Annotated in this window: 50 protein-coding genes, 1 other RNA gene and 1 other annotated feature (2 of these 52 cut by a window edge); of the genes, 31 read left to right on the top strand and 20 right to left on the bottom strand. The window is 50.1% G+C overall.

The window, feature by feature from the left end; genetic code table 11:
• A protein-coding gene (tyrS, locus tag BZG78_RS00525) for a tyrosine--tRNA ligase (protein ID WP_077660089.1) crosses the window boundary here: on the top strand, window positions 1-971 show its 3' portion. It extends 217 nt beyond the left edge of the window; only the last 971 of its 1,188 coding nucleotides appear in the window; its start codon lies beyond the left edge, outside the window; the stop codon is at window positions 969-971.
• A gap of 102 nt (window positions 972-1,073) precedes the next feature.
• Here the strand turns inward: tyrS and BZG78_RS00520 are convergent, their stop codons facing one another.
• The 7 genes from BZG78_RS00520 to gltB all read right to left on the bottom strand — a co-directional run bounded on the left by BZG78_RS00520 (window position 1,074) and on the right by gltB (window position 10,900).
• Window positions 1,074-1,637 carry a flavodoxin family protein gene (locus BZG78_RS00520; protein ID WP_021022142.1) on the bottom strand — a complete coding sequence of 188 codons (564 nt, stop codon included), beginning with the start codon at window positions 1,635-1,637 and terminating at the stop codon, window positions 1,074-1,076.
• Window positions 1,638-1,741: 104 nt separating this feature from the next.
• Window positions 1,742-2,353 carry a TRIC cation channel family protein gene (locus BZG78_RS00515; protein WP_025744819.1) on the bottom strand — a complete coding sequence of 204 codons (612 nt, stop codon included), beginning with the start codon at window positions 2,351-2,353 and terminating at the stop codon, window positions 1,742-1,744.
• 20 nt (window positions 2,354-2,373) lie between these two features.
• Complete coding sequence (btuF, locus tag BZG78_RS00510) at window positions 2,374-3,225, bottom strand: vitamin B12 ABC transporter substrate-binding protein BtuF (protein ID WP_021022140.1); 852 nt, start codon at window positions 3,223-3,225, stop codon at window positions 2,374-2,376.
• A gap of 12 nt (window positions 3,226-3,237) precedes the next feature.
• Window positions 3,238-4,197 carry a cobalamin biosynthesis family protein gene (locus BZG78_RS00505; RefSeq protein ID WP_077459818.1) on the bottom strand — a complete coding sequence of 320 codons (960 nt, stop codon included), beginning with the start codon at window positions 4,195-4,197 and terminating at the stop codon, window positions 3,238-3,240.
• Window positions 4,198-4,210: 13 nt separating this feature from the next.
• Window positions 4,211-4,906: a 5'-methylthioadenosine/S-adenosylhomocysteine nucleosidase gene (gene mtnN / locus BZG78_RS00500; protein ID WP_077660088.1), complete on the bottom strand. Its 696-nt coding sequence runs from the start codon at window positions 4,904-4,906 to the stop codon at window positions 4,211-4,213.
• Between the two features lie 102 nt (window positions 4,907-5,008).
• Window positions 5,009-6,421 (bottom strand): FAD-dependent oxidoreductase, encoded by a 1,413-nt coding sequence (locus BZG78_RS00495; RefSeq protein ID WP_077660087.1) that lies wholly within the window; start codon window positions 6,419-6,421, stop codon window positions 5,009-5,011.
• Window positions 6,422-6,433: 12 nt separating this feature from the next.
• On the bottom strand, window positions 6,434-10,900 hold the full coding sequence (gene gltB / locus BZG78_RS00490; RefSeq protein WP_077660086.1) for a glutamate synthase large subunit: 4,467 nt from the start codon (window positions 10,898-10,900) through the stop codon (window positions 6,434-6,436).
• Between the two features lie 606 nt (window positions 10,901-11,506).
• Here gltB and BZG78_RS00485 point away from each other — a divergent pair.
• Together BZG78_RS00485 and arcB are read left to right on the top strand one after the other, a co-directional pair.
• Window positions 11,507-13,300 (top strand): diguanylate cyclase, encoded by a 1,794-nt coding sequence (locus BZG78_RS00485; RefSeq protein ID WP_077660085.1) that lies wholly within the window; start codon window positions 11,507-11,509, stop codon window positions 13,298-13,300.
• A 9-nt stretch (window positions 13,301-13,309) separates the two neighbouring features.
• Entirely contained in the window at window positions 13,310-15,682 is a 2,373-nt protein-coding gene (gene arcB / locus BZG78_RS00480) for an aerobic respiration two-component sensor histidine kinase ArcB (protein WP_077660084.1), read from the top strand.
• 91 nt (window positions 15,683-15,773) lie between these two features.
• On the opposite strand, the gene arcA is transcribed toward arcB, so the two are convergent.
• Window positions 15,774-16,493, bottom strand: coding sequence for a two-component system response regulator ArcA (gene arcA, locus BZG78_RS00475; protein ID WP_077660083.1), 720 nt, complete (start codon window positions 16,491-16,493; stop codon window positions 15,774-15,776).
• Window positions 16,494-16,926: 433 nt separating this feature from the next.
• Between arcA and BZG78_RS00470 the strand changes: the two genes are divergently transcribed.
• On the top strand, window positions 16,927-17,349 hold the full coding sequence (locus BZG78_RS00470) for a DUF3293 domain-containing protein (protein WP_077459812.1): 423 nt from the start codon (window positions 16,927-16,929) through the stop codon (window positions 17,347-17,349).
• Window positions 17,350-17,385: 36 nt separating this feature from the next.
• Complete coding sequence (locus tag BZG78_RS00465; protein WP_021022131.1) at window positions 17,386-17,868, top strand: putative 4-hydroxy-4-methyl-2-oxoglutarate aldolase; 483 nt, start codon at window positions 17,386-17,388, stop codon at window positions 17,866-17,868.
• Window position 17,869: 1 nt separating this feature from the next.
• Here BZG78_RS00465 and BZG78_RS00460 read toward each other — a convergent pair whose 3' ends face one another.
• The gene (locus BZG78_RS00460) at window positions 17,870-18,343 is read right to left on the bottom strand and encodes a hypothetical protein (RefSeq protein ID WP_077660082.1); all 474 of its coding nucleotides are present in this window, start codon (window positions 18,341-18,343) and stop codon (window positions 17,870-17,872) included.
• Between the two features lie 108 nt (window positions 18,344-18,451).
• Window positions 18,452-20,191, bottom strand: coding sequence for a bifunctional isocitrate dehydrogenase kinase/phosphatase (gene aceK, locus BZG78_RS00455; RefSeq protein ID WP_028569570.1), 1,740 nt, complete (start codon window positions 20,189-20,191; stop codon window positions 18,452-18,454).
• A 164-nt stretch (window positions 20,192-20,355) separates the two neighbouring features.
• Window positions 20,356-20,473, top strand: a sequence feature (Thr leader region).
• 25 nt (window positions 20,474-20,498) lie between these two features.
• Between aceK and thrA the strand changes: the two genes are divergently transcribed.
• Genes thrA through thrC form a run of 3 tightly spaced genes read left to right on the top strand, consistent with a single transcriptional unit; the run spans window position 20,499 to window position 25,203 of the window.
• Window positions 20,499-22,958: a bifunctional aspartate kinase/homoserine dehydrogenase I gene (thrA, locus tag BZG78_RS00450; protein ID WP_077576420.1), complete on the top strand. Its 2,460-nt coding sequence runs from the start codon at window positions 20,499-20,501 to the stop codon at window positions 22,956-22,958.
• A 2-nt stretch (window positions 22,959-22,960) separates the two neighbouring features.
• Entirely contained in the window at window positions 22,961-23,920 is a 960-nt protein-coding gene (gene thrB / locus BZG78_RS00445) for a homoserine kinase (protein ID WP_077660081.1), read from the top strand.
• Window positions 23,917-25,203: a threonine synthase gene (thrC, locus tag BZG78_RS00440; RefSeq protein ID WP_077459807.1), complete on the top strand. Its 1,287-nt coding sequence runs from the start codon at window positions 23,917-23,919 to the stop codon at window positions 25,201-25,203. Before thrB ends, thrC begins: the two co-directional genes overlap by 4 nt.
• 57 nt (window positions 25,204-25,260) lie before the next feature.
• Here the strand turns inward: thrC and grcA are convergent, their stop codons facing one another.
• Complete coding sequence (grcA, locus tag BZG78_RS00435) at window positions 25,261-25,638, bottom strand: autonomous glycyl radical cofactor GrcA (RefSeq protein ID WP_021022125.1); 378 nt, start codon at window positions 25,636-25,638, stop codon at window positions 25,261-25,263.
• 515 nt (window positions 25,639-26,153) lie between these two features.
• Between grcA and ung the strand changes: the two genes are divergently transcribed.
• Window positions 26,154-26,855, top strand: coding sequence for a uracil-DNA glycosylase (gene ung / locus BZG78_RS00430; protein WP_077660080.1), 702 nt, complete (start codon window positions 26,154-26,156; stop codon window positions 26,853-26,855).
• Between the two features lie 130 nt (window positions 26,856-26,985).
• Here the strand turns inward: ung and BZG78_RS00425 are convergent, their stop codons facing one another.
• Window positions 26,986-27,165, bottom strand: a complete 180-nt coding sequence (locus tag BZG78_RS00425) for a DUF3545 family protein (RefSeq protein ID WP_025674805.1) — start codon at window positions 27,163-27,165, stop codon at window positions 26,986-26,988.
• A 239-nt stretch (window positions 27,166-27,404) separates the two neighbouring features.
• Here BZG78_RS00425 and BZG78_RS00420 point away from each other — a divergent pair, with 239 nt between their 5' ends.
• On the top strand, window positions 27,405-28,829 hold the full coding sequence (locus tag BZG78_RS00420; RefSeq protein WP_236719522.1) for a sodium:alanine symporter family protein: 1,425 nt from the start codon (window positions 27,405-27,407) through the stop codon (window positions 28,827-28,829).
• A 70-nt stretch (window positions 28,830-28,899) separates the two neighbouring features.
• Window positions 28,900-29,673, top strand: coding sequence for a peroxide stress protein YaaA (gene yaaA / locus BZG78_RS00415; protein ID WP_077459804.1), 774 nt, complete (start codon window positions 28,900-28,902; stop codon window positions 29,671-29,673).
• 70 nt (window positions 29,674-29,743) lie between these two features.
• Here yaaA and serA read toward each other — a convergent pair whose 3' ends face one another.
• The 5 genes from serA to zapA form a co-directional block, all read right to left on the bottom strand.
• Window positions 29,744-30,973 (bottom strand): phosphoglycerate dehydrogenase, encoded by a 1,230-nt coding sequence (gene serA / locus BZG78_RS00410; RefSeq protein ID WP_021022120.1) that lies wholly within the window; start codon window positions 30,971-30,973, stop codon window positions 29,744-29,746.
• A 353-nt stretch (window positions 30,974-31,326) separates the two neighbouring features.
• Window positions 31,327-31,986, bottom strand: coding sequence for a ribose-5-phosphate isomerase RpiA (rpiA, locus tag BZG78_RS00405; protein WP_077660079.1), 660 nt, complete (start codon window positions 31,984-31,986; stop codon window positions 31,327-31,329).
• A gap of 115 nt (window positions 31,987-32,101) precedes the next feature.
• A complete protein-coding gene (locus tag BZG78_RS00400) occupies window positions 32,102-32,674 on the bottom strand; it encodes a 5-formyltetrahydrofolate cyclo-ligase (protein WP_077660078.1) in 573 nt (190 codons plus the stop codon).
• A gap of 27 nt (window positions 32,675-32,701) precedes the next feature.
• Window positions 32,702-32,884: non-coding RNA, 6S RNA (gene ssrS / locus BZG78_RS00395), on the bottom strand.
• Between the two features lie 3 nt (window positions 32,885-32,887).
• Window positions 32,888-33,193 carry a cell division protein ZapA gene (gene zapA / locus BZG78_RS00390; RefSeq protein ID WP_077459802.1) on the bottom strand — a complete coding sequence of 102 codons (306 nt, stop codon included), beginning with the start codon at window positions 33,191-33,193 and terminating at the stop codon, window positions 32,888-32,890.
• A 345-nt stretch (window positions 33,194-33,538) separates the two neighbouring features.
• Between zapA and BZG78_RS00385 the strand changes: the two genes are divergently transcribed.
• The 4 genes from BZG78_RS00385 to gcvH all read left to right on the top strand — a co-directional run bounded on the left by BZG78_RS00385 (window position 33,539) and on the right by gcvH (window position 37,178).
• Window positions 33,539-34,117, top strand: coding sequence for a UPF0149 family protein (locus BZG78_RS00385; RefSeq protein WP_077459801.1), 579 nt, complete (start codon window positions 33,539-33,541; stop codon window positions 34,115-34,117).
• A gap of 57 nt (window positions 34,118-34,174) precedes the next feature.
• Window positions 34,175-35,365, top strand: coding sequence for a 2-octaprenyl-6-methoxyphenyl hydroxylase (gene ubiH, locus BZG78_RS00380; RefSeq protein ID WP_077459800.1), 1,191 nt, complete (start codon window positions 34,175-34,177; stop codon window positions 35,363-35,365).
• Window positions 35,362-36,597, top strand: coding sequence for an FAD-dependent 2-octaprenylphenol hydroxylase (locus BZG78_RS00375; RefSeq protein WP_077660077.1), 1,236 nt, complete (start codon window positions 35,362-35,364; stop codon window positions 36,595-36,597). Before ubiH ends, BZG78_RS00375 begins: the two co-directional genes overlap by 4 nt.
• A gap of 182 nt (window positions 36,598-36,779) precedes the next feature.
• Window positions 36,780-37,178, top strand: a complete 399-nt coding sequence (gene gcvH / locus BZG78_RS00370; protein ID WP_021022112.1) for a glycine cleavage system protein GcvH — start codon at window positions 36,780-36,782, stop codon at window positions 37,176-37,178.
• A 158-nt stretch (window positions 37,179-37,336) separates the two neighbouring features.
• On the opposite strand, the gene ygfZ is transcribed toward gcvH, so the two are convergent.
• Complete coding sequence (gene ygfZ / locus BZG78_RS00365) at window positions 37,337-38,320, bottom strand: tRNA-modifying protein YgfZ (RefSeq protein WP_077660076.1); 984 nt, start codon at window positions 38,318-38,320, stop codon at window positions 37,337-37,339.
• Between the two features lie 215 nt (window positions 38,321-38,535).
• Between ygfZ and BZG78_RS00360 the strand changes: the two genes are divergently transcribed.
• From BZG78_RS00360 to BZG78_RS00350, 3 genes are all read left to right on the top strand, one after another.
• Complete coding sequence (locus BZG78_RS00360; RefSeq protein ID WP_021022110.1) at window positions 38,536-38,799, top strand: succinate dehydrogenase assembly factor 2; 264 nt, start codon at window positions 38,536-38,538, stop codon at window positions 38,797-38,799.
• Window positions 38,768-39,178: a hypothetical protein gene (locus BZG78_RS00355; protein ID WP_131825307.1), complete on the top strand. Its 411-nt coding sequence runs from the start codon at window positions 38,768-38,770 to the stop codon at window positions 39,176-39,178. The genes BZG78_RS00360 and BZG78_RS00355 overlap by 32 nt, the downstream gene beginning before the upstream one ends.
• 110 nt (window positions 39,179-39,288) lie before the next feature.
• Window positions 39,289-41,118 carry a methyl-accepting chemotaxis protein gene (locus BZG78_RS00350; RefSeq protein ID WP_077660075.1) on the top strand — a complete coding sequence of 610 codons (1,830 nt, stop codon included), beginning with the start codon at window positions 39,289-39,291 and terminating at the stop codon, window positions 41,116-41,118.
• 57 nt (window positions 41,119-41,175) lie between these two features.
• Here BZG78_RS00350 and nadB read toward each other — a convergent pair whose 3' ends face one another.
• On the bottom strand, window positions 41,176-42,792 hold the full coding sequence (gene nadB / locus BZG78_RS00345; protein ID WP_077660074.1) for an L-aspartate oxidase: 1,617 nt from the start codon (window positions 42,790-42,792) through the stop codon (window positions 41,176-41,178).
• 332 nt (window positions 42,793-43,124) lie between these two features.
• On the opposite strand from nadB, the gene rpoE reads away from it, so the two are divergent.
• From rpoE to acpS, 11 genes are all read left to right on the top strand, one after another.
• Window positions 43,125-43,706, top strand: a complete 582-nt coding sequence (gene rpoE / locus BZG78_RS00340; protein WP_021022105.1) for an RNA polymerase sigma factor RpoE — start codon at window positions 43,125-43,127, stop codon at window positions 43,704-43,706.
• 32 nt (window positions 43,707-43,738) lie between these two features.
• Entirely contained in the window at window positions 43,739-44,371 is a 633-nt protein-coding gene (locus BZG78_RS00335) for an RseA family anti-sigma factor (RefSeq protein WP_077459794.1), read from the top strand.
• On the top strand, window positions 44,368-45,336 hold the full coding sequence (rseB, locus tag BZG78_RS00330; RefSeq protein ID WP_077660073.1) for a sigma-E factor regulatory protein RseB: 969 nt from the start codon (window positions 44,368-44,370) through the stop codon (window positions 45,334-45,336). Before BZG78_RS00335 ends, rseB begins: the two co-directional genes overlap by 4 nt.
• A gap of 11 nt (window positions 45,337-45,347) precedes the next feature.
• Window positions 45,348-45,845 (top strand): SoxR reducing system RseC family protein, encoded by a 498-nt coding sequence (locus BZG78_RS00325; RefSeq protein WP_077660072.1) that lies wholly within the window; start codon window positions 45,348-45,350, stop codon window positions 45,843-45,845.
• Window positions 45,846-45,923: 78 nt separating this feature from the next.
• Window positions 45,924-47,720, top strand: coding sequence for a translation elongation factor 4 (gene lepA / locus BZG78_RS00320; RefSeq protein ID WP_077660071.1), 1,797 nt, complete (start codon window positions 45,924-45,926; stop codon window positions 47,718-47,720).
• Window positions 47,721-47,734: 14 nt separating this feature from the next.
• A complete protein-coding gene (gene lepB / locus BZG78_RS00315) occupies window positions 47,735-48,631 on the top strand; it encodes a signal peptidase I (protein WP_021022100.1) in 897 nt (298 codons plus the stop codon).
• A gap of 12 nt (window positions 48,632-48,643) precedes the next feature.
• Complete coding sequence (gene rnc / locus BZG78_RS00310) at window positions 48,644-49,315, top strand: ribonuclease III (protein WP_028569567.1); 672 nt, start codon at window positions 48,644-48,646, stop codon at window positions 49,313-49,315.
• Entirely contained in the window at window positions 49,315-50,220 is a 906-nt protein-coding gene (gene era, locus BZG78_RS00305) for a GTPase Era (protein WP_021022098.1), read from the top strand. The genes rnc and era overlap by 1 nt, the downstream gene beginning before the upstream one ends.
• A 40-nt stretch (window positions 50,221-50,260) precedes the next feature.
• The gene (gene recO, locus BZG78_RS00300) at window positions 50,261-50,956 is read left to right on the top strand and encodes a DNA repair protein RecO (protein WP_021022097.1); all 696 of its coding nucleotides are present in this window, start codon (window positions 50,261-50,263) and stop codon (window positions 50,954-50,956) included.
• Window positions 50,957-50,958: 2 nt separating this feature from the next.
• Entirely contained in the window at window positions 50,959-51,690 is a 732-nt protein-coding gene (gene pdxJ, locus BZG78_RS00295; RefSeq protein WP_021022096.1) for a pyridoxine 5'-phosphate synthase, read from the top strand.
• Entirely contained in the window at window positions 51,691-52,071 is a 381-nt protein-coding gene (gene acpS, locus BZG78_RS00290; RefSeq protein ID WP_077660070.1) for a holo-ACP synthase, read from the top strand.
• On the opposite strand, the gene barA is transcribed toward acpS, so the two are convergent.
• Window positions 52,068-54,833 carry a two-component sensor histidine kinase BarA gene (barA, locus tag BZG78_RS00285; protein ID WP_077660069.1) on the bottom strand — a complete coding sequence of 922 codons (2,766 nt, stop codon included), beginning with the start codon at window positions 54,831-54,833 and terminating at the stop codon, window positions 52,068-52,070. The two genes, acpS and barA, sit on opposite strands and share 4 nt — an antisense overlap.
• Before the next feature lie 145 nt (window positions 54,834-54,978).
• Between barA and rlmD the strand changes: the two genes are divergently transcribed.
• Both rlmD and relA read left to right on the top strand, forming a co-directional pair.
• On the top strand, window positions 54,979-56,310 hold the full coding sequence (gene rlmD, locus BZG78_RS00280) for a 23S rRNA (uracil(1939)-C(5))-methyltransferase RlmD (RefSeq protein WP_077660068.1): 1,332 nt from the start codon (window positions 54,979-54,981) through the stop codon (window positions 56,308-56,310).
• A 68-nt stretch (window positions 56,311-56,378) separates the two neighbouring features.
• Window positions 56,379-57,671: the 5' portion of a GTP diphosphokinase gene (gene relA, locus BZG78_RS00275; RefSeq protein WP_021022092.1), read on the top strand. It continues 924 nt past the right edge of the window; 1,293 of the gene's 2,217 nt are visible here — the first part of the coding sequence; it begins with the start codon at window positions 56,379-56,381; its stop codon lies off the right edge, out of view.

Below are 57,671 nucleotides of genomic sequence, written 5' to 3'. Positions count from 1 at the left end.
GCGATTATACCGGCATGGTTGGCGACCCGAGTGGTAAAAACACGACGCGCCCGCCATTGACACGTGAGCAGGTACTGGCAAACGCAGAAACCTACAAAGAGCAGGTCTTTAAAATTTTAGACCCTGCTAAAACACGTATTGAGTTTAACTCTAAATGGCTGGGCGAATTAGGCACGGATGGCATGATTCGTCTCGCGGCGAGCTCAACCGTGGCGCGTATGCTCGAGCGTGATGACTTTAAAAAGCGTTATACCAGTAACCAAGCGATAGCTATTCATGAGTTTATCTACCCACTCTTGCAAGGCCACGATTCAGTCGCGTTGGAAGCGGACGTTGAGCTGGGCGGGACCGACCAAAAGTTTAACTTGTTAATGGGGCGTGAGCTGCAAAAGCAAGCGGGACAAAAGCCGCAAGTCGTGATGACGATGCCGCTACTAGTCGGGCTTGATGGTGTTAAAAAGATGTCTAAATCGGCCCATAACTACATCGGCGTCAGCGAACGTCCAGATGATATGTTTGGTAAAATCATGTCGATTTCTGACGATCTCATGTGGGATTACTATGAGCTGTTGTCATTCCGCCCTCTTGAGGAAGTGGCTCAGTTTAAGCAAGATGTTCAAGCGGGTAAAAACCCTCGTGATATTAAGATCTTGCTGGCGAAAGAAATCATTGCCCGTTTCCATTCAGACGCCGATGCTGACGCGGCCGAGCAAACTTTTATCAATCGTTTCCAAAAAGGGGCGATGCCAGATGAGATGCCAAGCTTTACCTTTGAGCAAGGTATTGCGATTGGTAATTTGCTAAAAGAGGCGGGACTGGTAAATTCCACTTCAGACGCGCTGCGTATGATCCGCCAAGGTGCGGTGAAAATTGACGGCGAAAAAGTGGAAGACACTAAGCTGGTGCCAGCAGCGGGTGAAGCCGTATATCAAGTGGGTAAGCGTAAGTTTGCGCGTGTGACGTTAAGCTAGAGATCCCCTAAAAGGGGACTCTACGTAACGTATAAAGGCATGACTAGCTGATAACAAAAAGCCCTCGCGTGATTCGCGAGGGCTTTTCTCATGATTTACTGACTAGGTATGCCAAACGCCTTTTAGTGCACGTACCATGTGTTGACCAAGGTAAAACGCCGTTTGTAGGCAGGCTTCGCTAAGTTGGGCATCGTCTGGAGTGTGTGCAGTCACCCCAAGGCTTGTGCCACTTGGGTTAATGTTTTCTACCCCGATATTGGCACGGCCTAGGCTTAGCCACAGCATGTCATGCTGGCTGGCTAAGGTTTGGAAATACTGCAGTGTCTGGGGCTGATCGCCACCTGGGTAGGTGCCTACGGTAAAGCCTGCCGCGTACTTTCCTCGCCAATCTTGTGTTTCCCAGCTTGGGCTGGACGCATCGGCAAAGGCTTTAAATTGTGCGCTTGGCCCACCCATGTAGGTGGGAGCACCAAAGATGATCGCGTCGACCTCTTTGAGTTTTTCAAACAGCTTATCATCGATAAAGCGTCCGTTTTCTATCATTTCTGATGTAATGCGATACACCACTGGCTCGGCATCGCCGGCATGAATGCCTTCTGCGATGGTGGTGGCGAGTGCATGCGTGTGTTCATCTTCAGAGTGATAAATGATGGCAATGCTGATCATAGAGGCTCCTTTATTAGGCTGTTCTCCATGACATTAGGGTGTGCTGCCTAGATTTCAACCACCATTTGCCATATATCACGACACCTTAACACTAATGGCTATCACTATTTATCGAGCGCAAACGGCGGTAAAGATAAATGCCAGCGAATGGCCGCTAAACGGATCAGTAAGGTGGTGAGCATACCGGCGAGCGATGCCGTGACTGTGTCTGGACTCACTTCGATAGCAAGAGTATGGACAATGCCGCCAGCAATACAGGCCGTTGCATACACTTCCGTTCTCAGCACCATAGGCACTTCCCGCGCGAGCACATCACGAATAATGCCACCGCCACAGGCCGTTATGACCCCCATGATCACCGCGACAAGTGGCGATGCACCATAGCTTAGGGCTTTATCCACCCCAATGCCGACAAAGACCGCTAAACCAATCGCATCCGCGCAAGGCAGTACGTACCAAGGTAGACGGCGCGGATGGCGGATCAGCAGCATGGTCGCCACGCATGTGGCTAATATCACCCAAATATAAAGCGTATCGGTAATCCAAAAGGCTGGTGTGGCGCCCATGGCCATATCTCTGACGGTGCCTCCTCCAATGGCGGTGGCACAGGCCAACACCACCACGCCAAAGGGGTCCATTCTTAAGCGACCGGCGACTAACACCCCTGAAATAGCAAAAACGGCGGTGCCAAATAAATCGAATAAATACAGAATCATGGTTTGTGTCATGCTAGGTCCTATTGCGCGTGACGGACTTTATCGAGGGCGGTACAAATTTGCTCTGCGGCATTCAATGCGCGTGGTGTGGCGCGGGTTAACCAGTCAGGATTCAGTGGCCAGGTAAAACGTTGCGCGTGTTCGGGCACTAATTCAGCCATCGATTGCCAAGATTCTGGCAATGTCGCACCGGTGTAGAACACCGTTTGTGGTAAGCGAGTGATCACCTGTTCCATATTCACTTGCGGATAGGCGGCTGGGCTTTCGGCGAAAATATTTTCCCCGCCGCATAAGCGAAATAACTGACTCGGCCAAGCACGATCACTGGCGGTCATTAAAGGCGTATCGCTGAGTAGATAAAAATAGCGTACAGATGGTGCGTTCTGATAACGCGCTTTGAGCTGTGCGAGCTTTTTATCAAAGGCTTTTGCGTTGCGTGTGGCGATATCAGACGTCTTACTGTAGCGGCCTAACTCGCGAATAAACTGGCCAATGTCGCTAAGCTGGTTGGGGTTAAGGTAACGAATCTCAAATCCCATCTTAGCGAGAGTTTCTAGCGGTTTAGGCGGATTGCCGCCACGCCAAGCTAAAATTAAATCAGGCTTTAGGGCGATAATGCGCTCTAACTTTATCCCGCGGTAATTGGCCACGCGTTCAAGAGACTTTGCTTGCTCTGGGTAATCACTATAGGCGCTGGCTGCGACTAGATGAGGACCAAGTCCTGCGGCATAGGCGAGCTCAGTCGCATGAGGAGCAAGACTGATCACTCGAGGTGACGTGGCATAAGCGCTGAAAGCCAGTCCCCAAAGCGAGATGAGAAACACAGGTCTACATACCAAAAGCAGCACGAGGCGGGCGCGAAAACGAGGCATCAATCCGAGTCCTTAAAGAATAAGAAGCAAAGAGCTTAACGCAAGCCAAATTAAAACACTGTGTTTTAATTTTAAACGCAAAAGCAATAGGTGGTAACACGCCGGGGTGACCCCGTAGCCAATTTTGGTTCTGAGGGTTTTCGTGCCTTGATAGATAGCCGGGCCACCGAGAGATAATTGAAAGCGGCTTCCCGCACAGGCGAGTAGCCAACCCGGTCCTGGCGTGCGCCAACGACGGCCTTGTTGCCAGCAAGCTTTGAGATGCGTCCATGGCGTACGCCCTAGCGCCAACACGAGCGCAAACAGCGACATTGGAATGGTGTCGACCAGGTTGAGTAATCGTGCGGTTGCAAGGCCGAATGGATAATAGGCTAGTCGGCTGGGTGACCAGACGCGATGGAGATGAACCACACTGGTATATAAAAGGGCACCGACGCCACCGGCAAGCGCATAGTAAAAGATCACACAGGCGCCATGCCGAGCCGTGCCGAGGATCAGCGTTTCGGCGCCGGCTTTACCGATGCCGATCAATGACAAGGACTCAGTGTCTCGGTTTACCTGTGTCGCAAGTAATGCACGCGAGGTACCTTTATCATGCTCATCAATGGCCTGCGCGAGTGCGTGTCCAAATTGGTCAATCGGTCGCCACGCTAATGCGAGCCAAAGCAAAATCCCATCAAAGAGTGGACGTGACCAGACGAGCTCACGAGCGGCAATCAATAAAATAGCCAAGGTGCCGCACATCAAGGCCAAGGCGAGGCCACCCGCGAGTTTGCGTTGCTGTTTAGGATCGTTATCTTTATTGACTTGGCTCGCCAGCAATACGGCATACTGCTGCCAATATTGAAAAGGAGAGTGCTGGGTTGAGAGCGGCAGTAACCAGTGGATCAGCACCGCCAGCCACAGCGCCCATAAGCTTCCGTGGTTGGCGGCGAACAGTATCCATTGTTGCGGGTTAAGCAAAGCATCCATGATCGTGGTCGGGTTAGTCGTTAATCATCGTCACCATTTTTTCGACCATGGCGGAGGAGCTTTTTGCTGCCAGAGGCAAGAATTCTTCAAAAGACATGGGTGACTCTTTTTCTGCGACCACGTCAGAAATAGCACGTACTACCACAAAAGGTGTTTTGAACTGGGCACAAACTTGCGCAATGGCAGCCGCTTCCATTTCTGCGGCAACGGCTTGGGGGAAGTGAGTGTGGATATGTTGACGATGTGCGTCAGTGTGGACGAAGGTATCTGCGGTACAAATGAGTCCGCGAACCACATGAGTATCAGCGTCGACCGCTTTCTCAGCTAATTGCATTAAGGCTTCATCCGATTCAAATACTGCCGGCTGCTGTGGCACCTGCCCCATTTGATAGCCAAATGCGGTTGCGTCCGCATCGTGATAACCAACCTGAGAAGACACAACGACGTCTCCGACATTGAGCGAGGGCTCAAAAGCACCCGCAGAGCCGGTATTGATCACCCAATCAGGCTGGTGCTGTGAAAGCAACAAGCTGGTGCCAATGGCCGCCGCTACTTTACCAATCCCCGACTGCAACAAAACAATATCATGGCCGTGTAAGGTGCCGGAGTAGAAGGTGCAACCGCCCTCATGGTGCGTCGTTAGGCTGGTTAGCTTGTCGCGCAGTAGAGTGACTTCTTGCTCCATTGCGCCAATAATGCCGATTTTCATGGTTATAATCCTGTTCGCGCGTTAATGCCGTTAGTGTACATTAGACAAAAAAAAAGTGCCTCCTTTGAGGCACTTCTGATGCTGTCGTTGATCTTAACGCGTTTAAACTTCAAGGTAATCCATGATCCCCTCCGCCGCTTTACGGCCTTCATCGATAGCCGTGACCACTAAGTCGGATCCTCGTACTGCATCCCCGCCGGCGAAGATCCGCGGATTCGTGGTTTGGTATAAGATCTCACCGTTGGCAGGCGCCTGAATCCGTCCTCGTTCGTCTAGTGCGACATCGTAAGGTTCCAACCATTCCATTGCATGAGGCTGAAAACCAAAAGCCATGATCACCGCGTCAGCTTCCAGTATGTGTTCACTGCCTTCAATCGGCTCAGGACGACGGCGGCCGGCGGCATCCGGGGCTCCCAATTGGGTTTTCACAACGGTGACGCCGCGGACATTGCCGTTATCGTCCACTTCAATGCCAAGCGGTTGCAGGTTGAACATAAAGTTGACGCCCTCTTCACGCGCATTTTTAACTTCTCGACGTGAACCCGGCATGTTTTCTTCGTCACGGCGATAAGCACAGGTGACGCTAGCGGCTTGTTGGCGAATCGAGGTACGCACACAGTCCATAGCCGTATCCCCGCCACCGAGGACCACAACGCGTTTCCCTGCCATATCGATAAAGTCGGGCGCATGATCCAGATCCATCACTTTATAGGTGTTGGAGACTAAAAAGGGTAGGGCATCAAAGACACCGGGCGCATCTTCATTCGCGAGCCCGGCACGCATGTATTGATAGGTTCCCACACCTAAGAATACCGCGTCGTAGTCATCCACGAGGGTTTGCATCTCAATATCTTTGCCGACTTCGGTGTTGAGGCGGAACTCTACACCCATCTCGGTAAAGACGCGCTGACGATGACGCATGACATCCTTTTCTAATTTAAAGGAAGGAATGCCAAAGGTAAGCAAACCACCGATCTCAGGATAACGATCAAAGACGACGGGTTTAACGCCATTGCGTACTAACACATCGGCGCATGCCAGACCAGCAGGCCCTGCGCCAATCACGGCCACTTTTTTATCGGTCCACTCGACATGTGACATATCAGGCTTCCAGCCCATTTCAAAGGCTTTATCGGTAATGTATTTTTCGACATTACCGATAGTCACCGCACCAAAATCGTCGTTGAGAGTGCAGTCACCTTCGCACAGACGATCTTGCGGACAGACTCGGCCGCAGACTTCTGGCAAGCTGTTAGTTTGATGTGACAGTTCTACCGCTTCAATAATCCGCCCTTGGTTGGCAAGCTCCAGCCATTGCGGAATGTAGTTGTGTACTGGGCACTTCCATTCGCAATACGGGTTGCCACAATCGAGGCAACGATCTGCTTGGGCCGATACTTCCTTCTCGGTGAAAGGCTCATAGATCTCAACGAACTCAATCTTGCGCGTTTCAATCGCTTTTTTGCGCGGATCAATGCGCTGGACATCAATAAACTGATAGATGTTCTGGCTCATGGGTCCCTCCTTTTATTGCGCCTGAACGCGCAACTCGGTCGCGCTACGACTTTGATGGCCTAATAAAGTATTCACATCCGCCGCTTTGGGTTTGACCAAATAGAAGCGATGCACCCAATGATCAAACTCATCCAGTAGCTGTTTTGCACGATCCGAGCCAGTGAGCTCAAAATGCTGAGCAATTAAGCCACGTAAATGCTCTTGGTGGATCGTGAGAGCTTCCAGTGAGAGTGCCTCGACCAATTCAGCATTGATATGGGCATGGAAGTCGCCCTCTTCATCCAGCACATAAGCAAAGCCGCCTGTCATTCCAGCGCCAAAGTTGACACCGGTGCGCCCTAGAATTGCCACAATACCGCCTGTCATGTATTCACATGCGTTATCGCCTGCGCCTTCCACAATGGCATGGACGCCTGAGTTGCGTACCGCAAAGCGCTCTCCCGCTTTACCCGCAGCAAAGAGCTTGCCGCCCGTTGCACCATACAGGCAGGTGTTACCCATAATGGTGGATTCATGGCTGGCAAACGCCGATCCAACCGGTGGACGGATGACAATCTGTCCGCCACTCATGCCTTTACCGACATAATCGTTGGCATCACCGATGAGGGTAATGTTGACTCCAGCGGCATTCCATACCCCTAGAGACTGGCCTGCGGTGCCTTGCAGTTGAATATCGAGCGGATTGGCTGCCATTCCGGCATTGCCATAGCGTTTGGCGATGACGCCTGACAAGCTAGCACCGACTGAGCGGTCGGTATTACGGACCGAGCGGTAAATACTCGCGCTACGATTCGCCTCAATCGCATCACTCAGTTCACTCAGCAGAGTCTGGTTCAGCGCCGCTTTATCGAATGGCGTATTCGGCTCACTGCAATATAAGGTTTTTCCCGGCCAAGGCGTTGGCGCCTCAAGGATATGGCTTAAATCCAGTTTCAACTGTTTGGCGGTAAAGCCTTCAACTGCCTCTAATAAGTCGGTACGGCCAATCAGATCGGTGAGTTTCTCGACCCCGAGCTCAGCGAGCAGTTCGCGCACCTCTTCACCCAGGCCTTTGAAGAAATTCATCACCTGTTCGGGGAGGCCTTTAAAGTGATCGCGACGCAAGGTTTCATCCTGGGTTGCCACACCGGTCGCGCAATTGTTGAGATGGCAAATTCGCAGATATTTACAACCGAGTGCCACCATGGGGGCGGTACCAAAGCCGAAACTTTCTGCGCCTAAAATCGCCGCTTTAATAATGTCGAGACCGGTTTTCAAGCCGCCATCAACTTGCAGGCGAATTTTGTGGCGTAAGCCATTTTCCACCAAAGCTTGCTGGGTTTCGGCTAGGCCGAGCTCCCAAGGGCTACCTGCATACTTCACCGATGTCAGCGGGCTGGCACCGGTACCGCCATCGTAACCCGAAATGGTAATCAGATCGGCATAGGCTTTCGCGACGCCAGTGGCAATGGTGCCAACACCTGGTTCCGAGACCAGCTTAACCGAGACCAGTGCCTGCGGATTCACTTGTTTTAAGTCGAAGATCAGCTGCGCTAAATCTTCAATTGAGTAAATATCATGATGAGGCGGCGGCGAAATCAGGGTGACTCCAGGCACGGAAAAGCGTAGTTTCGCGATCTCTGCGGTCACTTTATGCCCTGGCAGCTGCCCGCCTTCACCCGGTTTCGCACCTTGCGCGACCTTGATTTGCAGCACGTCGGCATTAGTTAAGTAGTGCGGGGTGACGCCAAAGCGGCCCGAGGCAATTTGTTTGATCCGAGAATTACGCTCGCTATTGAAGCGACGTGGATCTTCACCGCCTTCTCCAGAGTTGGAGTGACCGCCTAGACGGTTCATGGCAATGGCGAGAGCTTCATGGGCTTCTGGACTTAAAGCGCCAATTGACATAGCGGCTGAATCAAAGCGTTTAAACAGCTCGGTCGCGGGTTCTACGCGCTCGAGTGCAAGCGGCGTTTGTGCTTTTTTCAAGCGCATTAAGTCACGCAAGGTCGCGACCGGACGTTCATTGACCGTGTTGGCGTAGGTTTTGTAATCCATGGTTTCACCCGAGCGGACCGCGCTTTGCAAGTTGGTCACTACATCGGGGTTATAAGCATGGTACTCACCGTCATGCACATATTTGAGCAAGCCACCGTGCTCAAGCGGTTTGCGTTTAATCCACGCGCGACGGGCAAGGTTGATGAGGTCTTGTTGGAAATCGTCAAAATTTGCCCCTTGAATCCGACTCGCGACGCCTTTAAAGCAAAGTTCAATGACATCGTCATGCAGACCTACGGCTTCAAACAGTTGCGAGCAGCGGTAAGACGCAATGGTCGAGATCCCCATTTTCGACATGATTTTGTAAAGGCCTTTATTGATGCCATTACGGAAGTTAACCATGACGTCACGATAAGGTTGGTTGACCGCACCAATATCGACCAAATTAGCCAAAGTTTCGTAGGCTAAATAGGGATAAACCGCGGTGGCGCCAAAACCGAGTAACACCGCAAACTGATGGGCATCACGAGCGCTACCGGTTTCGATGATGATGTTGGCATCACAGCGCAGGTTCTTGCTGACCAAACGTTTTTGCACTGCACCGACGGCCATGGCGGCTGGGATTGGGAGCGTGTCTTTATGAATACTGCGATCGGACAGCACGACCAAGACGGTGCCATCGCGGACACAGCGCTCAGCTTGATCACAAAGGTCAAGGATCGCTTGGTGAAGATCTTTCTCGTTCGGGTTGTAGTTAATATCGAGAACCGTATTGCGGTAATAGGTGTCGTCCAGCTCGAGTAACTGGATCAGATCTGAAAACAGCAGTACGGGCGATTTAAAGGCAACCCGTTCGGCATGGCCATCGGTCTCGCAAAAGACGTTCATCTCGCGACCGATACAGGTCGCCAATGACATCACGTGATTTTCCCGTAACGGATCGATAGGTGGATTGGTGACCTGAGCAAATTTTTGCCGGAAATAGTCACTGACACAGCGCGGACGCGAAGAAAGCACCGCCATTGGTGTGTCATCGCCCATGGAGCCGGTCGCTTCTTGGCCGATATCACCCAAGACCTTGACTACCTGATCAATCTCTTCGTTCGACATGCCAAACAGCTTTTGATACGTCTTGAGCTGACCATCTTGCAAGTTGCGGCTGCCTTCACTGGTTTGTGGATCCAGATCTTCAAAAGGCGTCAGGCGACGGACATGTTGATCGAGCCATTCGCGATAGGGGTGGCGGCTTTTGAGCTCATTATCGATTTCACCCGAGTGCCAAATTTTCCCTTCTCGTGTATCAATGACCAGCAACTCGCCTGGCCCGACACGCCCTTTTTCCTCAACTTCATCCGGTGCGTAATCCCAGATGCCGACTTCAGATGCCAAGGTAATAAATTTATCTTTGGTGATTACATAACGCGCTGGACGCAGACCGTTTCGGTCAAGATTACAGGCCGCGTAGCGACCGTCTGACATCACGATGCCGGCTGGGCCATCCCAAGGCTCCATATGCATCGAATTAAAATCATAGAATGCGCGGAGCTCATCATCCATATCTGGATGATTTTGCCAAGCAGGCGGCACAAGCAGGCGCATGGCTCGGAACAAGTCCATACCACCGGCAAGAAAGACTTCCATCATGTTATCGAGGCTAGATGAGTCTGAACCGGATTCATTCACAAATGGCGCCGCTTGGTATAAATCTGGCAATAATGGCGAGTTAAACTTATACGCACGGGTCCGCGCCCACTGGCGGTTCCCTTCAATGGTGTTTATTTCACCATTGTGTGCGAGGTAGCGGAAAGGTTGGGCAAGCGGCCAGCGCGGCTGTGTATTGGTACTAAAACGCTGGTGGAACAAACAAATCGACGACTCAAGGCGAAGATCGGCCAAATCAGTGTAAAAGCGCGGCAGATCTGCCGGCATACACAGTCCTTTATAGACAATGGTTTGGGTCGACAAGCTGGTCACATAAAAATCTGCATCATCGGTGAGGGCCTTTTCGGCGCGACGACGTGCAATGTAAAGGCGACGTTCGAGATCGCGGGCTCGCCAGCCGGCTGGTCCATTGATAAAGACTTGCTCAATAACCGGTTGAGACTGTTTGGCGATATCTCCAAGTACGTCAGGATTGGTCGCTACCGTTCGCCATCCCACCACTGAAAGGGTTTCAGCGTTGATTTCTTGCTCGAAGCGTTGTTTGGCTTGTTGGGCTTTAGCTGGATCGGCGCTTAGAAAAATCATGCCGACCGCGTAAAGGCGGCTAAGCTTCCATTGATTTTGCTCAGCGATAAGGCGGAAAAAGCGGTCTGGCTTTTGCAGCAGCAATCCACAACCATCGCCTGTCTTACCGTCTGAGTTGATACCACCTCGGTGGGTCATGCGGTCAAGTGCAGCGATAGCGGTACGAACCAGTTTGTGGCTTGGCTCTCCCTCTTGGTGGGCAATAAGGCCAAAACCACAGTTATCTTTTTCCAGCATTGGGTTGTACAGCGACATTGCAATTCTCCCTTGCTACTGCGTGATGCGCAGTGATTGCATTTATTGTCGTGATCCTCCTGACCACTCTGAGCGGGCTTAGCCTTATGACTATGCTCCCGTTATGTTGTGATTTTTTAACGAGATTTGTCGGTTATTGGTTATTTAACTAGCTGTTTTTAAAAACAATAACCGAATCAAATAAGGGGAAAACACGACTCAGCGACCTTCCAAATTAACGGGAAACCCCGCAAAGGTCAAATTTTTGTATGCAACCTTTATGCATATACAAATGTAAAAAACGACGATTTAAGATTATGATTTAGCGTGATTTTAATGCGGATAATCAGGGAATAATAGCTATTCGCAATTATGCTTTTTAGTTAAATAATTATTAATAAAGGCAGAATTTGAGTAGATATTCTAATTTTAACAACAAACAGAGAAGGGTGCGTTTTATGCGTCCACTTTCATAGCGAAAATCACTACAGATTGATGTAATAAAATAACAGATGATATTTATAAAGCTGTGAACAGGATAATCACGCCCCCAATGTAATGTGTGGCAGAATACGACGCGAGTGAAAACTGGATAGAACACATTAGGGACTAGGGCACAGGAGCGGCATGGCGTTTTTTATTTTTTTGCTTGTTTTATTGGCCGGTGGCGTGCTGGGTTACGGATGGCGAGCGCGTCAAGAGACAGTGGCGCTATCTGACTGGCAGGTTTACATGGCCAGCTTGGAAACGCCGCATGCCATTGTGACTGCCGAACAGGGCGACATTTTATATGCCAATGCTGCATGCGTAGACACCTTTTCACTGGTCGATAGCCAACAGCAATTTAAAACCGCTACCCCGCGACAGCAGCAAGCCGTTCAGGCATTCATCCTAGCACAGCCTTGGCCGCAACCTTTTTCTCATGTTGATGCGAAAGTCCGAGCGCCGGGGGCGAATCGGGTGCGTATCAACGTGCAGTTATCGGGGTTACCGATTCGTTGTCGAGGAAAGCGAGCATGGGTTGTCTCCTTATCATCGACGGATCAGCGCACCCATTGGCAGCTTCATGAGCAAGAGCAAGGCGTACTCTTGAGCGTGATTAACTCGCTGGAGGAGTTGGTGTGCTTTCAAGATGTGGAAGGGAATGTGGTCGGTACCAATGCGGCATTTGATCGTTTTTGGCAAGGCCGTGAGCAAGAGGCCATTGTTTGGCAAGCGGATCAGCCGCTGACGCAGCCTCAAACTGAACGGACATGGGCGACACAACACAATGATGAAAGCTGTTTATTAGAGACCAATATTACCGCACTCAAAAATGATAAACAGGCAATCATTGGTACCTTGTGTATCAGCCACGATGTGACCAACTGGCACCAGATGCAAGAGCGATTACAAAAAGAAGCGCAACAGCGCCAATCCGTTGAGCAGGTCTTAGAGCAACGTAGTCATTTACTCAGTGCGATTTTTAAGTCGAGTATCGATCCGATTGGGATCTATGATCAAGACTACTATCACTTGGCTTGCAACCAAGCTTATGCTGATGCATTAGGCACTACGATTGAGGCGTTGGAAAACGCCCCTGCGCAGAAAGTGGTTGATCCTGATATCTTCGATCAACACCGACAGCGTGATCAACAAGTATTGGATACGGGTGAAACCATGACTTATGAGGATGTCATTCTTGGTCAGTCAGGCGAGCAAACCTGGTATGAGGTGGCAAAATCACGCATTCAAGATCCGGTGACGGGCGATCCTGCCATTTTGCTGATGGCACGGGATATTACCGAAAGAAAAGATACGCAACAGCAGCTTGCCGACGCCATTATGGCTTTGCAAGCACTCAGTTTTGTCGACAGCCTCACCCAAGTGGCGAATCGACGTAGTTTAGATGAACAGCTGAGCAAACTGTGGCGTTCACAAGCGCGTGAAGGCACGCCACTTGCCTTTATCCTCTGTGATATCGATCATTTTAAACTGTACAATGATCACTATGGTCATCAACAAGGTGACTGGGCGTTACAAAAAGTGGCAAACGCATTGACCTCAGCCGTTCACCGGCCGCTTGATGTGGTGGCGCGTTATGGCGGCGAAGAGTTTGCCATTGTATTGCCGCAAACCGAACTGAACGGCGCTATCCAGGTTGCCGAGACTGCACGCGAGCGGGTGCTATCGGCAGACATTGCCCATCATCAGGCAGTGATTACCGGTAAAATTACTATCAGCCTTGGCGTTGCTTGTGTGACACCCTCCGCGGATGGTGATTACGGTGATTTAATCCAGCAAGCGGATCGCGCTTTATATCAAGCTAAACGCAACGGTCGAAATCAAGTGAGTGTAGTGAAAGGCATGCCGACACCACACGGATCAAGCCCTCGACGCGCCTCGGTCGCCGAATCGACTTACCTAGAATCTAGCGGTTAATCATCCTTTATGAAACAACTTAAAGTCCTTGCACAATATTATGTCGATTTACTGGTTAAACTCGGGATTGTGCGCTTTAGCATGCTGCTCGCCTTAGCCTTAGTAGCGCTGGCGGTTGTGGTACAAGTGGGCATCACGCTGGTGCTTGAAGGCACGGTCCAGAATATCGACATTATTCGTTCTGTATTTTTTGGTCTGATCATCACTCCCTGGGCGGTCTATTTTTTGTCAGTGGTGGTGGATCAACTGGAAGAGTCTCGTCAACGTTTATCCAAGCTCGTCTCAAAACTTGAAGAAATGCGCGCGCGCGATATGCGTTTAAACCGTCAATTAACCGAGAACATTGAGCAGCTCAACTTAGAGATAGAAGAAAGAGAAAAAGCTGAGGAAGCGCGGCAACAGGCGATTAAAGATCTGGAAAATGAAGTTTATCAGCGTGAAAAAGCCCAGTTAGAATTGGCTGAGCAAACCGCGTTACTGCGATCATTTATCGATGCCTCGCCCGATTTAATTTATTACCGCAATGCCCAGGGCCAGTTTTCCGGTTGCAATCGCGCAATGGAAGAGCTCACCGGTTACGATGAGAAAACCCTAAAGGGCATGACGCCTTGGGATGTTTATCGTGAAGATATTGCTGAAAAAGTGGTTGAAACGGACCAGCAAGTTTTTGATGCCAATGTCTCGATTACCTATGAACAATGGCTGGAATATCAAGATGGTCGAAAAGCCTATTTTGAGTTGCGCAAAGTCCCTTTCTTTTCACGAGACGGGCGGCATCTAGGATTACTCGGCTTTGGACGCGAAATCACCGAGCGTAAGCGTTACCAAGACGCGCTAGAAAAAGCGAGTCGAGAAAAGACAGCGTTTATTTCGACCATTAGTCATGAACTTCGTACCCCGTTGAATGGCATTGTGGGGCTCAGTCAAATACTGCTCGACTCTCAATTAGACGATAAACAGCGTAATTACTTACGCACCATTTACGTTAGTGCCATCACGCTAGGTAACATTTTTAATGACATTATCGATTTAGATAAATCCGATCGAAAACGTTTGTCATTGCATCCTACCAGCATCGATCTGCGCGAGTTTGTGACCGAGATTGATAATATATCGACATTGATGGCGGAGCAAAAAGGTCTACGTTTTGAACTCGAGCGGGTCACAGACTTGCCCGAGTACGTTGCAGTGGATGCGACCCGTTTACGGCAAATTCTTTGGAACCTGGTGGGGAATGCGGTCAAGTTTACCAAGCAAGGTTGTGTGATTATCACGGTCAGTGCTGAGGTTGATCACGATACTGCTCATCTGTGTTTTGATGTTGAAGACAGTGGTATTGGGATCCCTGCGGATGAGCAAGATAAGATCTTTGCAATGTACTATCAGGTAAAACAAGCAGGTGAAAACCTACATGCCGTGGGCACTGGGATTGGCTTAGCCGTTTCGCGTAAACTGGCGCGTTTGATGGGTGGCGATATCAGCCTCGACAGTGAAGAAGGTCAAGGCAGTACGTTTACACTTACGGTGAGTGTGCCACTGAGTGAACCCAATGAAGAACAGATGCCTTCCCCTGCGCCGATAAACAATGCGTTACGTATTTTGCTTGTCGAAGACATTGAGCTGAATATCACCGTTGCCACCAGCTTGCTTGAAAGCCTGGGTCATGACGTCACCGTTGCTCGCGACGGGCAAGCCGCGCTTGATGCTTTTGTGCCTGGCGCGTTTGATCTCGTCTTACTCGACATTCAGTTACCGGATATGACCGGGTTTGATGTCGCCGCGACATGGCGACAGCATCACGCACATTTACCGCCCTTGGTTGCTCTGACGGCCAATGTGATCAACGATAAAAACAGCTACTTAACGCAAGGTATGGACGATGCTATCAGTAAACCCATTAGTGTCTCAGCCCTCAATCACGTGATTTCGCATCATGCTTTGGCCGGTGAGGCGGTATCCGCGCAGACTGCTGAATCAGAACCTCAGACGCAAGCGGCGCGGCCAGTGGCGAATGAGCAAGCTGAGCGCTTATTGGATATGGACATGCTCACCGGATACGTTGAGCTGGTGGGAATTAAGCCTGTACGCCAAAGTATCGAAATGTTTGAAGCAACCATGCCAGACTATATCGCGATCTTAGACTCGAACATGACCGCACGCGATCAAGACGGCATTGTTTCAGAAGCCCATAAAATTAAAGGCGCCGCGGGGTCGGTGGGGTTAAAACATATCCAAAAAGTCGCGCAAAAAGCTCAGTCGCCTGATTTACCGGCATGGTGGGAAAACATTGCTGATTGGATCGATGAAATAAAAGCGGGTTACCCGCACGATTTAGCGGTATTAAAGGCCTGGTTAGATGAGCAAAGCGACACTCACCGTTAACCTGATAAGATCAAAAAAAGGCGCCTTAGATTGGGCGCCTTTTGCCTGTACAAACGGTAGTTTTCACCGACTATCGGCTTAGCGTTGACACTTACTGCTCTTCTATCTCGCCGCAGAAGCGATAGCCTTCACCGTGAATGGTGGCAATAATCTCGGGTGTGTCGCTGTGCGATTCAAAGTGCTTACGGATTCGGCGAATGGTGACATCAACCGTACGATCATGCGGTTTCAAATCGCGGCCGGTCATTTTCTTCAGCAGTTCAGCACGGGTCTGGATCTTGCCAGGGTTTTCACAGAAGTGAAGCAATGCACGGAACTCAGAACGAGGCAGTTTGAAGTTTTCTCCCTCAGGATTGATCAGTGAACGGCTGTTAATATCTAACGTCCAACCATTGAAGGTATAAACGTCAACATTACGTTTCTCTTCACTCCCGTTCACACTGCTTAACGCACGCGTGAGCAGGTTGCGGGCACGGATAGTCAGTTCACGGGGATTAAACGGTTTGGTGATATAATCATCTGCACCGATCTCCAACCCAAGGATTTTATCAACTTCGTTATCTCGCCCGGTCAGGAACATCAGTGCCATATCCCCTTGTTCACGCAGTTCACGCGCCAGGAGTAGGCCATTTTTACCAGGCAGGTTGATATCCATGATCACAAGGTGAACGTGGTGGTTTGACAGGATTTGATGCATTTCGTCGCCATCGCTGGCTTCAAACACATTGTAACCTTCGGCTTCAAAGATACTTTTCAGCGTGTTACGTGTGACCTGTTCGTCTTCTACAATCAGAATTTGCGGGGTTTGCATTGGCGATACCTAATATCTAAATAGAATCCGGTTATATTCCACAGTCTAGACCGACTAGCCTGTGAAAAAAATTTACAAAATGCGAGGAATGTCTACCGCGAACCTCGCAACTAACATATGGCACGCCATCCATAGAGAAGTGTTCGTCGATGCTAGACAACGCACCGTGTGTTCCAGCTTGAGACGGGGCATGGCGGACTTGATTCAACGCCAAGCCGATCACTGTGCTATCCATTAATTATCGCCAATTGTATTCATTTAACAGCACGCTAACAATATATTAGGATGAAGGTTGATGATTTTTTTCATCCTTTATTGACCCCAATCAAAAGCATGTTACGTGTCAGTTAGTACCAACTATCCGTTTAACTTCATGAATAATCGCGCATAATTAGTAATTAAGCATAGTATTAGTAGCCAATGGATGTAAATAATGTGTGATCAAAATACGCAGCAAGATTTGTGGAAAACTTACCAATCGATCGCTTTTCATGCCCCTCAAGCGCCCGATGCGGCTGCATTTGCTATTCTTACCGCATTTAATCCACGCAGCCAACCTTTATCTGACAATGAGAATTACTTACGTAATGAGCGGCTTGCCAAGGCGATGACGCAGGCCGGTCTCCGTTATTGGCCGATGAATGGTGGCGCACCGGATGGAAGTTGGTTTGAACCTGGTTTTGCGGTCGCGATTGCGTCATCGGATGCCGTGGCCTTGGCGAAAACTTGGGAGCAAAACGCGATTTACTGGGTTGAAAACGATACATTATGGTTGTTGCCTGCCTTAATGACAGACTTTACGCCACAATCACTTAACGTGCGTTTTTCTTCCTTGTTGGTGGCGGCAAAGACGTAAACGAGTCACCCTATTAATAATGAGGAGAAAGATATCATGGACGATAAACTGCCTGACTTATGTGACCAACACCCTGACGCGGTGCAATGGGTTCCGATGCAATGGTTTGACTATGGGGCAAAACGTGGCTTTGAAGGTCGAGTACGAACGGTGCGTTGCTATCGCGATAACTCGAAAGTGAAGGCGTTATTGGCGTCGCCCGGTGATGGGCAGGTGTTGGTCGTTGACGGTTCAGGTGCCATGGATAGAGCTTTGTTAGGCGACTTAATTGGACAAAGTGCGGTCGATAACCATTGGGCGGGGATTGTGATTGCCGGGCCCGTGCGTGATGCGGCCACCTTATCCACCTTACCGCTGGGCATAAAAGCACTGGGAGTGTGTCCAATTAAAACGCACAAATACGGTCAAGGTGAGGTCGATGTGGCGATTACGCTTGCGGGGATCACCCTGACAGCGGGGGATTATCTGTATGCAGACCAAAATGGTGTGATCGTGTGCACCAATCCGCTAAACACGTGAATCAAAAACTTAGCCCTACTCCGAGTTGATAGATAGATTCGGGGGCGGCGTCGGCATCAAACTCAACATCTAGTCCGGCATTGACGCCAAAAGCGTCGCTAAATTGGTAGCGACTGCTGACGCCCCATTGGTCAATTACGGCGTTATCATTGTCATGGCTAATCTGGCTCGACACACGTAACTTGTCGGTAAAATGATAATCAATGCCGCTGAGTAAACCATGCGCGCTGGTCGATTGTGCAGTCTCGCTTTTTAACTGTGTTCCTATGTAGACAGAGACATTCTGTAGTGGATAGCGATAGCCTGATTGGACCGTCCAACTGTCAAAGCCTTGGCTCGCCGAGGGAATAGACTGAATAAAAAAATGCTCTGACGCCAATTCAGGTGCGGTGTTCCACGTGAGTTTTTCAGCCCACGCGGGTGTCGCCACGACGTGTAGGGCGAGGGCCAACCATCCTAGTTGTTTTACGCTCACATCCTTTGCCTCTTAGCTTTTGATTAACGCTGAGCTCGGTGGGCTCTTGTTTGTTCGCTATCGTGAGTGTAGACAAAAAAACGTTTTGTAGCCCATGACCTGTGACGATCAAGCTGGTTTTATTGCCATCTGTGTATGACTCAGGCGGTTTTCATCGTTGTATGGGCGTACATCGTGAAAATGCCCCGCTTTCACTTGACGTTGCAGTTGTTGCCAATAGGCCGCCTCAAATAGCTCAGGATGAAGACGATCAAACTCTTTTGCCACCGTTCGGTTAACCAGTAAAAAGGTACGAAATTCCTCGGGGAATACATCGTTCTCTCCCACGCTGTACCATGGCTCAGCCGCTAATTCGTCTTCAGGATAACGCGGCGGAGGAATACGGCGGAAGTTAACCTCGGTTAAATACGCGATTTCATCGTAATCATAAAAAATCACCCGGTTGTGGCGACTGACACCAAAGTTTTTAAACAGCATATCGCCGGCAAAGATATTGGCGGCGGCCAGTTCTTTTAATGCATCGCCATATTCTTGTACCGCCTGGGAAATCGCCTCGGGTGCCGCTTGCTCTAAATAGATATTAAGTGGGATCATTCGCCGCTCCATGTATAGGTGGCGAATCCGTACTTCGCTGTCGGTCACCGTGATGCAAGACGGCGCCACCGCGAGCAGTTCGTCGATTAATGCGTCACTAAACCGATCGCGAGGGAAAATAAAATGACGGTATTCTTGGGTGTCGGCCATACGACCAACACGGTCATGCTCTTTGACCAGCCGGTATTTCTCCCGCACTTGGGCATGGGTCATTTGTTTTTGCGGTGCGAACTTATCTTTGATGATTTTAAACACAAACCCGTATGAGGGGAGGGTGAATACAGACATCACCATGCCTTTTACGCCGGGGGCGATATCAAATAAATCGTCTGAGTTTTCCAAGTGATGAAGAAACTCACGGTATAACTCTGTCTTACCATGCTTTTGACATCCGATGGCGGTGTAGAGCTCTGCGGGCGTTTTATTGGGCATGAGCTGATTGAGAAAGTCGACTAAAGCGGCAGGTACCGGAGCGTAAACCATAAAGTAGGAGCGAGCGAAGCCGAATACGATACTGACGTCATCACTGTCGGTAATGCAGGCATCAATATAGAGCTCACCGTGATCAGAAATCGCGAGCGGTAATACCAGCGGTCGGCGTTGATTGGCCATATCGAGCCTGCCAATCAGATACGCGCCTTTATTACGGAAAAATGGCTGACGGACCATCTCAAGGGTGAAGCTCATTGTGAGCTGGGGGCCAAAGCGCGCCTGCAGGATTTGGGTTATTCGCTTAAGATCACCGGTTTTATCTCGCCAAGGTAGGGTAAACGGTGTGCTATCTAGCATTCGTTCTAGCGTGGCATAGATGCCTGCTTGAGATTGAAACCGCCGAAGTAGTGGCGTGGGGTACTTAGGGATCCGTCCCCCTTGAGCGCTTTGCACAAACAATTTGTCACGACGAATATTCCGATGCTCAAAGATCCGGCAGTAGACAGAGTTAAAAAAACTCTCAGCGATATCGTAGCGCGGGTAATCATCGAGCAAACGGATATAGGCCGCTTTTACCGCCATCAAAAACGAGCGAGTGGCGTGTTCTTTCCCAAGCATCGCGCGGAGCTGTTGGCTGACTAAGCCAACATGGTGGTCATAAAATTGAATACGCGTTTTAAGTGCAAGCTGCACACTTTGCCAATCTTGTTGTTCAAAGCGTTCTTGTGCGCCCGATGTCACATCAAGAAAGCGACCGTACATGGCATCCGAGCCTTGTAAGATGGTGTTTGCAACCAGCTGCGCCATGGCGTCCTGTGTCATTTTCGCTCCTTTCCGTGAACGTTTTTCCCTCGGTTCAAGCTCGCAGAGTTTTGCTGAAAAAGCAATCGGCATCACTTTTTTGTTGACCTTGGCAGCATGATTCGATACACCTAAGGGGAACTCAACAAAATAAATGATAAACGCAACACACATGCAACTAACGATCAGCACCTTGACCACCACAACCACCATTATTACTGGCACACTTTGTGTTGGTGCGGGCTGATACGCACAGAATTTCCAAAAAAAGCCCGTACCTTCCCAGGTACGGGCTTTTTTTTATCTTAAAGAGAGAGGTCCCAAAAGGATGCGAGTTTTAAAATTTGGTGGTACATCGTTGGCCAATGCCGAACGATTTAGCCGCGCTGCCGATATTATTCTGAGTAATCAAGGACAAAGTGATGTCTCTGCGGTTTTGTCCGCGCCTGCTAAAGTCACCAATATTTTGGTCTCAGTGGTCGACAACACGGTCAAACATGGTGAGGCAGAGCTGCCACTTAAAGAGTTAGAAAGCCTTTTTACCGATCTTTTTCATGGGCTTGCCGAGTGTCAACCCAACCTTGAAACTCAGCCTCTATTTGACAAATTAACCCGTAGCCTCGGACAGCTTCGTCAATATGTGCATGGCATGAGCCTGCTCGGTTTGTGTCCCGATAGCACCTATGCGCGCGTGGTAAGCAAAGGGGAGCGTTTATCGGTAGCGGCAATGCATGCGCTCTTAGAAGCTCGTGGCTATGCCGTGTTTGATATTGACCCCGTTAATTATTTTGCTGCGTCGGGCAGTTATTTAAGTGCCGAAGTGGATATCGAAGCGTCATCGCAGCGATTTAAACAATCTCCGATCCCGGCGCAACATATCGGGCTGATGCCAGGCTTTATGGCCGGAAATGAAAACGGTGAGCTGGTTACGTTAGGGCGAAATGGCTCTGATTACTCGGCTGCTGTGCTGGCTGCGTGTGTGCGCGCCCAATGTTGTGAGATCTGGACTGATGTTGATGGCGTTTACAACTGTGATCCACGTTTAGTGCCTGATGCACGCTTGCTAAAATCACTGAGCTACCAAGAGGCGATGGAGCTGTCTTATTTTGGGGCCAAAGTTCTCCACCCTAAAACCATTGCGCCGATTGCCCGGTTCCATATTCCTTGCCTCATCAAAAATACCGCCAACCCGCAAGGTGCAGGCACCCTCATTGGTGATGATAGTGGCGAGGATAAGCTGCCAATTAAGGGGATCACAACCTTAAGTGACTTGAGCATGGTGAACCTGTCAGGTCCGGGCATGAAAGGGATGGTGGGGATGGCATCACGTGTGTTTGGCGCCATGTCGTCGGCTGGGGTATCGGTTGTTCTTATCACTCAATCATCCTCTGAGTACAGCATTAGCTTTTGTATTCAAAACCAAGATAAAACCAAAGCAGAAAAAGCACTGAGTATCCACTTTGAGCTCGAGTTGAAAGACGGCTTGCTCGAGCCGGTTGAGTTTATCGATGATCTTTCAATTGTTTCCTTGGTGGGTGATGGTATGCGCACATCAAAAGGGGTCGCATCGCGCTTTTTCACCTCTCTGGCGGAAGTGAATGTCAATATTGTTGCCATCGCTCAAGGCTCATCAGAGCGTGCAATTTCGGCTGTTGTTCCCTCAGAGCGGGTATCCGAGGCGGTCAAAGCCTGTCACGAAAACTTATTTAATAGCCAGCACCATTTGGATGTCTTCATTGTTGGGGTCGGTGGGGTCGGCGGCGAGCTCATCGAGCAAATTCGTCGTCAGCAGGCCAAGCTTCGTCAGCAAGGGATTGTGATGCGTGTGTGTGGGTTGGCCAATAGCAAGGGCATGTGGCTGAACAGCCAAGGCATTGATCTGGATACCTGGCGCGATGATTTACCCAATCATCTTTCCGACTTCAGTTTGGCCGGCATGATCCAGTTAGTGCAGCGTAATCACATTATTAACCCAGTGCTGATCGACTGCACCTCGAGCCAACAAGTCGCTGACCAATATACGGCGTTTTTACAGGCGGGGTTCCATGTGATCACGCCGAACAAAAAAGCCAATACCAGTAGCCTTGCGTATTATCACCAGCTACGTCAGGCGGCGCGTGCAACCCACCGTAAGTTTATGTACGAGACCACGGTTGGTGCTGGCTTACCTGTGATCGAAAACTTGCAAAACCTGATTGCAGCCGGGGATGAACTGTCACGCTTTTCCGGTATTTTATCCGGTTCACTGTCTCACATCTTTGGCAAACTAGATGAAGGGGCAAGTTTTAGTGAAGCTACCAACGTGGCGCGAGAAAACGGCTTTACCGAACCGGATCCACGGGATGACTTGTCCGGGATGGACGTGGCGCGCAAGCTTCTTATCTTAGCTCGAGAGGCTGGCATGGAGCTTGAACTCGATGACGTCAACGTGGAGCCGGCCTTACCGCCAGGCTTTGATCAATCCGGTGACGTCGACAGCTTTATGGCTCGGCTTCCTGAGGCGGATGCTTATTTTAAGCAATGGTCGGAGCAGGCTGCGCAAGAAGGGAAAGTATTGCGTTATATTGGTGGGATTGAGAACGGCCAGTGCTTTGTGAAAATTCAAGCTGTCGCCAGTGATGATCCAATGAATAAAATCAAAGACGGTGAAAACGCATTGGCATTCTACAGCCGCTACTATCAGCCAATTCCGTTAGTTCTGCGCGGTTACGGCGCAGGTACTGCCGTAACGGCGGCGGGGGTGTTTGCGGATCTGATGAGAACACTCGGCTGGAAATTGGGAGTATAACCATGGCGGTACGTGTTTATGCGCCAGCATCGATTGGTAATGTCAGTGTTGGCTTTGATGTGTTGGGTGCCGCAGTTAGCCCTATCGACGGCAGTTTACTTGGCGATGTGGTTGAAGTAGCTGATGGGGGAAAAACGCCTTTTTCATTGCGCTGCCAAGGCCGCTTTACCGATAAGTTACCGCCGGATGAGCAAGACAACATTGTGTACAAAGCTTACCTGGCATACGCCGCAGCCTTGCAGGCGAATAATCAGCCTGTCAAACCTGTCGCTATGGTATTGGAAAAGAATATGCCGATCGGGTCGGGGCTGGGATCTAGCGCCTGTTCGATTGTGGCTGCTTTGGATGCGTTAAACCGCTTTCACGATCATGCGTTAGATGAAACCACCATGCTGGCGCTAATGGGAGAGATGGAGGCATCGATTTCAGGCAGCCTTCATTATGATAATGTCGCGCCCTGTTACCTCGGTGGGTTACAGCTCATGCTCGAAAGCCAAGGCGTGATCAGTCAAGCGGTGCCGCACTTTGAAAACTGGTATTGGGTCATGGCCTATCCTGGTATCAAGGTATCGACGGCAGAGGCCCGTACTATTTTACCCGCGCAATATCGCCGTCAGGATGTGATCGCACACGGCCGTTATCTCGGTGGTTTTATTCATGCGTGTCACACCCAACAACCTAAACTGGCGGCCAGTTTAATATGTGATGTGATTGCTGAACCTTACCGACAAAAATTACTCCCTGGTTTTGCTGAAGCACGGGCGCACGCGGCAAACTGTGGGGCATTGGCTACGGGAATATCCGGCTCAGGACCCACCCTGTTTAGTGTCTGTGACGATCAACAGGTTGCTGAACGTTTGGCGCAATGGCTGCGTGAGCAGTATGTACAAAATAACGATGGCTTTGTTCATGTATGTCGCATTGATGGACAAGGCGCAAAAGCAATAGGAAGTCATGCATGAAGCTTTACAACATAAAAGACCACAGCGAAGTCGTTTCGTTTTCTCAAGCGGTTCAGCAAGGGTTAGGGCGTGGACAAGGGCTGTTCTTTCCCGATGCTTTGCCACAGTTTGATGACATGGATGCACTGCTTGCCATGCCATTGGTTGAGCGCAGTACCGAGATCTTGTCGGCACTGATTGGCGAGGAGTTGCCCAAAAGTCATGTGCGTGAGCTGGTCAGCGAAGCGTTTAATTTTGACGCTCCGCTTAAGCAAGTGGGCGAACATATTCATGCACTCGAGCTTTTTCATGGGCCGACATTGGCGTTTAAAGACTTCGGCGGCCGTTTTATGGCGCAGTCAATTGCAGCGGTGTCTGATGGTAAAAAGATCACTATCTTGACTGCAACGTCCGGGGATACAGGGGCCGCGGTTGCTCACGCCTTTTATGGGATCGACAATATTGATGTGGTGATCTTATACCCAAAAGGCAAAATCAGCCCACTGCAGGAAAAGCTCTTTTGTACCCTTGGCGGCAATATCCATACCGTCGCCATTAATGGCGACTTTGATGACTGCCAAAGCCTCGTCAAACAAGCCTTTGATGATAACGAACTGCGACAGACGATAGGGCTTAACTCGGCGAATTCGATCAATATCAGCCGTTTGATGGCACAAATCTGTTACTACTTTGAAGCGGTCGCCCAAGTACCCAAGCACAAACGCGATCAATTGGTCATGGCCGTGCCGAGTGGTAACTTTGGCAACCTGACGGCCGGGTTACTGGCCAAAGCGATGGGGTTACCGATTAAACGGTTTATTGCCGGAACCAATGCCAATGACACGGTACCGCGTTATTTGCAATCCGGTCAGTGGGCACCGCATCAAACCGTGGCAACCTTGTCAAATGCGATGGATGTGAGTCAGCCGAATAATTGGCCCCGTATTGAAGAGCTGTTCCGCCGTCAGCAATGGCCGTTAGCTGAGCTCGCCTCTGGGTGGGCAGACGATGAAGAAACGGCAGAGAGCTTACGCGCGTTGGCTCAAGCCGGCTATTTATGTGAACCTCATGGGGCAATTGCTTACCGGTTACTTGAGCAGCAACTTGAAGATGGGGAAGAAGGGATCTTTTTATGTACGGCTCATCCGGCGAAGTTTAAAGAGTCGGTTGATGCTATTTTAGAAAAAGATATTCCCTTGCCTGGTCCGTTAGCGAAGCATGCGCAGATGGCATTGTTATCTAGCGAGCAAGACGCTGATTTTACCGCTTTAAGGGCGTATTTACTTCGATTGGCAAACGCGTAATAAAAAAAGCCCGCTCTCTACGTAGCGGGCTTTTTATTGGGTGTATTCGACCTTTGTTTATAGCGAGCTAGTAAAGGTGCGAGTAATCACATCACGTTGCTGCTCAGGTGTTAGCGAGTTAAAACGGACGGCATACCCTGATACGCGAATGGTCAGTTGCGGATATTTCTCTGGATGCTTGGCGGCATCTTCCAACGTTTCGCGCTTCAGTACATTAACGTTGAGATGCTGGCCGCCTTCGTTAACGGCTTGGGTTTCGATTTCGACTTCGCGATAGTCAAACTCACCCAAAGAAGACAAAGCAACTTCTTGGTCTGCTTCAAAGCCCTGCTTTGCACAAACACAACGAGCTTGGTCTGCGTCTTTATTGATCAACCAGATAGAATTGATAAGGTCATCATTGGCCGCTGAGGTTACTTGAATGCCGGTGATCATGGCCTATCCCCTTTATTGATAGTGACTTTAATGATGTAAGATTTCATCATTTTGAGCCCTTATATATACGTCTTTTTCGATGTATATATATTGATTTAGGTCAACTTATGACCATTTTTAGGGGGCGGGTATTTATCTTGCATCAACATAAGTTCATTTATTTCAGTTATGTAGCACGTATTTAAGTGCAATAAAAACCTATTCGTATTAAAGAACCTGTCTATGTTGTTATTTTATTACAAATGAAAGTTTTTATGCGCTTTTGTGTACACTCACAGGCTCTGTCTGGGCTCTGTCGGTGTGCGATAAGGAGGCAGCATTGCACTACCGGTGCGCAACTACGTAGGTGTGAGTCGGGAGTTTGAGTTTAACCTGCCAACACCAAACCGTGCGGTTCAAGGCCGCTGCCAGCGTCACTATCACGCCCACACCGAGCGAACAAAAGATCGGACTCCCCACTGATTTTAAGCGGCTGCCTCGTTAAAATAGCGCCGGTGTGATGATAAGGAGCAACCATGACTCAGGCGCAAACGTGGCAGCAGGTGCTGGCCGAGGAAAAACAACACGCGTATTTTCGCGATACCTTAGCGTATGTCGACGGTGAAAGAGCCAAGGGCGTTCCGATCTTTCCCCCCAAAGACGATGTGTTTAATGCTTTTCGATTCACCGAGCTTGGTGATGTAAAGGTGGTGATCTTGGGTCAAGATCCCTATCACGAACCGAATCAAGCACATGGACTGAGCTTTTCGGTACGGCCAGGGGTAAAAACACCGCCTTCATTGGTCAATATTTATAAAGAGCTTGCGACTGACATTGACGGTTTTAAGATCCCCTCGCACGGTTACTTACAAAGTTGGGCGCAGCAGGGTGTGTTACTTCTCAATACAGTGCTGACCGTGGAGCAGGGTAAAGCGCATTCACATGCTAAGTTAGGTTGGGAAACATTGACTGACCGCGTGATCGATGTGGTGAATTCGCAATGCGAAGGCGTTGTTTTTTTACTGTGGGGGGCACATGCACAAAAAAAAGGCAAAGCCATTGACCGTGATCGCCACCATGTATTGACGGCGCCTCATCCCTCACCGCTTTCAGCTCATCGTGGTTTTTTTGGTTGTAAACACTTTTCAAAAACCAATGCATATTTACTCGAGCAGGGAAGCAGTCCGATTGATTGGCAACCGCGTTTAGATGACGAGACAGCGGATAAGCATGGATGAACGGTGAAGCGCTAGCCGATAAATAGACGCTAAGCGGATAGATGAGCGTTAAGCGGACGGATCCGCGTCGGATTGAAGATAAAAAAGGTGCTCATTGAGCACCTTTTAGTCATTTTATGTTGAGGGTGAGTTAATCGAGGTCCAGTTGAGAGAAATCGCCAAAAATATCGATGTCTTCCAATTCTTTTTTTAGCCGCTGTTTATCTTTCAGCGCTTCAATTTCTCTCCATTTACGTTTGACTGGTTTTGCGCGTCCATTGCGCCGTGGTGGGTCTTGCTCAAACATATCGTTAAAGGCAATGTTTTCCATAGTCACCTCTTTTCACCTTGCGGTTAGTTTTTTAATACCACACTCGCCCCTAACATAAAATTGAACTATTTCTCATTTGTGGCAGTGAGATGAAGTTTTTATGAGATTGCGCTCACTGATTTTCCAAATCAGTGACGATTCACTCAACAGCGGCGAGTTTAAATTGACCTCGGTAGCCGTTCACGCGAAGATTGCGCGCCATATCATCATTCCTTTTTAATATGACGAGGGACAGTCAATTGAGCCTACTCACTTTTATCAATGATCTGATTTGGGGCTCGGTACTCATTTATGTGCTCATTGGCGGAGGTATCTTTTTCTCGCTGACGTTGGGCGGTATCCAATTTCGTCATTTCTCGCATATGTTCTCTGTTATGCGTCATAGCCGCCGCCATGACCACGGTAGCATTTCCTCTTTTCAAGCCCTTTGTACGGGACTCGCGGCGCGCGTGGGCACGGGGAACATGGCCGGTGTGGCGGTGGCATTGTCGTTAGGTGGGCCGGGTGCCATTTTTTGGATGTGGCTGATGGCATTTCTTGGTATGGCAACGGCCTTTGCCGAAAGTACCTTGGCGCAAGTGTATAAGGTACAAGATCCCGACGGTTATTTTCGCGGTGGGCCGGCTTATTATATGGAGCATGGTCTTGGCATGCGTTGGATGGGGATCCTTTTTTCTATTTTACTCATTCTCGCCTTCGGGTTGGTGTTTAACTCGGTCCAAGCCAATTCTATTTCGCAAGCGGCTCAAGTGGCGTTTGGCTGGCCTCCTGCATACGTAGGCGCAGGGTTGGTGCTGGTCAGTGGGTTGATTATTTATGGCGGTCTGCGACAGATAGCCCGAACCGCAGAAGTCGTCGTCCCAGTGATGGCGCTGCTATATCTTTCGCTGTCCTTGTATGTGGTGATCATGCACCTTGATCAGGTGCCAGCCGTCTTTATGCTGGTGATAAAAAGCGCGTTTGGTTTACATGAGGCGGCATCCGGCGCGTTGGGTTATACCTTGGCGCAAGGCATGATCCAAGGGATTAAACGCGGCTTGTTTTCGAATGAGGCCGGGATGGGATCTGCCCCGAACGCGGCAGCGTCAGCGACGCCTTATCCGCCACATCCTGTCTCTCAAGGCTATGTGCAAATGCTCGGGGTTTTTGTCGATACTTTGGTGATTTGTACCGCAACCGTGGCGATCATTCTTCTGTCTGGAGAGTATATTCCCGGGGGGGAAGTGACGGGGGTTGAATTAACACAGCGGGCACTGAGTGCACAAGTTGGGGGGTGGGGAGAACAATTCGTTGCCGTGGCGATTTTTTTCTTTGCATTCACCTCGATTATTGCCAATTACTCGTATGCTGAAACCAATCTACTTTTTATCAATGGCCGCTGGCGTCCGGCACTCCCTTATTTTCGTGCGCTCGTTCTAGGTATGGTCATGTTTGGTGCATTGGCGGAGCTACCGCTTGTTTGGACGTTGGCAGACGCATCCATGGGGATGATGGCGCTCGTCAATATGATCGCGATTTTATTGCTGTCGGGAATAGTGAAACGTCTCGCGGCCGACTATCACACACAACGTTCGTTAGGGCGGGTGCCTGTGTTTGATAGTCGCCGGTTTCCTGAGTTACATAGCCAATTAGATGAAAAAGCGTGGCCGCTTCCTAAGCGCTAGGGGCAACGGTGTTTTTTTTGCACCGGAATGATAGGCTTAGCGATAGACAGACAACAAAGGGGTTAGCAAAATGCTGATTGTGGTTTCTCCGGCAAAAACGCTGGATTATGAGTCACCGTTACCAACCGAACGATACACAAAGCCGCAGTTCACTCCGCATTCAGAGGCGTTGATAGCGGTATGCCGTCAACTGACGCCTGCCGATATCGGCTCATTGATGAAGGTGAGTGATAAAATTGCTAGCCTGAACGCGGTACGCTTTGCTGAGTGGTCACCGACATTTACACCTGACAATGCTCGCCCTGCAGCCTTGGCGTTTAAAGGGGATGTCTATACAGGCTTGGATGCAAATTCGATGTCAGAGCAGGACTTTGACTGGGCACAAGCGCATTTTCGAATGCTTTCTGGCCTTTATGGCCTATTGCGTCCGCTTGATTTGATGCAACCTTATCGCCTGGAAATGGGCACCAAGTTAGCGACGCCGCGTGGCGATAACTTGTACCAGTTTTGGGGCGATATCATCACAGATGCACTCAACGAGACGTTAGCGACGCAAGACAATCCGCTACTGATCAATCTCGCCTCCAATGAATATTTTAAAGCGGTCAACAAGAAAAAACTCGCAGGTGATATTATCACGCCCGTCTTTAAAGACTGCAAAAATGGGCAGTACAAGGTGATCAGTTTCTACGCGAAAAAAGCCCGTGGGATGATGGCGCGTTACCTGATTGATCAACGAGCGACATCCGTGACAGATATTAAAGGGTTTGATGTTGCTGGTTACTACTTCAGTGAAGAACTGTCTAAAGGTAATGAGTTGGTATTTCTGCGCGACGAGCAGTAAAGACAAGACTGTGAGTGGTAAAAAAGCCCCATTTGGGGCTTTTTTTGATCGACGCTACTGGCGCGTTATCTCAGTGTAAGATACGTGCACGTATGGTGCCTTCAATGGCTTTGAGTTTTTTCAATGCTTTATCCGCTTGCTCCATCTCCACATCAATGACCACATAACCAATCTGTGCCGACGTTTGTAGATACTGAGCGGCAATGTTAATGCCCTCATCGGCAAAAGTGGTATTAATTTTGGTGAGCACACCCGGGCGGTTGGCATGAATGTGCAGCAAGCGTGAGCGACCTTGATGCTCAGGCAATGACACTTCAGGGAAATTAACACACGATAGTGTCGACCCGTTGTCCGAGTATTTGATTAATTTTCCTGCCACTTCAAGGCCAATATTTTCTTGGGCTTCATGGGTCGAGCCGCCAATATGTGGCGTGAGTAACGCATTATCAAAGGCCTGCAGCGGTGAACTGAACGCTTCTTTATTGGTTTTTGGTTCCACAGGAAAGACATCGATAGCGGCCCCTGCGAGGTGCTGACTTTCTAAAGCGCCGCAGAGCGCGTCAATATCAACCACGGTCCCTCGTGAAGCATTAATAAAGATTGCACCCGGCTTCATGCGTGCGAACGCGTCGGCATCAATCATATTTTGTGTGCTTGCGGTTTCTGGAACATGCAAAGAAACAATATCACTGCGATTCAGTAACTCCGTTAGCGAGTTAACTTGAATAGCATTACCGAGTGAAAGCTTGTTGTCGACATCATAGTAATAGACTCGCATCCCGAGGTTTTCGGCCAAAATACTGAGCTGGGTACCAATGTGGCCATAGCCAATGATCCCAAGCACTTTGCCGCGCGCCTCGTAAGAACGTTCAGCCGATTTTAACCATTCGCCACGGTGAGCTTTGGCGTTTTTCTCAGGAATGCCGCGCAGTAGCAATAAAATTTCACCCAGTACGAGCTCGGCGACGCTGCGAGTATTTGAGAAAGGCGCGTTGAAAACCGGGATACCGCGTTTCGCGGCGGCATCGAGATCAACTTGATTGGTCCCGATACAAAAGCATCCGACAGCCACCAGTTTTTTGGCCTGCTTAAAAACAGCTTCGGTGAGCTGGGTACGTGAGCGTAACCCAACAAAATGCGCGTCTTTGATCGCGGTTTCAAGGTCTTCACCGGTGAGTGAGCCTTTGTGATACTCGATATTGGTGTAACCCGCTTGTTTGAATGATTCAACGGCTGTGGGGTGGACGCCTTCGAGCAGTAAAATTTTTATCTTATTCTTGTCCAATGAATAGTGTGACATGTGGGCTGTTCTCTTCCTTAGAAACAATAGTGGGTCGCAATGTTGCGCCTGAACGCCGTGAGGCATCGTCACCCTTTCCCCTAGATTTCTGGTGAAGACAGTGCAACGGGTGACGTGGTCAGTAGCCTGATCTTTTTACGCCAAGTCGCACATGGGCCTGCGATGAACCGGTATCAGAACAGTGACCAAGATAACAAAAATTTATATAAGGGGTAAGAATTATCCGTTCTATGCCATAAAAAAAGCACCTTTAAAAAGGTGCTTTTAACTTATTGATTACATTGAGCGCAAACGTTTGGTTTTTAATGCTGCTAATGGGCGGGTATAAGCCGTTGATCTGCAGGATTATGCGTTTATTCTGCCACTTTTTTCACCCCGGAATCGGTGCCGGTTAGGACGATATCGGCACCGCGGTTGGCAAATAAGCCTACAGTCACCACGCCCGGGATCCCATTAATGGTATCTTCGAGACCTTTAGGATCCTGAATCTTGAGGTTATGAACATCCAGGATAACATTGCCGTTATCAGTCACCACGCCTTGACGATAGCAAGGATCACCGCCCAGCTTGACAAGCTCTCGTGCCACGTAAGAGCGGGCCATTGGGATGACTTCGACAGGGAGCGGGAACTCGCCAAGCACATCGACGTGTTTGGTATCATCGATAATACAGATAAATTTATCGGCAATGGCGGCAACAATTTTCTCGCGCGTCAATGCGGCGCCGCCGCCTTTAATCATATGATTGCGCTTATTGATTTCGTCCGCACCGTCAACATAGATATCGAGGTGACCCACTTCGTTGGCATCAAAGACTTCAATCCCTAGCGCTTTTAAGCGCTTGGTCGACGCGTCTGAGCTTGATACCGCCCCTTTAATTTTTTCTTTCATTGGCTCAAGGGCATCAATAAAGTAATTCACTGTCGAGCCGGTGCCAACGCCAATAATACTGCCTGGTTTAACATACTCTACCGCCGCTTCACCGGTGGCTTTTTTCTTTTCGTCCTGGGTCATGGTAACTCCTGCGTAACGGGGAATAAGGCGTGATTATAGCGAAGCCAAATCGTGGCGTCAGGCTATGGGTCGCGAAATCGATGCGAGTCAACGTCTAAGTTGGCGAAATGATGGCTCACCAATGCCAGTGTTGGCTTGGTGTCAGTATATGGGGTAAAGGAATATCCCATTGCTCGCAAGGTAATGAATGCCAACGTTGGCAATCATGGGCGAGGCCAATGGCGGTCGCATTTGGCGCGCACAAACCCAGCGTGCGATCATAATAGCCGCCACCCATGCCTAGGCGCTGGCCGTCGGCGTCAAAAGCCACTAATGGCGTGGCGATGATGTCCAGTTTTGAGCTAGGGATCAGGGTGCGAATATCTAAAGTGGGCTCGGCAATGTTATAACGATTAAGGCGCATGCGCGTGTGAGGGTGGTACTTTAAAAACAGCAAATGGCCGCGACTGAACGGATGAACAACCGGTAAATAAACCTGTTTTCCTGCCTGCCAGCAGGCGTTGATTGCCGGTTGGGTGTCCAACTCACCGTCAAAAGAGAGGTATAAGGCGATACGCTGCGCATGAACGACGTCAGGTAATGTCATAAAGCGTGCCGCAACCTGCTGGGCCGCCTCGGTTTGCTGTTCAGGCGAGAGCTGGCGACGCGCGTGACGGATGGTTTGGCGAATCTGCTGTCTGGGCTGCATAACTGTCCTTAATGCTAGCCTGTAAAGGAGGGCCCCGGGATGCCGTTGGGATCGATGGCCCTTGAACCCGCTGGTTCAAGGCGGGTGGGTAGTATAAACCGTAGGCTTCTCGGTACGAGCCGAGCTTGCTCAGTAGCTTATAACAACACACCCTTCGGTTTGCTTATCGGCTCAGGGACGTTGATCCGCTGACAAACACCCCAGGGAATTCGATTATTTTTGCGATCCTTGCACTGCCACTGCTTTATCGAGTTGGGCAGTCATCAGGGCGGTCCGTTGCTTGACCTGATCTTCAACTGTCTCCAACGCTTGTTTGGCATCATTTAATTCATGACAAACATTCAAAGCGGCAATGGCAATTAGCTGCTCTGTATTGGTTACTTTAGTGCGCTCTGCCAGCCGATGCAACCGTTGATCGAACTCGTTTGCTGCATCTTTAAGCGCTTGCTCTTGTCCAGGCGGACAATTGACGCGAACAAGGCGATCCAGGATTTTAATTTCAACCGGTTGTGTGTTCATAGTCCCAAGCTGGCTCCTCATACGGCCCGCAATGTCGAGGGCCAGATACAGAATAATGGCGCTATTCTAGCAATTATTTTCCCGAATACACTACATCGAAAGCCGCCTTGGTGAGTGATGCAGAGAATTTAGACAAAAATGGATACCGAGGGGTTGATCTTTATCATCGTGGCAACGGCCTTCCTGCTTTTACACTGGGCTTGTGGCCACCATAATGGACAGAATAATTCTGCATCGCACAAGCTGGCCAAGAATCACGGGTTTTTTCGCTGAGTGATTCAGCCCTGTGGTGTGAAATGCTAAACTAACCCACTTATTTTTGAGCGCACGACCAAGGGCAACATTGTGACTGAAACCCGTTTACCCGCATATGCGAAGACTGCAGAAATATTAACAGCAGATAGCCTGGCGGTTACGCCGGCAGAAATGCATGGATTGATCGCCGGCATGCTAAGTGGTGGCTTGGCACTGGAAGAGGGGAGTTGGCTAACCATGCTTTATGATTATACCAACCAAGGAATGGGCTGGCCGACCGAGTCAAAAACCTTGGCCATGCAAAGCTACCATCAATTGAAAACCCAACTGACAGGAACGGATTTAGATCTCGATATTTATGTTCCGGATGATGAACACTCGGGTGTCGTTGCCCGTGCAGAAGCGTTAGTGGAATGGATTAATACCTTTCTTGCTGGCGTTGGTCTGATTGGGACAAAGGGGCGTAAACTATCCAAAGACGTCACAGAAGCGCTCAGCGATTTAAAGGAAGTGGCGCAGTTAGGGATTGACGAAGACGGGGATTTGCAAGAGCAAGCGGACTTGCTTGAGCAGGTTGTTGAGCATGTGCGTGTGTGTAGCTTGGTTGTCCATGCCGAGCTTGGCGCACGTCTTGAAACTGACGACGAGACGCCAAAAACGCGCCATTAACCGCAATGACGTCTGCGGTTTGAGGCGTGGTGATGACTCAGGGTGAGGAAAAGTAGGATGAAAGCCTATGACATAGTGATTGCTGGTGGTGCAATGGCCGGCGCAACCGCGGCACTGGCGTTAGATACGCTAAGTGGCGGGAGGTTACGTATTGCGGTCGTTGAGGCGATGGTGCCAAACCATGGTGATCACCCAGGTTATGATGCGCGGAGTATCGCGTTAGCCGAGGGCAGTTGCGCTGCTTTTGAGCAACTGGGACTTTGGGAGGCGTTGGCGCCCTTTGGCACACCGATCCAACATATTCACGTTTCAGATCGTGGTCATGCTGGGCAAACGCACATTGATGCGCAAACGCAGGGCGTGTCATATCTCGGTCAGGTCATTGAACTGGCAGATGCCGGCGCGGTATTGCACCAAAAACTGCATGCGCGTCCCGCCATCGATGTCTTTTGTCCTGATGCAGTGATCGCGATTGAGCGAAAGCTTGACGCTGTTACTGTCACACTTAAACAAGGACAATCGCTAACGGCATCATTACTCATTGCCGCCGATGGCGGTCGCTCACCTTGTAGTCGTTTGCTCCATCTCCCCCGGCAGCAGCACGACTTTGGCCAAGTGGCTGTGATTGCCAATGTGTCTACGGCGCTTCCGCATCAAGGTCACGCCTTTGAGCGTTTTACCGACACGGGGCCCGTCGCGTTACTGCCCATGTCGCAAGGACGTTGCTCATTAGTGTGGTGCATGACTCCCGATGAGGCGCAACCGCTCACCCAAGTCAGCGATTCGGTTTTTTTACAACGCTTACAACAGGTTTTCGGTTGGCGTCTTGGTAAGTTACTTCATGTCGGAGAACGTCACGCCTACCCGCTGGTGCTCAATCAGGTCGTGCGGCCAGTGAGTCATCGCGTGGCGGTGGTTGGCAACGCAGCACAAAGTTTACATCCCATTGCAGGACAAGGCTTTAACCTCGGCCTGCGAGATGTCATCACGCTGGCTCAAACTGTCAGCGCAGCCTTCCAACGCGGGCAAGATATTGGCGCGATACCGGTCCTGATGGATTATGCCAGTCAACGCCAGCCAGACAGAGATACAACCGTCGCACTAACATCAGGGCTCGTTCATCTTTTTTCTAATCAGAGTGCACTACTTGCAGCCGCACGGAACGCAGGTTTGGGGTTGATGTCGACCATAGAAAGGGTGAAACAACCCCTCGTGCAACGCACCATAGGATGGGTAGAACCGAAATGAAGATGATCAATGCAGATGTCGCGATTGTAGGTGGCGGAATGGTGGGGCTAACACTTGCCGCCTCACTGGCAGAAACGGACTTACGCATCGTTGTGATTGAAGGTAAAAAACCGGTAACAACACTAGACGATCTACCAGAAAACCGTGTATCGGCACTGAGTCGCGCGAGCGAGAATATGCTTCGTGCCTTAGATGTTTGGCCGGGTATCGTCGCACGCCGACTGGCAAGCTATCAAAAAATGCACGTTTGGGAGAAAGATAGCTTTGCGCAAATTGATTTTGACGCACAGGCATTTGGTCAGCAAAACCTAGGACACATTGTTGAAAACCGCGTGATTCAACTTGCCCTGCTCGACAAAGTGCAGCAGCAGAGTAATGTCACCATGCTCATGCCTGAGCAGTGCCAGTCTATGATGCAAGGTGAGCGCGAAACCTGGTTGCAATTGGCCTCGGGAGGTGGTGTGACGACAAAGCTGGTTGTCGGAGCCGATGGCGCTCGCTCATGGGTGCGCGAGCAAGCACACTTTCCATTGGTTCAGCGAGATTATGGACACCATGCTGTGGTGGCAACGGTACGTACAGAAGCCCCTCATCGAGGCGTTGCGCGTCAGGTTTTTACGCCTGATGGCCCTTTAGCGTTTCTACCACTGTCCGATCCGCATTTATGTTCCATTGTTTGGTCGGTGCCGCCTGAACAAGCGTCGGAGTATCGCGACATGGCGTCTGATGGATTCGAGCGGGCGCTCACGGCTGCCTTTGACGCTAGATTAGGCCGATGTGAGGTGGCCGGACCGCGTGCGAGTTATCCTCTTACCATGCGTTATGCTCAGAATTTTGCCTCTGAGCGCATTGCCCTTATCGGTGATGCCGCACATACCATTCATCCGCTTGCCGGCCAAGGGGTGAATTTAGGGATGTTAGATGCGGCCGCGTTAGCACAGACACTCGCGCAACTTTCAGAAAAAGGGAAAGATGTCGGGGCGTATGCGTCACTGCGTCATTTCGAGCGTTGGCGTAAAGCGGAAGCCATGCAAATGATTGCGGCGATGCAGGGATTCCGGAGCTTGTTTGATGGTCAAAACCCAGTGAAAAAGCTCGTTCGTGGTGTGGGTATGCGCGCGGTGAATCACCTACCCGGCGCCAAACAGCCCTTTATGGCCAAAGCCTTGGGGCTAGAGGGAGAGCTCCCTGATCTCGCGAAGCCACCTGCTCGGCGCGCCCATTTTTCTTGATCGTGTGACAACGGAAATTGGCGAAAAAAAGAAAATATGCTAAACAGCATGACGAACAGCTTGTCTGGAAGTTTGTATTTACCGACGGATGTTGCACATTAGCACTGGGTACAACCAGAGCACTGGCTACAACCTGAGTATTGGGTATAACAAGGTCACTGGGTCTAACAAGGAACAATATTATGAGCGATATTCCATCCGGATTAAAATTTACTGAGACGCATGAGTGGGTGCGTCCTGAAGGGGAAGGCCTCTTCACCATTGGCATTTCCGATCATGCTCAAGCGTTGCTTGGTGATATGGTTTTTGTTGATTTACCCGATGAAGGTGACACCTTTGATGCCGGGGATGATTGCGCAGTGGCCGAGTCGGTCAAAGCGGCGTCAGATATTTATGCGCCGATTTCCGGGCAAGTGATCGCCGTGAATGAGGAATTGGATAGCGCCCCAGAATTAGTCAACAGCGATCCTTACGGCGATGGTTGGCTCTTTCAAGTTCAAGCCACTGACGAATCAGAAATTGATGCCTTGTTTGATGCACAAGGGTATGAAGAAACCTTAGGCGACCAAGATGCCGATTAAGGTGTAGTACCAACCGTGTGCCACTAGCATTGACAAGTGAGGGATCCTGGCGGGATCCCTTTCTGTTTATTGGCTTCCCGGTAAGTGACGTCGGCGTGATCAAGCGCCGCGGTCACCTGTGTTTGCCAAGCCGCATGGGGAGATGTCAAGCTCACCACTTATTTATCGTCAGTCAGAGAGTAAGGTAGAGGCTCACGCTGCCAGATAAACTCTGGCGCATCCGCTAGGCGAAATGCTGTCTCGTCATCGAGGTTGTTTGGCAGAACCGCTAGCACTGCTGCCTGGCCATTAGCTTGACGGTAACCGGCAATCACGGTTCCACCAGAGCGCCAGTTTTCACCGACAGAACGCTCGATTTTATCCCCTGCCACCGGTGTATGTGTGGCTTGTCCTGTGAGTTTATACATAGCCCGTTTGTTTATTCCTCGGTATTTAGCGCGAGCAACGGTCTCTTGGCCGGTATAACAGCCTTTGGTGAAGCTGATGGCATTCAATGCCTGCAAATTCAACGATTGAGGAATAAATTCACCACTGGTTGCGGCTTCTATGCGAGGGAGTGCGGCATCGATTTCATATCGATCCCAATATTCACTGCTGAGAAGGACCGCGGACGACTGATACTGATTCACGAGCGCGGTTGCCGCATCGGGAGTGATCGCGAGTAACCAACGATGAGGCGCGATCATCACCGCCGTTCCCTGCTCGCCCTGGCGGACGTTACCTTGTGGGCCAAAGTGGTCAGTCACCCACTTTTCCGCTTGGGCGCCAACCACGCCAAGAAGTACGCAGTTGACTTTATCAAATGCGATCTTAGAGAAGATGGCGTATTTTTTGATTTCCTGTAATTGGGTTGCCTCAATCGATGCCGGCTGCACCATGGCTAAGCCATCTTGGAAGTGGAAAAAACGTAACACGGACCAGACTTTACCTTTTGGATCGCAATGCGCCGCTAAGGTCGATTGATCCACGTCGAGTTGCTCAATATCGCAAGTGAGCTGGCCTTGTAAGTATGACTTGGTGTCGTCGCCACTAATTTTGGTTAACGCCCAACTATCGAGGGCAACAATGGCCAGTTCCGGCGTCTGGTCACTGGGGTGTTGTGCCACAGGCTCAAAAGCTTGGGTTTGATACCATTCGCTCATATAAATCACGCTCTCCGTTGAGAAAACACAGGCTATCTCTCGTATAGTAATGGTGCATAACAGGCTTGTCAGCCTTTGTATTGTAAGGGTATTGCGCCAAACGACGGATTAACGCTAGAGAGCTCTCAGATTCGTCGTTTCTTTTTTGGGAAAAGTGGTCGCCAGACCCTGGCGTTGATAGTATCCATCCACTGATATCAGTGATAGAGGTCAACATGGTTAACACTGAAGATAAAGCGCGAATTCGTTGGGCATGCCGTCGGGGGATGCTGGAGCTTGATGTATTAGTCATGCCCTACTTTGAGGCATGCTACGACACATTGAATGAAAATGAAAAACAGGATTTTGTCGCATTTTTAGAAAGCGCCGACCCGGATCTGTTTGCCTGGCTGATGGGGCATGGTAAACCTGACGACCCCAAGATGGTCTCTGTTGTCGAGAAGGTGGTTGCCTATAACCGAAGTAAGTTGCGTACATAGCCAACTCCATTGCCCGCGCTATGTCACCGTCTGTTTATTCCTGGTCGGCATGATGGTGGCATGGCTATTGGCGGTGCATGTGTCCCTCCCGCTTTGCGCGCGTGCTTTCCTGACGCTTCACGTTGTCCGTGAATTGATTCACTTTCAACACCGACTGGTCGAGAGTACCGGCTGTGTCACTGTGTATTTTGATGATTGGATAAGGCTACCCAGCGGCGAACGCCAACCCATCACATGTATCTGGGCGACGCCTTGGCTGATGATGCTCAAAGCGCAATCGGATGCGCGCTGTTTGTATTTGTGGCGCCATGGCTTGCCGGACTATCATTTTCGTCTGATTTATCGGCATTATTGTCAACCAAAGCAGGATAATTTGTGACATATTTATGACACCTTGGTTGCCTTGCTTTACTTTTTCCTAACATCGCCGATAGTTAGTGCAAGTACGTGATTAATCCAGTCTTGCTCTGAAGGTGTTGTAGGGTCGTTATGAAAATAAAACACAAGTTGCTTTCTCTTACCGTGATGTCGGTGTTGGCATTACTCGCTGTGATGGCAGCGGCGTGGAACGCGGAAACGCGGTTAGATAAAATGCATCGCCAGTTAACCGCGGTGTCCGATCTCGAGGTCGTACTTCTTAATTTACGCCGTAATGAAAAAGACTTTCTTGCTCGGATGGATCCCAAATACCTCTCTCGGTTTGAAAACAACGTCGCAACCTTTAATCAGCAACTGACCGACTTTAGAGCACGCAGTGCCTCCCTTGGGTTAGAAACCGTCACGATTGATGACGTTAAGACAGCCATGCAAGCTTATGCAAATGGGTTCAGCGAACTGGGTGACGGCTACCAAACATTAGGCTTAACGACAGATCAAGGCTTAAGAGGCCAAATGCAAAGCGCGAGTCAAGCGCTCGTGGCCGCAACTGAAAACGATATTGTGCTAGAAAGCAGTGCTCGCTTGTTAGTGGCGGACGCCAAGCTGTTTGTTCAAAGCAGTCATCTGGATTACATCGACCAATACCAAAATCATATGGATGCCTTAACAGATTATCTTGAAGGTGATCTATTGGCACTGTTTAAAGCTCACCAGTCTGAAGTTGAAAACGTTGTTGCGCAGAAAAAAGCACTAGGTTTGGCGCCAGATAAAGGGCTTTTGGGCGAGATACGGAGTCAAACGCATCAAGTGGAAAAAATGTTTGATGCGTTAAGCAAAGAATACCAGCAAGCGATCGATCAAGCGCTACGCCAGACCATGATAGTGACGGGGTCGGTAGTATTGGTGTTAGCGATCATCATGACGGTGGTTTCTCTGTGGATGAACCGAGGTATTCAACGGCGCATCGCGCTGTTCAGTCAGCAGATGGCGGCCATTACTCAGCAACGGGATCTGACCTTGCGCGCCGATGAGGCTGGGCAAGATGAAATTTCACTGATGGCAAACGATGTCAATCAGATGCTGAGTAGTATTCAAAAAATGGTGGTCGATGTTAGCCGAGCGGTGCAGGCTTTACACCAAAGCGCAGAGCAGGTGGAGTCTCGCACCGAGCAAACCGGCACCGCACTGGCGACGCAGCTGGATGAAACGACCCATGCTGCAACGGCGATGAATGAAATGGAAAGCACGATTCGGGATATTGCCGGCAATACCGATCAGGCGGCTGATAACGCGAGAACCAGCCTAGGTCGTGCGCAAAATGGACAGCAAGTGGTGGATGATACCCGGACGATGATCATGACATTGGCCGAGACACTCAGCAATACCAGTAACGAGGTGCTTGAACTGAGTAAGCTGTCTGAGACCATTGGCTCGGTATTGGATGTCATTAAAGACATTTCAGAGCAAACGAATCTGCTGGCACTCAATGCTGCCATCGAGGCCGCGCGTGCGGGGGAGCAAGGACGAGGGTTTGCAGTAGTCGCGGATGAAGTGCGTCAATTAGCGACTCGTACCCGGCAATCGACCGATGAAATATCGGGCATTATTACCTCGCTGCAGGCGCAAACACAGTCAGTTGCAGAGCGTATGGAGCAAAGTCGAGAAGATGGCGAAAGCTCTGTCACCAAAGTAGATGCCGCCTCGCAAGAGCTGTCACAGATTATGCAAGATATGCAACAGATTATGGATATGAGTACGCATATTGCGACGGCGATAGAGCAGCAAAGCTCGGTTGCTAAAGAAGTTAACCAGAACGTACACAACATTCAAGACATTGCCCAGACGAGTACTGAACGCGCGAGCCAAAACCGTCAAGCTGCTCATCAAGTCGCAGAAGAAGCGGCTAACTTAGAGCGGGCCGTAAGTGAATTTAAAAGCTAATCATACGGCCAGTCGAGAGACTGGCCGTTGTTTATTGCGACGATACCATGCGCCACATTAGCACGGCTGATCGGGAACGAGGATGGTCGGACCTGATTGGGCATGAGCGTCAGGATAGTCAATGGTGTAATGTAGACCACGACTTTCTTTGCGTTGCATGGCACAACGCACCATCAATTCAGCGACTTGGAGTAAATTACGTAATTCGAGCAAGTTATTCGAGACACGAAAATTAGCGTAGTACTCGTGCGTTTCTTGTTTAAGTAGCTCAATGCGACGCAAAGCACGTTCTAAGCGCTTGGTTGAGCGCACAATCCCCATGTAATCCCACATAAACAGGCGCAGCTCATGCCAATTGTGCTGAATCACCACTTCCTCATCGGAACAAATCACTTGGCTCTCATCCCAAGCTGGCAACGCTGTGTGTGGCTCTATATGGTCTGAGTGGGCTTTAATATGCTCAGCGGCAGACCACGCATACACCACACATTCGAGCAACGAGTTAGAAGCCATGCGATTTGCACCGTGTAGCCCGGTATAACTTACTTCACCAATGGCATATAAACCAGGCAGATCCGTAGTGCCATTTTTATCCACCATTACGCCACCACAGGTATAGTGAGCGGCCGGAACTATTGGGATGGCGTCTTGGGTCAAGTCAATGCCGTACTCTTTTAGCTTCTCGTAAATGGTGGGGAAGTGCTTGGTGATAAATTGCGGATCTTTATGGCTAATATCGAGATACATACAATCAGCGCCAAGCCGTTTCATTTCATAATCAATCGCACGCGCCACGACATCACGGGGAGCAAGCTCACCACGCGGATCAAAGTCTTGCATAAAGCGCGATCCATCCGGGCGTTTTAGGTGCGCACCTTCACCACGTAATGCTTCGGTTAGCAAAAAGTTACGCGCGTCAGGGTGGTATAAACAAGTCGGGTGGAACTGATTGAACTCAAGATTCGCGACACGGCAACCTGCTCGCCATGCCATCGCAATACCATCACCAGAAGAGACGTCTGGGTTAGAGGTGTACTGATACACTTTAGATGCGCCACCTGTTGCCAGCACCACATAATTGCAGCGGACAGTTTCTACAACTTCTTGATTGCGATTCCAAATATAGGCCCCTAACACATGATTAGGGCCGCCGAGTCCGACTTTTTTACGCGTGATAATGTCCAGCGCGTTATGACGCTCGAGTAGGGTGATATTAGGATGTTGTCGAACGTTATCTTGCAATGAGTTTTGCACCGCCATACCGGTTGCATCGGCGGTGTGTAGAATACGCCGATGACTATGACCACCTTCGCGAGTGAGATGATAACGCGGGGTTTCACCATCACTGTCTTCTTGATCGAAGGGCACGCCGCCATCAATCAGCCATTGAACACAGTCTTTGGCGTTACGGGCGATAAAGTCGACAACATCGGTATCACAGATACCGCCACCGGCTATTTGTGTATCTTCGACATGGGACTCCACTGAGTCTTGTTCGTCAAAAACAGCGGCGATGCCGCCTTGTGCGTAGAGTGTCGCCCCTTCACTGAGAGGGCCTTTACTGAGTACGATAACCCGGTGCGTGGGCGCCAAACGTAGCGCCAACGATAAGCCAGCGGCACCGCTGCCGATGACCAACACGTCACATTGATGTTCCTGAGTTGTGGTCGTCATGATCCCTAATCCTCTTTCTGCGCTCCCAATGTTACACCAATTTGACGCGGCCGCGCGCGCTAAGATCAAATCCAGTCTTGCTTGGGTGAAAGTTTGCAACCGTGGCATTGTTTGGGGGACAATACACGCAGCCAAAGACGCGCGCTTTGGTCATTCCGTCACAGTAATGTGATTTCACGCATAATAAAACCAACATGGTGAGGAACTTTTCTCCTAAGCGGTCATCGAATTCTCAGCGAAAGCTCGCAAGCGGGTTTAACCGCGCTCTGACAACGTCGGACCTAGAATGTCGATAATCGGGCGAAAAGATCAACCAAGGAGTAAACGCTCGAATGGGCGAGCAGCTAACCGACCAGGTTCTAATAGAACGTGTACAGAATGGTGACAAGCAAGCTTTCAATCTGTTAGTCGTCAAATATCAAAATAAGGTATGTAACCTTATTGCCCGCTATGTAGGCTCACACAGTGGTGATATTCCGGATATCGCACAAGAAGCGTTTATTAAAGCGTATCGTGCTTTGCCGGGGTTTCGTGGCGAAAGTGCGTTTTATACTTGGTTGTATCGCATTGCAGTGAACACCGCGAAAAACCATTTGGTGGCACAAGGACGACGTCCACCAGGCAGCGATATTGACGCCGACGAAGCAGAAAATTACGAAAGTGGGGGGTCGTTAAAAGAAATATCGAACCCTGAAAACTTGATGTTGTCTGAAGAATTGAGGCAGGTGGTGTTTTCGACCATTGAAACACTGCCTGACGACTTAAGAACCGCAATCACCTTACGCGAGCTCGATGGGCTCAGTTATGAGGAAATTGCACAGGTAATGGATTGTCCAGTCGGTACGGTACGGTCGCGTATATTTCGAGCGCGTGAAGCGGTAGAAAAGCGCATCCGGCCACTGATGAAACGGTAACGAGTTTTACTGGCTGCATGACGGTGACTTGAATGACGGATAAAGAAAAAATTTCGGCGTTATTAGATGGCGAACGGGTGGACACGTCGGTGATCCATGATATAGAGCGAGATAATAGCGCACAACAGACCTGGAGCGACTTCGGCATCATTCGTGATGTGATGCGTGGTGACGCGCCTGGCTCGTTGCAATGGAACATTGCCGATTCTGTCGCGTCCGCGTTGGAAGCAGAACCGGCTTATCAAGGCGCTCACGTTGACAGTAACGTGCACCCGATGCACGAGTCACAGCCGCGTCCGGAAAAGGCGCGTCGCCACCTACCTGGCTGGCTGCAACAGCTCACTCAGGTCAGTGTCGCCGCTTGTGTTTCTCTCGCCGTGATCGTAGGCGTGCAGCATTATAACCAGTCTGAACCAACGTCTCCGGGGGTTGGCAATCAAACCCAACCGCCAGTATTGGAAACGATTCCTTTTGCAGGTGCTGCTGAACCGGTGAGTTTAAGCCGGAATGATTTGCGTGCGACGCCTTCAGAATCTGAAATGATGGAGCAGCGTCGGCGCGTAAATGCAATGCTCAAAGACTATGAATTGCAGCTAAGGTTGAATAAGGATAGTCTGTCTAGCAATCAGACAATGGCACCGTCGACAAGCAGTAGTAAGCAATGAAAAAAACTCTGATCGGTGCGCTTGCGCTGGTCAGTTTGATGTCTGCGCAAGCCTCGGCCGAACCCTCTGCCGAGGCTTTGTTACATCAAATGGATACCGCAAGCGATACCTTGGACTATGAACTGTCCTACATTCTCGTTGGCAAAAATAGCCTAGAGCCACTGCGTTTTCGCCATGCACGTATAGGTGGCGAAGCGTTTGGTCATCTCATTTATTTGAGCGGTCCGTCGCGAGAAGTGATTCGTCGCGGAAAGGAAATCAGCTATTTTGAACCTGGTTATGACCCTTTCACGATCGCCAGTGATCATATGGTGGCACCATTGCCTACCCTCATTCAGGCCGATATTGATATACTGGCAAACCATTATGACTTTGTCTCGATGGGGCATGCGCGCGAGGCGGGCATGGATTGCCAGGTTGTACGTATCACACCGAAAGATGGTGAGCGATATTCGTACGTGCTTTGGCTAGACCAAGACAGTCACCTACCGGTGAGAGCCGATTTACTTGACCGAGATGGGGATCCGCTTGAACAGTATCGCGCCTTATCGCTGGTGGTTACGCCTAAAATTAACGACGCGATGCAAAAACTCACGCAGTTAGCCCTGCCGCCGGTATTAACCCTCCCACAAACAACCCGCCGCTCTGACCTGGATTGGCAGGTGACGGTGCTGCCAGATGGCTTTAAGCCTGTATACAGTAACCGCCATCGTTTAATGATGACTAAGCGGGCAGTGGAAAGCCAAATGTTTAGCGACGGCCTTTTTAGTTTTTCTGTTTATTTAGCCAAAGCCGACGATGTCTCCGTGCGTAAACAGATAGTGCGCCAAGGCCGACGGACGCTGCACAGTGTTATCAATGGCAACGCCGAAATTACAGTGGTGGGGGACATTCCACCGGAGACCGCTAAACGGATTGCTGATTCGGTTCGTATTAATCGCATGCCAACATCACAGACAGAGTAAAAGGTTGCACCATGATTAAAGCACTGGCGGAGGTAACAGGGTACCAAGACGGCTGGCTGTCTCTTGCCTGTCAGCAGCAAACCAGCTGTGGCAGCTGCAAATCGCAAAGCCAGTGTGGCACTGGCATTGTGTCCAAGGCCCTACCCGGAAAAGTGAACCATGTCAGCGTTCGTTCGCCAGAACCGCTGCCGACAGGAACCCTCGTTGAAATTGGCCTCGGTGAAGCCACCTTGGTCCGCTCGGCGCTCGTGGTTTATATGGTGCCATTAATGATGATGTTCGTGGGCGCCTTACTGGGGCAATTTTTCTTTGCCGCGTTGATAGGCAGCGGTGAAGGAGGTGTTATCGCACTAAGCCTAGGCTTCGGTGCCCTTGGGGTCGGTATCGCACGACGCTTAGCGAAATATGTCGGGAGTGCCGAACAGCAGCAACCTGAGCTTCTGCGTGTCATGGGAGAGCCAATTTCCGAGTTGGCAGTGATAAATACCAGACACCAGGATAGCGACTAGCCACTATTTTCGGTAGAATCCAGCCCAATTGATCTTAGGATCCCATTCTTATTGATAACGAGTAAGTCACACCCACTTATGAAGCATATTCGTAACTTTTCGATCATCGCCCATATTGACCACGGTAAGTCGACGCTTTCTGATCGACTCATTCACGTATGCGGCGGCCTTACTGACCGGGAAATGGCAGAGCAGGTCCTTGACTCCATGGATCTGGAACGTGAACGCGGTATCACCATCAAAGCACAAAGTGTGACACTGAACTATAAAGCCAAAGACGGCAATGAGTATCAGTTGAACTTCATCGATACGCCAGGACACGTCGACTTCTCTTATGAGGTGTCGCGCTCACTGAAGGCATGTGAAGGTGCTTTGCTGGTGGTGGATGCAGGACAAGGGGTTGAAGCACAGACGCTCGCCAACTGCTACACCGCAATGGATATGGACCTTGAAGTGGTCCCTGTCCTGAACAAAATCGATTTACCGGCCGCCGATCCAGACCGTGTGGCGCAAGAAATCGAAGATATTGTTGGTATTGAAGCCATTGAAGCCACGCGTTGTTCAGCCAAAACAGGGGTTGGAGTCGATGGCGTACTCGAAGATATTGTTCGCCTTATTCCACCGCCGGAAGGTAACCCCGACGCCCCCACTCAAGCGTTGATTATCGACTCTTGGTTCGATAAATATCTTGGCGTCGTCTCGTTAGTGCGCATTCGTGAAGGCTCGCTCAAAAAAGGCGACAAAGTGAAAATCATGAGCACGGGCCAAGAATGGAACGTGGACAGCATTGGCATTTTCACGCCCAAGCGTAAAGAGCTTAATGGTTTGCAAACCGGTGAAGTAGGCTGGGTGATCTGTGGGATCAAAGATATCCTCGGCGCACCCGTGGGCGACACCATCACCCATGCCAAAAACGGCTGCGAAAAACGGATTGAAGGGTTCCAAAAAGTTAAGCCTCAGGTGTACGCGGGCTTATTCCCGATTTCATCCGATGATTATGAAAACTTCCGTGATGCCTTGGATAAGTTAAGCCTCAATGATGCGTCGCTTTTCTTTGAGCCAGAGAGCTCTGCGGCGCTTGGCTTCGGTTTCCGTTGTGGTTTCCTTGGCATGCTGCACATGGAGATCATTCAAGAGCGCCTGGAGCGAGAATACGACCTTGAGCTGATCACCACAGCCCCTACGGTTGTTTACGAAGTCACGCAAAACGATGGTGAAGTCATCTATGTAGACAGCCCAGCCAAGCTGCCCCCAGTGAATGACATTCAAGCCATTGGTGAGCCTATCGCGCGTTGTAATATCTTGGTGCCCAATGAATTCGTCGGCAATGTGATTTCCTTGTGTGTTGAGAAGCGTGGTGCCCAAGTGGATATGGTTTATCACGGCAATCAAGTTGCGCTGACCTATGACATACCCATGGCGGAAGTCGTGTTGGACTTTTTCGACCGTATTAAGTCAACATCGCGCGGTTATGCCTCGTTAGATTATAACTTCGAACGTTACGACGTGTCTGACATGGTACGGGTGGATATCTTACTGAATGGCGAGCGTGTCGATGCACTGGCGATTATTACGCACCGTGCTCATGCGCAACCGCGTGGTCGCGAGCTAGTGGAAAAAATGAAAGAGTTTATTCCGCGTCAGCAGTTTGATATCGCCATCCAAGCCTCGATTGGCAATCACATTATCGCTCGTTCAACCGTCAAGCAGTTGCGTAAAAACGTCACGGCAAAATGTTACGGCGGTGATGTGAGTCGTAAGAAAAAACTATTGCAAAAACAAAAAGAAGGTAAGAAGCGCATGAAGCAGGTCGGTAATGTCGAGCTGCCGCAAGAAGCTTTCTTGGCCATTTTGCATGTGGGCAAAGATAAATAACAACGGATTCCATGATGGCCAATACGTTTTCTTTAATTTTAGTGCTGGTGACCTTGGTCACCGGCCTGGTTTGGGCGTTAGATAAATACCGCTGGGCGCCGCGTCGCCGCCAGGCTGCAGGCAAAGCACTGAAGGTCGCACAGACTGATTTGGATGCCGAACAAGTCGCGAAAGTGATGCCACAACCGAGTTGGGTTGAGAATATGGCGTCTATTTTCCCGGTGATCGCGGTGGTTTTAGTGTTGCGATCATTCATTTATGAGCCTTTCCAAATTCCGTCCGGATCGATGATGCCAACCTTATTGGTTGGCGATTTTATTTTGGTGGAAAAATTTGCCTATGGGCTGCGTGATCCGGCTTTTCACACTGAACTGGTTGATACTGGCAAACCTGAGCGCGGTGACATTGTGGTGTTTAAATATCCGCCGCAGCCGAATATTGACTACATCAAGCGTACGGTGGGGCTACCCGGCGATACCATTGTGTATGAAGATAAGCGCTTGTGTATTCAGCCTAAAGGCGAAGCGCAGTGCCAGCCTGTCGCGATAGATAACATTCAGCCTAGTGAATTTGCACAAGGTGGTGTGAATCTGGTGCAAGCACAAGAGCAGCTGGGTGAGCAAGCGCATCAGATACTTGTCCATCCGAATAAGCGCGATCGAATCAGTGCCTATCAGCCACGTCCGGGCGTCAATCGTTGGGTGGTGCCGGAAGGGCATTACTTTATGATGGGTGATAACCGCGATAACAGTGCGGATAGCCGCTTTTGGGGCTTTGTGCCTGAGCGCAACTTAGTCGGCAAAGCGGTGGCTATTTGGGTCAGCTTCGAATTCGAGCGCAACAGTGACAGCTGGCTACCATCGTGGATACCGACAGGGATACGCTTTAACCGTATTGGTGGAATTGATTAATTCTGGACTATGATGACAAAACTAACAGATAAATTGCAGCGAGAGATCGGCTATCAGTTCAGCAGTGCTGCATTGCTTGAACTGGCGTTGACGCACCGTAGTGCCAATGGCACACATAATGAGCGTCTCGAATTTTTGGGTGACTCAATTCTTAGCTTCGTGATTGCCGAGGATCTTTATCATCGCTTTCCGAAAGTGGATGAAGGGGATATGAGTCGGATGCGCGCGACCTTAGTGCGCGGTAATACACTAGCCGAAATTGGGCGGGAGTTTTCTCTGGGCGAAGTCATGCGCCTTGGCCCAGGAGAACTTAAAAGTGGCGGTTTTCGCCGCGATTCGATTTTGGCTGACGCTGTAGAAGCATTGATTGGCGCCATCTTTTTAGACAGTGATATCAATCGGGTACGAGATATTATCTTGCAATGGTATCAGCAGCGACTCGAAACCATTGAACCGGGTGTCAGCCAAAAAGATCCGAAAACCCGTTTGCAAGAGCTCTTGCAGGGAAAACGTAAACCGTTACCGTCTTATACGGTGATGAAAGTGAAGGGTGAAGCACACAACCAAGAGTTTACGGTAGAGTGCCAGATATCAGGACTGGAGCGTTCTGTGATTGGAAAAGGCAGTAGTCGTCGCAAGGCAGAGCAAGCGGCTGCAGAACTCGCATTACAGAAGTTGACATAATGACTGACACACAGCGCTGCGGCTTTATTGCCATTGTTGGCCGCCCGAACGTAGGAAAATCAACATTGCTGAACCGCTTGGTAGGGCAAAAGTTGTCGATTACCTCGCGGAAACCCCAAACCACGCGTCACCGAATCATGGGCGTGGATACCCGGGATAACTACCAGGCGGTGTATGTCGATACGCCTGGGCTACACATTGAAGAAAAGCGCGCCATTAACCGTCTTATGAATCGGGCTGCAAACAGCTCGTTAACCGACGTTGAATTGGTATTGTTTCTCGTGGATGGTACACATTGGACCAATGACGATGAAATGGTGCTTAATAAGCTAGCGCGTTCAGAGTTGCCGACGGTTTTGTTGGTCAACAAAGTGGATAACGTTAAAGAGAAGACGGAGCTGTTTCCGCATCTACAAGCGTTGTCAGAGAAGATGCCGTTTGTCGACGTGATCCCGGTTTCAGCGAAAAACGGGACCAATATTGATGTGGTCGAGCAGCGTGTTCGTGATGCGTTGCCGGCGTCTGAATTCTACTTCCCTGAAGAATATGTTACCGACCGCTCTCAGCGTTTTATGGCCTCAGAAATTATCCGTGAAAAGCTGATGCGTTTTACCGGTGAAGAGCTGCCTTATTCAGTGACGGTTGAAATTGAACGTTTTGACTACAACCCTGAAACCGATGGCTTTCATATTAATGGTTTGATTTTAGTTGAGCGTACCGGCCAGAAGAAAATGGTCATTGGTAAAGGCGGCGAAAAGATCAAACGCATTGGCCGTGAGGCACGCTTAGACATGGAAGATCTCTTCGAACGTAAGGTCTATCTTGAGCTTTGGGTGAAAGTGAAATCCGGCTGGGCTGATGACGAACGCGCGTTGCGCAGTTTAGGCTATATCGACGATCTTTAATTGGCCCGAACATCGGGTCCATGCACTCAGGAGAGGGTGAGTGGACGGCTTTCAACGTGGTTTTGTGCTGCATTCGCGCCCCTATAGTGAATCGAGTCTGCTCTTAGATGTGTTCTCTGAGTTCGAGGGGCGTATCACGCTTCTCGCCAAGGGAGCACGTCGTCCCCGTTCGGCCATAAGAGGCGCACTGCAGCCTTTTACTCCCTTGCTGCTCAAGTGGGGGGGACGCGGTGAATTACGTACATTGCGCAGTGCTGAGGCCACAGGCCTCGCGCTGCCTTTATCAGGCAATGCTCTGTATTCCGGCTTTTACCTCAATGAGTTAGTTATGCGTGTGCTTGAGCCTCATACGCCTTACCCAGCGTTATTTTTCGATTATGTCACCGCCCTAACCCAGCTTGCCCGCTATCATAACCCAGAGCCTGCATTACGCTGCTTTGAGCTTGCGCTGTTAGAAGCACTGGGCTATGGCGTTGATTTTCTTCATTGTGCTGGTAGCGGCGACCCGATCAACGATACTATGACGTATCTATATCGTGAGCAGCAAGGCTTTGTCGCGTCGATCATGAAAAGCCAACATCGGCAATTTACTGGCGCTGATCTACGAGCGTTGGCGACACGACATTTTGAAACGGTGGCACAGCTGCGCGCCGCCAAGCGTTTTACACGTATGGCGCTCAAACCTTATCTTGGTCCTAAGCCGCTAAAAAGCAGAGAATTGTTTAGAAGGAAATAATCATGGATAAAATTTACCTCGGTGTGAACATTGATCACGTTGCGACGATACGTAATGCACGTGGTACCGCGTATCCGGATCCGGTTCATGCGGCGGAGTTAGCTGAGCGTGCTGGAGCGGCAGGGATCACCGTGCATCTTCGTGAAGATCGTCGCCACATCACTGATCGCGATGTCCGTTTACTCAAAGAAACGCTACAAACGCGTATGAATCTGGAAATGGCGGTGACCGATGAAATGGTTGAGATTGCGCTCGAGATTCAACCTGAATTTGTTTGTTTGGTCCCGGAAAAACGTGAAGAGCTCACCACCGAGGGGGGCTTGGATGTCGCAGGCCAGCTGGATAAAGTGAAAGCGGCAACCCAGCGTCTGAGCGAAGCTGGGATTAAGGTTTCCCTTTTTATTGATGCTGATCGCAATCAAATTGAAGCGGCTCATCAATGTGGTGCGCCCTTTATTGAGCTGCATACGGGCCACTACGCGGATGCAACCAATGACAACGATCGCCAATCGGAGCTTAAAAAGATCTCCGCAGCGGCAAGCTCTGCTGTCGACTTGGGGATCAAAGTGAATGCGGGTCATGGCCTGACGTATCATAACGTCACTCCCATCGCGGCGATGCCAGAAATGCATGAACTGAATATTGGTCATGCAATCATAGGTCGTGCAATGTTTGATGGTTTGCAAAAAGCGGTGGCGGATATGAAAGCGATTATGGAAGCGGCGCGTCGCTAAATGGCCATTGTTGGAATTGGTACAGACATTGTTGAGATTGCGCGTATTGAAAAAGCGTTTGCACGCCAATCGCGCTTTGCCGATCGGATCCTAACCGATAGTGAGCGGGAGCATATGGCAACACATCATGCGCCTGCTCGTTACTTGGCCAAGCGCTTTGCTGCGAAAGAAGCCGCGGCAAAAGCGCTAGGAACCGGGATTGCCGATGGTGTCACGTTTCATGATTTTACCATTACGAATCAGACTTCCGGCCAGCCAGCCCTAAGCCTTTCTGGCCGTGCTGCCCAATTGGCACGCGAGCGTGGCGTTGCGCACTGTTGGCTGACCTTATCGGATGAAAAGGCCTACGCGGTCGCGTATGTTATCTTAGAAACGGGTTAACAGCCCTGCGCGTTATCGAGATATTGCGGTGCCAGTTGCTCAATATGTGCAATCTCATCTTGGAGCTCTAACAGCTCAGGTTCGACAGCTGCGATATCTGCCCCGGCTTTTAATTGCGTTTCTAACTCGTGACACAGGCTTTTCAGTTGAGGCACACCGCTATAAGCACAGCTACCGTGGAGCTTGTGGATGGCTTGCCATAAGCTATCGGTCTCTGACTCTCCCGCCAACGCACTAGCGACCACCTTCTTCACTGACGTAAAAGAGGCGAGTAACATTTCTAGCATTTCTTTGGCGAGATCGGCCTTGCCTGCTGCTTGGTTGAGCGCCCGCTGCCAATCCAGATGACGCGCACTGTGATCCTGGTTAGCCGAATAAGTGGGTAACGGTGCGGCTTGATGAGGTGCTACCGTGTCATCAAAATGCAGCCAACGACTCAGGGTGCTTTCTAACATGGCCTCTTCAATGGGCTTGGTGAGGTAATCGTCCATCCCGGCATCAATAAGGCGCTCACGCTCACCAGGCATCGCATGAGCGGTTACTGCTACAATCGGCGTTTGCTGGTTGAGTCCCGCTTTACGGATTTCTTGGCTAGCGGTGACACCGTCCATTTCAGGCATTTGAATATCCATCAAAATGATATCAAAGGCGTATTGGTGTGCCAGTGACAGGGCTTTGACGCCATCATCTGCGGTCACGACTTTCTCTACTCGCTCAGCCAACAAGGCTGTGATCAGTTTCAAGTTCGCAGGATTATCATCGACAGTCATCACGGTGTAGGGCGCCTTTTGCGTGGTGTTAGATTGGGGTAGCGGCAAAGGCGCCGGCTCGGGTGAACCAAGCAGTGTTTCCAATAGTTTACGCTGCGGGATCGGCTTGGCGACACACGCTCGTACACCTGCTTTCAAAAGATGCTCGGATGCTTCGAGTTCGGTGGTGGGTAAGCAAACGACGACTGACTGCGCTTGCTGCTCGCAGACACTGACCGCGTCTTGCATCTCACTGAGCGCGGGCATGTTTCCAGCATCAAAACAGAGTAGGGCAAAATGATACTGACGGTCAGTGAGCACATGGGTGCCGGACGCGGTATCAACGTTTAGGCCCACCTGGCTCAGTCGTTTGCGCAAAATCTCTCTGGTACGCGCATTGGGCTCCACAATCAGAATATCGCGCCCGACCAAAGGCTCGATGTCGAGTGGCTGCGATACCGGTAAATCAGTTTGTGTCAGCTGCAGCGTAAACCAGAATGATGAACCTTGGTGAAGGCGACTGGTAAAGCCAATATCGCCGCCCATTTGTTGGACTAATTTTTGCGTGATCACAAGCCCGAGCCCAGTACCGCCATAACGGCGCGAGATACTGGCGTCTGCCTGTCTAAACGCTTGGAAAAGCTGCGCTTGTTGACGTTCAGAGATCCCAATGCCGGTGTCTTTGACCATCAATTGCAGTTCGACGGTTTCATCGTGTAGCTGTTTAAGATCGACACTGACATCAATATTACCTCGCTCGGTAAATTTCGCCGCGTTGCCAATCAAATTGATTAAAACTTGTTGGATACGAAGCGGATCGCCAACCGCTCCCGCAGGAATCCGAGCATCGGTGCGCAGGGTTAGCTCTAGCCCTTTCTCATGCGCCATAGGCGCGAGTAGGCGCATCACTTCGTCGAGCATCTCTTGCACGTCGAACGGAATGTTTTCTAACAGCAACTTACCCGCTTCCAGCTTAGAGAAATCTAAGATGTCATTGATGATCGTCAGCAGGTTATTGGCGGATTTTTCAATGGTGAGAAGGTAATCTCGTTGACTACTACTGAGCTCGGTTTTTAGCATTTGTCGCGTAAAGCCAATCACCCCGTTGAGCGGTGTACGCAGCTCATGGGACATATTGGCGAGAAACTCGGATTTAACCCGTGCCGCTTCTTGCGCGTTTTTCTTGGCAATGTCTAACTCAACGTTTTGGATCTCGAGCTGCTCTAAGGTTTCGCGTAGATCACTGGTCGCCTGATCAATACTTTGTTGCATTTCCAAATGGTATTCGGACAATGAGATTGCCATTGCATTGATGCCATTTTTTAAGGTATCCAGCTCGCCGAGCAGCTCACCTTCAATCCGCACGTCAAGATGGCCTCGTCGAATTCTATCGACCAAGGTCACCATGTTGCCGATTGGATGAGTCACATCGGCAATCAAACGGTAAGCGAAAAAGCAGGAGAGAATCCCGCCCAGCGCGACCATAACCAGCGCTGTGATCATTTCCTGGTACTGTTTCAACCGTACTGAGCTAAGGTCCAACTCCATCGCGATATACCCCAAAGGGCGCTCGACATTGAGCCCGGGGGTAAAGCGTCCAATTTCTAAAATCGGTGCACGCAAAATCAAGGTATCTTGCTGTTGGCTAACCTGTAATTGTGTGGGAATAGGTTGGCCACTATCGACGGAGAGCATGGCTAAATTGCGGTGGTAGTTCGAGGTCACAAACAGCTCGTTACGACGATCGAACACGGCAATACTTCTCACAAACTGAGAATGCTGGCGGTGAGCAAAGCCGATGAGCCGGCGCACGTTTTCACGACTGTCATTTTTCAATCCCACTTCGCTGGCAATGGCGAGCGGTTCTATAATCGCAGAACCGGTTACCGTGAGTTGCTGCTCAAGGTCTTGATAGCGGGTGCTGGTGAAAAATGCACTGAGTAATAGCCCAACGATGAGTGTCGGTGCAATAGTGAGTACAGAAACACGAGTGCGGAGGCCATATTTGGTCATGCTAGATAAACTATGGGAAAATAATCACGACAATTAGCGCCAGTGTACATGATTCAATCACAAAATAGTCAGCGAACTATCACAACTCCCACTGGCAGGATCTCTTGACTGGCTTGGCAACAAGCTTTAAACACTGGAATACGACATGGCGCGCTTTTTTAAGCCCGAAAAAAATAAAAAGGTTGAGCAAAAGCATCAGCTGATAACCATTAAACGCTTAGACCATCATGGCGATGGCGTTGGCTTTTTGGATAAAAAACCGGTGTTTGTCCCAGGTACCTTGCCGGAAGAGCAAGCCTTGGTACAGCTGACCGAACAAAAACGGCAATATGCGCGCGGCCAATTAATTAAACTCGATAGCCACGCCACACAACGTGTTGAGCCAGGGTGCCCGGTTTATCAGCAGTGCGGTGGTTGCAGCTTGCAGCATCTAAGCCATGAAGGGCAGGTTACGCATAAACAGCAAACGTTGAATGAGCTGATGCAAAAATTTGCTGGGGAAGAGGCAACACTCTCGGCACCTATTACAGATAGGCCATGGCAATATCGGCGTCGTGCACGCATCAGTCTTCAGGTTGATAAAAAGGGGGCATTGGCAATGGGGTTTCGTGCTCGCCAACGCAGTGCGATTATCAATGTTAGCCATTGTCCGGTCCTGAGTGAGTCATTGAATACTTTGCTTGCGCACTTGCGTCCGTGTTTGGATGGCCTGCGTGGTCGACGTATTTTGGGTCATCTTGATCTGATTGAGGCTGACAACACCACGGTAGTGTCGTTGCGTACCACCAAGGTATTGCACAGTGATGACCGTCAAGCATTGTGCCACTGGGCAGAAACTCAAGGCTGCACCTTTTATCTTCATCAAGGCGATGGCGCACCTGAACGTCTTATCGGCGCCGCGCCAGATTACCAAGTGGCGGGATGTCGCCTTGCGTTTCAACCGAATGACTTTATTCAGGTCAACCCGACGGTCAATCAGGACATGGTGTCACAGGCACTGGATTGGTTAGCACTAGAGAAAGAAGATCGTGTCTTGGATCTCTTTTGTGGATTGGGTAACTTTAGTGTCCCCGCTGCCAAACTGGTTGGGCACGTTGTCGGGGTGGAAGGCGTGCAAGCCATGGTGAATCAGGCGGCAGATAATGCGAAGATAAATGGTTGTGATAACACCGGTTTTTATCAAGCTGATTTAAATAGCGACGCGTTAGAAGGAGAGTGGACCCATCTCGATTTTACCAAAATCTTACTCGATCCGGCACGCGCAGGGGCTGCGGGTGTTATAGACTTTGTGGCACAATCGAGGGCTTCACATATTGTTTATGTGTCCTGTAATCCTGCCACCCTGGCGCGCGATGCCCGCGTGCTGCTTGATAATGGTTATGCACTTGTCAAATTAGGGATGCTGGATATGTTTCCACAAACAGGACACATGGAATCGATGGCCTTGTTTAAGCCGGTGACGAACAAGCGGGCATAAGCGTTTAGTGGCTTGTCGTTATCGACATGCCTCTCTTGTCAGTAAGAGAGTTAAGGATAGGAACAGTTATGGTTGCGGTACGAGAAGCCCACCTACACGAAGATGAAACATTTGAGCTTAACACCTGGGTTAAGCGACTCGGGCAAGACGCATCGACGACACAAGCCTTGTTAGACGGCTACCAATATTGTCGAGCATTGAGTGACGATGAATCAGCACTCAGCCAGCCTTTGTGGCGAGGCCGAGAGATGATCGAAATCCTCGTGACATTAAGCATGGATGCCGACACCTTGCTGGCCGCGCTATTATTTCCGATGGTCGACGCCGAACTGGTCACCCTGGAGACACTGGCGGACGACTATTCGATGTCGATAGTCAACCTGATTCGCGGTGTGCAGCAGACCGCTGCGATTCGGCATTTAAATACCCAAGCCGACGATGAGGCCACGTCCTCGCAAGTTGATAATGTGCGCCGTATGTTGCTCTCTATGGTGGAAGACTTTCGTTGCGTGGTGATTAAACTCGCCGAGCGTATTTGCCATTTACGTGAAGTGAAAGATGCGCCAGAGTCTGTGCGTCAGCAAGCAGCGAAAGAGAGCGCTAACATTTATGCGCCTTTGGCTAACCGATTGGGAATTGGTCAGCTAAAGTGGGAGCTTGAAGATTACGCGTTCCGTTACCAACATGCGCAAACCTATAAACAAATCGCCAAGCAGCTGGCCGAGCGACGCATTGACCGTGAAAACTATATCAGTGCCTTTGTCGAAGGGCTCCAGCAGGAAATGGAAGCGTCGCATATTAATGCACAGGTATATGGACGCCCGAAGCATATTTATAGTATCTGGCGCAAAATGCAGAAGAAAAATCTGGAGTTTGATGAGTTGTTTGATGTGCGCGCTGTGCGCATCATTGCGGATCAACTTCAGGATTGTTACGCCGCATTAGGTGCCGTCCATACCCAGTTCCGTCATCTACCCAAAGAATTTGATGATTATGTCGCCAACCCCAAGCCGAACGGTTATCAGTCAATTCACACTGTGGTGTTGGGGCCGGAAGGCAAGCCCGTTGAGATTCAAATTCGCACCAAACAAATGCACGATGATGCAGAGCTAGGTGTAGCGGCCCATTGGAAATATAAAGAAGGCTCAGCCAGTGGCCGCAGTGGCTACGATGAAAAAATCACCTGGCTGCGTAAGCTATTGGCATGGCAAGAAGAAATGTCTGATTCTGGCGAAATGCTTGATGAGTTGCGTAGCCAAGTGTTCGACGATCGGGTGTATGCGTTCACCCCGCGCGGCGATGTCGTCGACTTACCTATAGGGGCAACGCCACTTGATTTTGCCTACCACATCCATTCAGAA

The sequence above is a fragment of the Salinivibrio sp. MA351 genome, assembly GCF_001996065.1.
Classification (GTDB): domain Bacteria; phylum Pseudomonadota; class Gammaproteobacteria; order Enterobacterales; family Vibrionaceae; genus Salinivibrio; species Salinivibrio costicola.
The sequence above is the reverse complement of the archived record's forward strand: the minus strand, read 5'-3'. Positions and strand labels throughout refer to the sequence as shown.

Coding starts and splice junctions, on each gene's coding strand:
- lepA (WP_077660071.1), top strand. CDS start 45,924: ATGAAGCATATTCGTAACTTTTCGATCATCGCCCATATTGACCACGGT.
- pdxJ (WP_021022096.1), top strand. CDS start 50,959: ATGGATAAAATTTACCTCGGTGTGAACATTGATCACGTTGCGACGATA.
- BZG78_RS00515 (WP_025744819.1), bottom strand. CDS start 2,353: ATGATTCTGTATTTATTCGATTTATTTGGCACCGCCGTTTTTGCTATT.
- thrB (WP_077660081.1), top strand. CDS start 22,961: ATGGCGGTACGTGTTTATGCGCCAGCATCGATTGGTAATGTCAGTGTT.
- ygfZ (WP_077660076.1), bottom strand. CDS start 38,320: ATGAGCGAATGGTATCAAACCCAAGCTTTTGAGCCTGTGGCACAACAC.
- acpS (WP_077660070.1), top strand. CDS start 51,691: ATGGCCATTGTTGGAATTGGTACAGACATTGTTGAGATTGCGCGTATT.
- BZG78_RS00520 (WP_021022142.1), bottom strand. CDS start 1,637: ATGATCAGCATTGCCATCATTTATCACTCTGAAGATGAACACACGCAT.
- rseB (WP_077660073.1), top strand. CDS start 44,368: ATGAAAAAAACTCTGATCGGTGCGCTTGCGCTGGTCAGTTTGATGTCT.
- BZG78_RS00425 (WP_025674805.1), bottom strand. CDS start 27,165: ATGGAAAACATTGCCTTTAACGATATGTTTGAGCAAGACCCACCACGG.
- BZG78_RS00360 (WP_021022110.1), top strand. CDS start 38,536: ATGGTTAACACTGAAGATAAAGCGCGAATTCGTTGGGCATGCCGTCGG.
- arcB (WP_077660084.1), top strand. CDS start 13,310: ATGAAACAACTTAAAGTCCTTGCACAATATTATGTCGATTTACTGGTT.
- ubiH (WP_077459800.1), top strand. CDS start 34,175: ATGAAAGCCTATGACATAGTGATTGCTGGTGGTGCAATGGCCGGCGCA.
- grcA (WP_021022125.1), bottom strand. CDS start 25,638: ATGATCACCGGCATTCAAGTAACCTCAGCGGCCAATGATGACCTTATC.
- arcA (WP_077660083.1), bottom strand. CDS start 16,493: ATGCAAACCCCGCAAATTCTGATTGTAGAAGACGAACAGGTCACACGT.
- aceK (WP_028569570.1), bottom strand. CDS start 20,191: ATGACACAGGACGCCATGGCGCAGCTGGTTGCAAACACCATCTTACAA.
- rnc (WP_028569567.1), top strand. CDS start 48,644: ATGACAAAACTAACAGATAAATTGCAGCGAGAGATCGGCTATCAGTTC.
- BZG78_RS00335 (WP_077459794.1), top strand. CDS start 43,739: ATGACGGATAAAGAAAAAATTTCGGCGTTATTAGATGGCGAACGGGTG.
- ung (WP_077660080.1), top strand. CDS start 26,154: ATGACTCAGGCGCAAACGTGGCAGCAGGTGCTGGCCGAGGAAAAACAA.
- BZG78_RS00495 (WP_077660087.1), bottom strand. CDS start 6,421: ATGAGCCAGAACATCTATCAGTTTATTGATGTCCAGCGCATTGATCCG.
- thrC (WP_077459807.1), top strand. CDS start 23,917: ATGAAGCTTTACAACATAAAAGACCACAGCGAAGTCGTTTCGTTTTCT.
- serA (WP_021022120.1), bottom strand. CDS start 30,973: ATGTCACACTATTCATTGGACAAGAATAAGATAAAAATTTTACTGCTC.
- BZG78_RS00400 (WP_077660078.1), bottom strand. CDS start 32,674: ATGCAGCCCAGACAGCAGATTCGCCAAACCATCCGTCACGCGCGTCGC.
- nadB (WP_077660074.1), bottom strand. CDS start 42,792: ATGACGACCACAACTCAGGAACATCAATGTGACGTGTTGGTCATCGGC.
- BZG78_RS00465 (WP_021022131.1), top strand. CDS start 17,386: ATGGACGATAAACTGCCTGACTTATGTGACCAACACCCTGACGCGGTG.
- BZG78_RS00325 (WP_077660072.1), top strand. CDS start 45,348: ATGATTAAAGCACTGGCGGAGGTAACAGGGTACCAAGACGGCTGGCTG.
- gltB (WP_077660086.1), bottom strand. CDS start 10,900: ATGTCGCTGTACAACCCAATGCTGGAAAAAGATAACTGTGGTTTTGGC.
- BZG78_RS00485 (WP_077660085.1), top strand. CDS start 11,507: ATGGCGTTTTTTATTTTTTTGCTTGTTTTATTGGCCGGTGGCGTGCTG.
- gcvH (WP_021022112.1), top strand. CDS start 36,780: ATGAGCGATATTCCATCCGGATTAAAATTTACTGAGACGCATGAGTGG.
- BZG78_RS00505 (WP_077459818.1), bottom strand. CDS start 4,197: ATGGATGCTTTGCTTAACCCGCAACAATGGATACTGTTCGCCGCCAAC.
- rpiA (WP_077660079.1), bottom strand. CDS start 31,986: ATGACCCAGGACGAAAAGAAAAAAGCCACCGGTGAAGCGGCGGTAGAG.
- yaaA (WP_077459804.1), top strand. CDS start 28,900: ATGCTGATTGTGGTTTCTCCGGCAAAAACGCTGGATTATGAGTCACCG.
- BZG78_RS00375 (WP_077660077.1), top strand. CDS start 35,362: ATGAAGATGATCAATGCAGATGTCGCGATTGTAGGTGGCGGAATGGTG.
- era (WP_021022098.1), top strand. CDS start 49,315: ATGACTGACACACAGCGCTGCGGCTTTATTGCCATTGTTGGCCGCCCG.
- zapA (WP_077459802.1), bottom strand. CDS start 33,193: ATGAACACACAACCGGTTGAAATTAAAATCCTGGATCGCCTTGTTCGC.
- rlmD (WP_077660068.1), top strand. CDS start 54,979: ATGGCGCGCTTTTTTAAGCCCGAAAAAAATAAAAAGGTTGAGCAAAAG.
- lepB (WP_021022100.1), top strand. CDS start 47,735: ATGGCCAATACGTTTTCTTTAATTTTAGTGCTGGTGACCTTGGTCACC.
- mtnN (WP_077660088.1), bottom strand. CDS start 4,906: ATGAAAATCGGCATTATTGGCGCAATGGAGCAAGAAGTCACTCTACTG.
- btuF (WP_021022140.1), bottom strand. CDS start 3,225: ATGCCTCGTTTTCGCGCCCGCCTCGTGCTGCTTTTGGTATGTAGACCT.
- thrA (WP_077576420.1), top strand. CDS start 20,499: ATGCGAGTTTTAAAATTTGGTGGTACATCGTTGGCCAATGCCGAACGA.
- BZG78_RS00350 (WP_077660075.1), top strand. CDS start 39,289: ATGAAAATAAAACACAAGTTGCTTTCTCTTACCGTGATGTCGGTGTTG.
- barA (WP_077660069.1), bottom strand. CDS start 54,833: ATGACCAAATATGGCCTCCGCACTCGTGTTTCTGTACTCACTATTGCA.
- rpoE (WP_021022105.1), top strand. CDS start 43,125: ATGGGCGAGCAGCTAACCGACCAGGTTCTAATAGAACGTGTACAGAAT.
- BZG78_RS00470 (WP_077459812.1), top strand. CDS start 16,927: ATGTGTGATCAAAATACGCAGCAAGATTTGTGGAAAACTTACCAATCG.